At 62.2% G+C, this 56,900-nt stretch carries 55 protein-coding genes and 3 tRNA genes (2 of these 58 running past the window's edge); 38 read left to right on the top strand and 20 right to left on the bottom strand.

All coding sequences use genetic code 11. The annotated features are described in order from the left end of the window. From ilvN to QKE52_RS03275, 9 genes are all read left to right on the top strand, one after another. Positions 1–484, top strand: partial view of an acetolactate synthase small subunit gene (ilvN, locus tag QKE52_RS03315; RefSeq protein WP_010186907.1) — the 3' portion only. It extends 32 nt beyond the left edge of the window; the window shows 484 of its 516 coding nt (coding positions 33–516); its start codon lies beyond the left edge, outside the window; the stop codon is at positions 482–484. A 109-nt stretch (positions 485–593) separates the two neighbouring features. Next, positions 594–1,607, top strand: a complete 1,014-nt coding sequence (gene ilvC / locus QKE52_RS03310) for a ketol-acid reductoisomerase (protein ID WP_347948124.1) — start codon at positions 594–596, stop codon at positions 1,605–1,607. Between the two features lie 132 nt (positions 1,608–1,739). Next, on the top strand, positions 1,740–3,533 hold the full coding sequence (locus tag QKE52_RS03305; RefSeq protein WP_347948123.1) for a DUF262 domain-containing protein: 1,794 nt from the start codon (positions 1,740–1,742) through the stop codon (positions 3,531–3,533). Positions 3,534–3,561: 28 nt separating this feature from the next. After that, complete coding sequence (locus tag QKE52_RS03300; protein WP_347948122.1) at positions 3,562–4,446, top strand: hypothetical protein; 885 nt, start codon at positions 3,562–3,564, stop codon at positions 4,444–4,446. Positions 4,447–4,490: 44 nt separating this feature from the next. Further along, entirely contained in the window at positions 4,491–6,077 is a 1,587-nt protein-coding gene (gene serA / locus QKE52_RS03295) for a phosphoglycerate dehydrogenase (protein ID WP_049156496.1), read from the top strand. A 135-nt stretch (positions 6,078–6,212) separates the two neighbouring features. Next, a complete protein-coding gene (locus QKE52_RS03290; protein ID WP_070517515.1) occupies positions 6,213–7,232 on the top strand; it encodes a 3-isopropylmalate dehydrogenase in 1,020 nt (339 codons plus the stop codon). Between the two features lie 17 nt (positions 7,233–7,249). Beyond that, positions 7,250–9,118: a DUF294 nucleotidyltransferase-like domain-containing protein gene (locus tag QKE52_RS03285; RefSeq protein WP_347948121.1), complete on the top strand. Its 1,869-nt coding sequence runs from the start codon at positions 7,250–7,252 to the stop codon at positions 9,116–9,118. Then, a complete protein-coding gene (locus tag QKE52_RS03280; RefSeq protein ID WP_049156500.1) occupies positions 9,119–9,736 on the top strand; it encodes an exonuclease domain-containing protein in 618 nt (205 codons plus the stop codon). 80 nt (positions 9,737–9,816) lie between these two features. Further along, positions 9,817–10,626: a fumarylacetoacetate hydrolase family protein gene (locus QKE52_RS03275; protein ID WP_185963798.1), complete on the top strand. Its 810-nt coding sequence runs from the start codon at positions 9,817–9,819 to the stop codon at positions 10,624–10,626. Positions 10,627–10,634: 8 nt separating this feature from the next. On the opposite strand, the gene QKE52_RS03270 is transcribed toward QKE52_RS03275, so the two are convergent. From QKE52_RS03270 to QKE52_RS03235, 8 genes are all read right to left on the bottom strand, one after another. Beyond that, complete coding sequence (locus tag QKE52_RS03270; RefSeq protein ID WP_347948120.1) at positions 10,635–11,738, bottom strand: isochorismate synthase; 1,104 nt, start codon at positions 11,736–11,738, stop codon at positions 10,635–10,637. 79 nt (positions 11,739–11,817) lie between these two features. Then, positions 11,818–13,116, bottom strand: coding sequence for a choice-of-anchor M domain-containing protein (locus QKE52_RS03265; protein ID WP_347948119.1), 1,299 nt, complete (start codon positions 13,114–13,116; stop codon positions 11,818–11,820). Beyond that, complete coding sequence (locus QKE52_RS03260) at positions 13,113–14,009, bottom strand: anchored repeat-type ABC transporter permease subunit (RefSeq protein ID WP_049156511.1); 897 nt, start codon at positions 14,007–14,009, stop codon at positions 13,113–13,115. Before QKE52_RS03260 ends, QKE52_RS03265 begins: the two co-directional genes overlap by 4 nt. Further along, on the bottom strand, positions 14,006–14,734 hold the full coding sequence (locus tag QKE52_RS03255; protein ID WP_046648114.1) for an anchored repeat-type ABC transporter ATP-binding subunit: 729 nt from the start codon (positions 14,732–14,734) through the stop codon (positions 14,006–14,008). Before QKE52_RS03255 ends, QKE52_RS03260 begins: the two co-directional genes overlap by 4 nt. Further along, positions 14,727–15,620: a choice-of-anchor M domain-containing protein gene (locus QKE52_RS03250; protein WP_102233874.1), complete on the bottom strand. Its 894-nt coding sequence runs from the start codon at positions 15,618–15,620 to the stop codon at positions 14,727–14,729. The genes QKE52_RS03255 and QKE52_RS03250 overlap by 8 nt, the downstream gene beginning before the upstream one ends. Beyond that, positions 15,613–17,112, bottom strand: coding sequence for an anchored repeat ABC transporter, substrate-binding protein (locus QKE52_RS03245; RefSeq protein WP_347948118.1), 1,500 nt, complete (start codon positions 17,110–17,112; stop codon positions 15,613–15,615). Before QKE52_RS03245 ends, QKE52_RS03250 begins: the two co-directional genes overlap by 8 nt. Then, the gene (locus tag QKE52_RS03240; protein ID WP_347948117.1) at positions 17,112–18,191 is read right to left on the bottom strand and encodes a choice-of-anchor M domain-containing protein; all 1,080 of its coding nucleotides are present in this window, start codon (positions 18,189–18,191) and stop codon (positions 17,112–17,114) included. Before QKE52_RS03240 ends, QKE52_RS03245 begins: the two co-directional genes overlap by 1 nt. A 12-nt stretch (positions 18,192–18,203) precedes the next feature. After that, the gene (locus QKE52_RS03235) at positions 18,204–20,570 is read right to left on the bottom strand and encodes a choice-of-anchor M domain-containing protein (RefSeq protein WP_347948116.1); all 2,367 of its coding nucleotides are present in this window, start codon (positions 20,568–20,570) and stop codon (positions 18,204–18,206) included. 163 nt (positions 20,571–20,733) lie between these two features. Here QKE52_RS03235 and gltX point away from each other — a divergent pair, with 163 nt between their 5' ends. The 4 genes from gltX (at position 20,734) to QKE52_RS03215 (ending at position 23,231) form a co-directional block, all read left to right on the top strand. Continuing rightward, positions 20,734–22,233 carry a glutamate--tRNA ligase gene (gene gltX / locus QKE52_RS03230; RefSeq protein WP_347948115.1) on the top strand — a complete coding sequence of 500 codons (1,500 nt, stop codon included), beginning with the start codon at positions 20,734–20,736 and terminating at the stop codon, positions 22,231–22,233. Between the two features lie 174 nt (positions 22,234–22,407). Beyond that, positions 22,408–22,479 (top strand) — tRNA-Gln (locus tag QKE52_RS03225). 56 nt (positions 22,480–22,535) lie between these two features. Then, a tRNA-Glu gene (locus QKE52_RS03220) sits at positions 22,536–22,611 on the top strand. Between the two features lie 56 nt (positions 22,612–22,667). Beyond that, positions 22,668–23,231, top strand: a complete 564-nt coding sequence (locus QKE52_RS03215; RefSeq protein WP_347948114.1) for an alpha/beta hydrolase — start codon at positions 22,668–22,670, stop codon at positions 23,229–23,231. Here the strand turns inward: QKE52_RS03215 and QKE52_RS03210 are convergent. Together QKE52_RS03210 and QKE52_RS03205 are read right to left on the bottom strand one after the other, a co-directional pair. Beyond that, on the bottom strand, positions 23,226–23,555 hold the full coding sequence (locus tag QKE52_RS03210; RefSeq protein ID WP_347948112.1) for a transcriptional regulator: 330 nt from the start codon (positions 23,553–23,555) through the stop codon (positions 23,226–23,228). The genes QKE52_RS03215 and QKE52_RS03210 overlap by 6 nt on opposite strands. Beyond that, a complete protein-coding gene (locus QKE52_RS03205) occupies positions 23,548–23,952 on the bottom strand; it encodes a hypothetical protein (protein WP_347948111.1) in 405 nt (134 codons plus the stop codon). Before QKE52_RS03205 ends, QKE52_RS03210 begins: the two co-directional genes overlap by 8 nt. 635 nt (positions 23,953–24,587) lie before the next feature. Between QKE52_RS03205 and QKE52_RS03200 the strand changes: the two genes are divergently transcribed. After that, positions 24,588–24,660: transfer RNA gene (locus QKE52_RS03200), tRNA-Glu, on the top strand. Positions 24,661–24,718: 58 nt separating this feature from the next. On the opposite strand, the gene QKE52_RS03195 is transcribed toward QKE52_RS03200, so the two are convergent. Both QKE52_RS03195 and QKE52_RS03190 read right to left on the bottom strand, forming a co-directional pair. Further along, positions 24,719–25,474: a hypothetical protein gene (locus QKE52_RS03195; RefSeq protein ID WP_070511677.1), complete on the bottom strand. Its 756-nt coding sequence runs from the start codon at positions 25,472–25,474 to the stop codon at positions 24,719–24,721. Positions 25,475–25,606: 132 nt separating this feature from the next. Then, positions 25,607–25,897, bottom strand: coding sequence for a hypothetical protein (locus QKE52_RS03190; protein ID WP_070681158.1), 291 nt, complete (start codon positions 25,895–25,897; stop codon positions 25,607–25,609). A 172-nt stretch (positions 25,898–26,069) separates the two neighbouring features. Here QKE52_RS03190 and QKE52_RS03185 point away from each other — a divergent pair, with 172 nt between their 5' ends. Further along, entirely contained in the window at positions 26,070–26,873 is an 804-nt protein-coding gene (locus QKE52_RS03185; protein WP_046649066.1) for a hypothetical protein, read from the top strand. Positions 26,874–26,913: 40 nt separating this feature from the next. On the opposite strand, the gene QKE52_RS03180 is transcribed toward QKE52_RS03185, so the two are convergent. Further along, on the bottom strand, positions 26,914–27,627 hold the full coding sequence (locus tag QKE52_RS03180) for an IclR family transcriptional regulator (protein ID WP_046649067.1): 714 nt from the start codon (positions 27,625–27,627) through the stop codon (positions 26,914–26,916). Between the two features lie 48 nt (positions 27,628–27,675). On the opposite strand from QKE52_RS03180, the gene leuC reads away from it, so the two are divergent. The 3 genes from leuC to QKE52_RS03165 all read left to right on the top strand — a co-directional run bounded on the left by leuC (position 27,676) and on the right by QKE52_RS03165 (position 30,684). Further along, entirely contained in the window at positions 27,676–29,118 is a 1,443-nt protein-coding gene (gene leuC / locus QKE52_RS03175) for a 3-isopropylmalate dehydratase large subunit (protein WP_347948110.1), read from the top strand. Positions 29,119–29,134: 16 nt separating this feature from the next. Next, positions 29,135–29,725: a 3-isopropylmalate dehydratase small subunit gene (leuD, locus tag QKE52_RS03170; protein WP_046649069.1), complete on the top strand. Its 591-nt coding sequence runs from the start codon at positions 29,135–29,137 to the stop codon at positions 29,723–29,725. Between the two features lie 290 nt (positions 29,726–30,015). Then, the gene (locus QKE52_RS03165; protein ID WP_232761024.1) at positions 30,016–30,684 is read left to right on the top strand and encodes a hypothetical protein; all 669 of its coding nucleotides are present in this window, start codon (positions 30,016–30,018) and stop codon (positions 30,682–30,684) included. 49 nt (positions 30,685–30,733) lie between these two features. Here QKE52_RS03165 and QKE52_RS03160 read toward each other — a convergent pair whose 3' ends face one another. Further along, a complete protein-coding gene (locus QKE52_RS03160; protein ID WP_347948108.1) occupies positions 30,734–31,732 on the bottom strand; it encodes a bifunctional NUDIX hydrolase/histidine phosphatase family protein in 999 nt (332 codons plus the stop codon). 149 nt (positions 31,733–31,881) lie between these two features. Here QKE52_RS03160 and QKE52_RS03155 point away from each other — a divergent pair, with 149 nt between their 5' ends. Both QKE52_RS03155 and QKE52_RS03150 read left to right on the top strand, forming a co-directional pair. After that, complete coding sequence (locus tag QKE52_RS03155; protein WP_070516628.1) at positions 31,882–32,880, top strand: NAD(P)H-dependent glycerol-3-phosphate dehydrogenase; 999 nt, start codon at positions 31,882–31,884, stop codon at positions 32,878–32,880. Between the two features lie 21 nt (positions 32,881–32,901). Beyond that, positions 32,902–33,972, top strand: coding sequence for a D-alanine--D-alanine ligase family protein (locus QKE52_RS03150; protein WP_347948107.1), 1,071 nt, complete (start codon positions 32,902–32,904; stop codon positions 33,970–33,972). Between the two features lie 66 nt (positions 33,973–34,038). Here the strand turns inward: QKE52_RS03150 and QKE52_RS03145 are convergent, their stop codons facing one another. Next, complete coding sequence (locus QKE52_RS03145; protein WP_347948106.1) at positions 34,039–34,953, bottom strand: DUF3515 domain-containing protein; 915 nt, start codon at positions 34,951–34,953, stop codon at positions 34,039–34,041. 92 nt (positions 34,954–35,045) lie between these two features. On the opposite strand from QKE52_RS03145, the gene QKE52_RS03140 reads away from it, so the two are divergent. From QKE52_RS03140 to QKE52_RS03105, 8 genes are read left to right on the top strand one after another with little or no spacing between them, the layout of a single operon-like run. After that, positions 35,046–36,011, top strand: a complete 966-nt coding sequence (locus tag QKE52_RS03140) for a thiamine-phosphate kinase (RefSeq protein ID WP_102233886.1) — start codon at positions 35,046–35,048, stop codon at positions 36,009–36,011. 35 nt (positions 36,012–36,046) lie between these two features. Continuing rightward, complete coding sequence (locus tag QKE52_RS03135; RefSeq protein WP_187357530.1) at positions 36,047–36,655, top strand: uracil-DNA glycosylase; 609 nt, start codon at positions 36,047–36,049, stop codon at positions 36,653–36,655. 10 nt (positions 36,656–36,665) lie between these two features. Next, positions 36,666–38,105: a DAK2 domain-containing protein gene (locus QKE52_RS03130; protein ID WP_046649075.1), complete on the top strand. Its 1,440-nt coding sequence runs from the start codon at positions 36,666–36,668 to the stop codon at positions 38,103–38,105. Positions 38,106–38,108: 3 nt separating this feature from the next. Next, positions 38,109–40,205 (top strand): ATP-dependent DNA helicase RecG, encoded by a 2,097-nt coding sequence (locus QKE52_RS03125; RefSeq protein ID WP_347948105.1) that lies wholly within the window; start codon positions 38,109–38,111, stop codon positions 40,203–40,205. Positions 40,206–40,247: 42 nt separating this feature from the next. Continuing rightward, complete coding sequence (gene rsmD, locus QKE52_RS03120) at positions 40,248–40,874, top strand: 16S rRNA (guanine(966)-N(2))-methyltransferase RsmD (RefSeq protein ID WP_046649076.1); 627 nt, start codon at positions 40,248–40,250, stop codon at positions 40,872–40,874. A gap of 2 nt (positions 40,875–40,876) precedes the next feature. Next, on the top strand, positions 40,877–41,353 hold the full coding sequence (coaD, locus tag QKE52_RS03115) for a pantetheine-phosphate adenylyltransferase (RefSeq protein WP_046649077.1): 477 nt from the start codon (positions 40,877–40,879) through the stop codon (positions 41,351–41,353). A gap of 6 nt (positions 41,354–41,359) precedes the next feature. Next, entirely contained in the window at positions 41,360–42,115 is a 756-nt protein-coding gene (locus QKE52_RS03110) for a sulfite exporter TauE/SafE family protein (RefSeq protein WP_046649078.1), read from the top strand. Between the two features lie 25 nt (positions 42,116–42,140). After that, a complete protein-coding gene (locus tag QKE52_RS03105) occupies positions 42,141–42,995 on the top strand; it encodes a PPK2 family polyphosphate kinase (protein ID WP_049156556.1) in 855 nt (284 codons plus the stop codon). A gap of 3 nt (positions 42,996–42,998) precedes the next feature. Here QKE52_RS03105 and QKE52_RS03100 read toward each other — a convergent pair whose 3' ends face one another. From QKE52_RS03100 to QKE52_RS03080, 5 genes are read right to left on the bottom strand one after another with little or no spacing between them, the layout of a single operon-like run. Next, a complete protein-coding gene (locus QKE52_RS03100) occupies positions 42,999–43,511 on the bottom strand; it encodes a hypothetical protein (RefSeq protein WP_049156558.1) in 513 nt (170 codons plus the stop codon). A gap of 2 nt (positions 43,512–43,513) precedes the next feature. Then, entirely contained in the window at positions 43,514–44,029 is a 516-nt protein-coding gene (locus tag QKE52_RS03095; RefSeq protein WP_347948104.1) for a hypothetical protein, read from the bottom strand. Then, entirely contained in the window at positions 44,026–44,547 is a 522-nt protein-coding gene (locus tag QKE52_RS03090; protein ID WP_347948102.1) for a YbjN domain-containing protein, read from the bottom strand. Before QKE52_RS03090 ends, QKE52_RS03095 begins: the two co-directional genes overlap by 4 nt. After that, positions 44,540–45,055, bottom strand: a complete 516-nt coding sequence (locus tag QKE52_RS03085; protein ID WP_046649083.1) for a YbjN domain-containing protein — start codon at positions 45,053–45,055, stop codon at positions 44,540–44,542. Before QKE52_RS03085 ends, QKE52_RS03090 begins: the two co-directional genes overlap by 8 nt. Positions 45,056–45,083: 28 nt before the next feature. After that, positions 45,084–46,481 carry a TIGR01777 family oxidoreductase gene (locus QKE52_RS03080; RefSeq protein WP_347948101.1) on the bottom strand — a complete coding sequence of 466 codons (1,398 nt, stop codon included), beginning with the start codon at positions 46,479–46,481 and terminating at the stop codon, positions 45,084–45,086. Positions 46,482–46,642: 161 nt separating this feature from the next. Between QKE52_RS03080 and pyrR the strand changes: the two genes are divergently transcribed. The 10 genes from pyrR to coaBC form a co-directional block, all read left to right on the top strand. Next, positions 46,643–47,233, top strand: a complete 591-nt coding sequence (gene pyrR / locus QKE52_RS03075) for a bifunctional pyr operon transcriptional regulator/uracil phosphoribosyltransferase PyrR (RefSeq protein WP_046649084.1) — start codon at positions 46,643–46,645, stop codon at positions 47,231–47,233. Further along, the gene (locus QKE52_RS03070) at positions 47,234–48,205 is read left to right on the top strand and encodes an aspartate carbamoyltransferase catalytic subunit (protein ID WP_347948100.1); all 972 of its coding nucleotides are present in this window, start codon (positions 47,234–47,236) and stop codon (positions 48,203–48,205) included. 42 nt (positions 48,206–48,247) lie between these two features. Then, positions 48,248–49,609 (top strand): dihydroorotase, encoded by a 1,362-nt coding sequence (locus QKE52_RS03065; RefSeq protein WP_347948099.1) that lies wholly within the window; start codon positions 48,248–48,250, stop codon positions 49,607–49,609. Between the two features lie 115 nt (positions 49,610–49,724). Further along, positions 49,725–50,888, top strand: a complete 1,164-nt coding sequence (gene carA, locus QKE52_RS03060; protein WP_347948097.1) for a glutamine-hydrolyzing carbamoyl-phosphate synthase small subunit — start codon at positions 49,725–49,727, stop codon at positions 50,886–50,888. Positions 50,889–50,918: 30 nt separating this feature from the next. Beyond that, positions 50,919–54,260: a carbamoyl-phosphate synthase large subunit gene (carB, locus tag QKE52_RS03055; protein WP_158395429.1), complete on the top strand. Its 3,342-nt coding sequence runs from the start codon at positions 50,919–50,921 to the stop codon at positions 54,258–54,260. Beyond that, positions 54,244–55,092, top strand: a complete 849-nt coding sequence (pyrF, locus tag QKE52_RS03050) for an orotidine-5'-phosphate decarboxylase (protein WP_070547354.1) — start codon at positions 54,244–54,246, stop codon at positions 55,090–55,092. The genes carB and pyrF overlap by 17 nt, the downstream gene beginning before the upstream one ends. 270 nt (positions 55,093–55,362) lie before the next feature. Next, positions 55,363–55,683: an integration host factor, actinobacterial type gene (gene mihF, locus QKE52_RS03045; protein ID WP_010186801.1), complete on the top strand. Its 321-nt coding sequence runs from the start codon at positions 55,363–55,365 to the stop codon at positions 55,681–55,683. Positions 55,684–55,691: 8 nt separating this feature from the next. After that, positions 55,692–56,261, top strand: a complete 570-nt coding sequence (gene gmk, locus QKE52_RS03040) for a guanylate kinase (protein WP_046649089.1) — start codon at positions 55,692–55,694, stop codon at positions 56,259–56,261. 38 nt (positions 56,262–56,299) lie between these two features. Then, positions 56,300–56,602: a DNA-directed RNA polymerase subunit omega gene (gene rpoZ / locus QKE52_RS03035; RefSeq protein ID WP_046649090.1), complete on the top strand. Its 303-nt coding sequence runs from the start codon at positions 56,300–56,302 to the stop codon at positions 56,600–56,602. A gap of 151 nt (positions 56,603–56,753) precedes the next feature. Then, positions 56,754–56,900, top strand: partial view of a bifunctional phosphopantothenoylcysteine decarboxylase/phosphopantothenate--cysteine ligase CoaBC gene (gene coaBC / locus QKE52_RS03030; RefSeq protein WP_070516583.1) — the beginning only. Its footprint extends 1,122 nt past the window's final position; the window shows 147 of its 1,269 coding nt (coding positions 1–147); it begins with the start codon at positions 56,754–56,756; its stop codon lies beyond the right edge, outside the window.

Raw genomic sequence — 56,900 nt, 5'->3', positions numbered from 1 at the left:
GTCCGTGCGGGTCCAGGACATTGAGGGCATCATCTCCCGCGTGACCGGTATGTTTACCCGCCGCGGCTACAACCTCATCTCGCTGGTCTCCGCGCGGACCGAAACCGAGGGGATCAACCGCCTGACCATCGTTGTGGACGCCTCCGAGGTTGTCATCGAGCAGGTGACGAAGCAGCTCAACAAGATTGTTCCGGTGCTCAAGGTGGTGGAGCTGGAGGAAGAAAACACCATTGCCCGCGCCATCATGCTGGTCAAGGTGGCCGCGGATAACTCGAACCGCCCCCAGGTGGTCGACGCGGTGAACATCTTCCGCGCCCGCATCGTGGACGTATCGCCGGAGTCCGTGGTGGTGGAGGCCACCGGTACGCCGGGCAAGCTGCAGGCGCTTCTCGACGTCCTCGAGCCCTTCGGTATCCGTGAGCTGGTGCAGTCCGGAAACGTCGCGCTGGGGCGTGGCCCGAAGGCGATGGCACCGAGCAAATAAATAATCTCACATTGTGGGCATCTTGTCCCAAAATGTGATACAAATTCAGTAGACCACGTCACTATTCACTGAGTAGTGACAACGAACCACAGAGAGAAGGAACAACAACATGGCTATTGAGACTCTGTACGATTCCGATGCCGACCTGTCCATCATCCAGGGCCGCAAGGTCGCCATCATTGGCTATGGCTCCCAGGGCCACGCCCACGCAATGAACCTGCGTGACTCTGGCGTTGAGGTGGCGATCGGCCTGCGCGAGGGTTCCAAGTCCCGCGAGAAGGCGGAAGAGGCTGGCTTTAAGGTCCTGAGCAACGCTGAGGCGTCCAAGTGGGCTGACGTCATCATGCTGCTAGCCCCGGATACGTCCCAGGCGACCATCTTCGCCGAGGACATTGAGCCAAACCTGGAGGACGGCAATGCTCTGTTCTTCGGCCACGGCCTCAACATTCACTTCGAACTGATCAAGCCGGCGGAGAACATCACCATCGGTATGGTTGCGCCGAAGGGCCCGGGCCACCTGGTCCGCCGCCAGTTCGTCGACGGCAAGGGCGTGCCCTGCCTGATCGCGACCCAGCAGGATCCGAAGGGCGAGGGCCGCGAGCTGACCCTGTCTTATGCCGCGGCCATCGGCGGCGCCCGCGCCGGCGTTATCCCGACCACCTTCGAAGCCGAGACCGTCACCGACCTCTTCGGTGAGCAGGCCGTTCTGTGCGGTGGTACCGAGGAGCTCGTGAAGGTCGGTTTCGAGGTGCTGGTGGAAGCCGGTTACGAGCCGGAGATGGCCTACTTCGAGTGCCTGCACGAGCTGAAGCTCATCGTTGACCTCATGTTCGAGGGTGGCATCAAGAACATGAACTACTCGGTCTCCGATACCGCAGAGTTCGGTGGCTACATCTCTGGTCCTCGCGTCATCGACGCTGGCACCAAGCAGCGCATGAAGGACATCCTGTCCGACATTCAGGACGGAACCTTCACCAAGCGCCTGATCGCCAACGTTGAGGGCGGCAACAAAGAGCTCGAGGAGCTGCGCGCCAGCTACAACGATCACGAGATCGAGAAGACTGGTGAGAAGCTGCGCGATCTCATGAGCTGGGTCAAAAACCCACTGGATGCAACGGCATAAATCGCACTGGATCTGAGTAATCCCGCTGGCCACCGGCTGGCGGGATTTTTCATTACCCGGGGCTTGGTGCCCGCAATGTGATGTTCGCGCACAAACGGGCACGTTCCCACATTTGGCGGTAGGCTCGAGGTCATGGGTTTCTCTACGCCAAGCTATGACCTTAATGACCTTTTCGCTCGCATCGATCGCGGTGATATTCAGCTGCCTGACTTCCAGCGCTCTTATTCCTGGGATGAGGACCGCATTAGATCGCTGATCGTCACCGTCTTGCGCGGCTACCCGCTCGGCGCATTAATGGCCTTGGATACCCGCAACGAAACTATGCGCTTTCGCCCCCGCCCATTGGCTGGTGCCCCGGATACCGGGGTGAACCCGGGCTTGCTCTTGCTCGATGGGCAGCAGCGCCTTACCACCTTGTATCACTGCTTCCGCGGCGAGGGCTTCGTCGATACCACTGATTTTCGTTCCAAGAAGGTCTCCCGCAAGTACTACGTGGACCTGCGCATAGCGACCTCGGAGGACATCATGCCGGACGAGGCCGTCTTCGCCGTCAACCAGCATGGCGAGCTGCGATCCCACTTCGCGCCGGATATCGAGGGCTCCTTGAACAACCGCGAAGCCGCAATCGAAGAGTGCTGCATCCCGGTCTCAGCCCTGCTGAGCGAGGAAGGCACCAGCATGCTCTTCGAGCTCGCAGCCGCCAACGATGGTGCCACCCGTGATGTGGTTGCCGCCTTCAACAACCGCATCCTGCGCCCGCTGTCCGGGTACACCGTGCCGATGATCCGCCTCTCCCGGGAGACGGCAAGCGCCGGTATCGGCTCGATCTTTGCGCAGGTAAATTCCGCTGGTCTGCAGATGGATGTCTTCGATCTGCTCACGGCTGTCTTTGCCTCCGAAGACCCGGACTTCCACTTGGCGGAGGATTGGGCGGCCGTCGAGAAGCAGCTGCGTTCCTTCCCGGCGCTCGACGGCATTGGCCGCAACGAGTTCCTCTCGGCCGTGTCTTTGTTGGTGTCGGGGGAGAAGGGCAACGCTGGCGGCCAGCGCGAAGACATCCTGCAGCTCTCACTCGCCGAATACCGCAAGGCCGCGGAGACCCTCGTGATTACCTTCCGCGAGGTCGCCGAGTTCTTGGCTGAGCGCTGCATCCTGTCCCTGGAGCAGGTTCCCTATTCCGAGCAGATTATCCCTCTGGCGGTCATCCTGGCACGTCTGGCTGAGAAGAAGGGCGTGCTTTCCAGCCAGGAATCCTGGGACCGCCTCAACCAGTGGTTCTGGAGCGGTGTCTTCGGTGAGCTTTACGGCTCCTCGGCCGTCAAGCTGCGCGCTGCCCGTGATGTCGACGAGGTGACCAGCTGGGTTGCCGGCGATACCGAGGACGTTCCGAAGACGGTGCGCGATGCTTCCTTCCGCGAGTCCCGCTTGCTGTCCGTGGGGGAGAACGACGGCGTATGGCACGGCCTCTACGCTCTGCTCATGGCACGCGGCGCCAAGGATTGGCGGACGGGGCGCGCCTTCAACCGCCATAGCTTCGAGGAGCTGCAGCCGGGATTCTTCCCGGTCTTCCCGCTTCGCTGGTGCGAGCGCCACGGTATCAGCGGCGTGCTGGCGAACTCCGTGCTCAACCGCACGCCGATGGGCAAGCGCACCGAGGTGGTCCTGGACGGGCATTCGCCCGAGCGCTACCTGCCGCGCGTGCAGTCAAAGTCGATCATGGAGGATGCCGAATTCGATAGTGTGTTGGCCTCCCACGACTTAGATCCGGAGTTGCTGACTGCGAAGACCGCGCACCAGTTCTTCGCCGACCGCCGCGAGCGCTTTGTCGGCATCGTCGAATATGCACTCAACAAGCAGGTGGTGCGCGACGTGGATGAGGCGAACCTTTCCGGCGGCGAGGAGGGCCCGCAGGCCTTTGCGCGTTAAGGTTCCTTCTCCACGTGCGCTACAGGTCGTGCCTGTAGCGCTGCTGCTAGTCGTGACGGGCCTGGGCGCTGCAGGCTGTTCCTCGCTGGGGCGGGGCGAGCCGATCCTCACGCAGGACATCACCGCCCTCCCCGAAGCGGACATCGACCTGGCCCGCGCGAGCGAGGAGAACCGCTTGCGGCTTATCGACCCCCAATTCGCCAACGAGGTCACCGTGGTGGGGGACCGCTGGGGCATTGACTCTGCGCGCTTGTTCTTCAAGGAGAGCAATACGCTGATCCTCGCCGAAGAGACGGATGCCGCGGCCCTGCGCGCGGCGACGTTGAGCGTGTCCCAGCGCGTGCCCATGGTGACGTATGATGCGTCGATTCGCCCGAAGATTTCACAGCTGCTCGCCGATCTCGACGTAGACCAGCTCCTCGTTATCGGTAACGTTCCGTGGGCCAGCCAGAACGGGCAACTTGAAGTTATCCACGACCCAGGAAACACCAAGGCGCTGGGGGAGTACACCGCTTTTCGTTTCACGTCGAAGGTGGTCATGAGCCGTGAGCGCATGGTTGACAACATTGCACGCTTGGATTCCTCTACGAAGACGGAGCTCAAGGCCGCCTGGGAGCCCCTGCCGCAGCACATAACGAAGGAAAAGATGCCGGCCATTCCGGCCCAGGCGCGCCGCGACGCACAAATGGCGCCGGTGATTGTGGCGACCGCGGAAAGTCCCCTCGCCAACGTGGTCAACGCCACTGCCTACGGTGGCACGGTCTTCGTCATGACCGATCCAGATCCGTCGGCGACGAAGGCCGGCGCGGCGATAACGGCAGGGCTGTCGGAAGGGCCTATCGTGGCCCTCGGACCGGAATTCGGTTCAGTGACAGAATTCACGCATAAAATCACTCAGGGCTGGAAAGAATAAACTACACTTCTCGGCATCTCCAATTCTGACTAGTAAAGGAAGTTATGTCGAAGCCGGTCGTACTTATCGCCGATAAGCTTGCCGAATCCACTGTTGATGCCCTCGGTGACACCGTTGAGGTTCGCTGGGTTGATGGCCCAAACCGCGAGGAACTTCTCGCCGCAGTGCCTGAGGCCGATGCTCTCCTCGTCCGCTCCGCCACGACTGTGGACGCGGAGGTTTTGGCCGCCGCAGAGAACCTGAAGATCGTCGGCCGTGCCGGCGTTGGCTTGGACAACGTTGACATCCCAGCCGCCACTGAGCGCGGGGTCATGGTCGTCAACGCGCCGACCTCCAACATCCACTCCGCCTGCGAGCAGGCCATCGCCCTGCTCCTGGCCACCGCGCGCCAGGTGCCGGCGGCGGATCAGTCTCTTCGCCAAGGCGAGTGGAAGCGCTCGTCCTTCAAAGGCGTCGAGATCTATGGCAAGACCATCGGCATCGTGGGCTTCGGCCACATCGGCCAGCTCTTTGCCCAGCGCCTGGCGGCCTTTGAGACCACCATCATCGCGCACGATCCTTATGCCAACCCGGCCCGTGCGGCAGCGCTGGGTGTGGAGCTGGTGAGCCTTGAGGAGCTCATGTCCCGCTCTGACTTTGTGACGATCCACCTGCCCAAGACCCCGGAGACCGCCGGCATGTTCGATGCCGAGCTTTTGGCGCAGGCCAAGAAGGGGCAGATCATTATTAACGCCGCCCGCGGCGGCCTCGTCGATGAAGCAGCGCTAGCTGCCTCCATCAAGTCTGGCCACCACCGCGGTGCGGGCTTCGATGTCTATGCTTCCGAGCCCTGCACCGATTCCCCGCTGTTTGAGCTTCCGCAAGTTACCGTCTCCCCGCACTTGGGCGCATCCACGGTCGAAGCGCAGGACCGCGCCGGTACCGATGTCGCCGCCTCCGTGCTGAAGGCGCTGGCCGGCGAGTTCGTCGCGGATGCCGTCAACGTTGAAGGCGGCCGGGTCGGCGAGGAAGTCGCCGGCTGGTTGGACCTGACCCGCAAGCTGGGCCTGGTAGCCGGCAACCTGCTGGATGCTGCACCGGTTGCCGTGGAGGTCGAGGCCTGCGGTGAGCTGGCCAACGAGGATGTCTCGGCTCTTGGTCTGTCTGCTGTTCGCGGACTGTTTTCCGGCGTGGTCTCGGAGGCTGTCACCTTCGTTAACGCAATGAAGATCGCCGAAAGCCGCGGCGTGACCGTGGACGTGAAGACCAACGTGGAGTCGAAGGGCCACCGCTCTTCGGTGCGCGTCAGGGTGATTGGCCCCAACGGCAAGGTATCGCAGCTGACCGGTGCCCTGACCGGAATTGACGGGGTGGAGAAGATTATCCGCATCAACGGCCGCGGCGTCGATATGCGCGCTACCGGCCGCAACCTCTTCTTCTCCTACAAGGATGCCCCGGGCGCGCTGGGTACCGTAGGTACCAAGCTGGGCTCTGCCGGCATCAACATTGTCGCCGCCGCCTTGACCCAGGGTAAGGACGCCTCCGACGCTGTGCTCATTCTGCGCGTCGAGCGCGAGGTACCAGAGGAGCTCGTCGAGGAGATCAACTCGGCGCTGGGGGCTACCTGCCACCAGCTCGATTTGGATGCCTAATCCACACCGTACCTGAGTGGCGTCCACCGCCCCCTGCAGAGCCAGTCATGGTTCTTCAGGGGGTTTCGGCTTCATGGAGGGCACGAGGGTGGTACTCTCTCAAGTATCCAATATGTGAGAAAGGAATCCCACAAAATGAAACTTGCAGTGATTGGCGGCGACGGCATTGGCCCCGAGGTAACCGCGGAAGCGCTCAAGGTTCTGCGCGCGGTGCGCGAGGACATCGAGGTGACCGACTATGACCTGGGTGCTCGACGCTACCTGCGCAACGGAGAGCTGCTTACCGACGCCGACCTGGCCTCCCTGCGCGAGCACGACGCCATCCTGCTCGGTGCGATTGGCGCCCCGGGTGAGGTTCCGCCCGGCGTCTTGGAGCGCGGCCTGCTGCTGAAGATGCGTTTTGCGCTCGACCACCACGTTAACCTGCGCCCCTCCAAGTTGTACCCGACGTCTACCTCGCCGTTGGCGAACCCGGGCGATATCGACTTCGTCGTCGTGCGCGAGGGCACCGAAGGCCTGTACTGCGGTAACGGAGGAACTCTGCGCGAGGGCACCGAGCACGAGGTGGCCTCGGAGGTTTCCCAAAACACCCGCTACGGCGTTGAGCGCGTGGTGCGCGATGCCTTCCAGCGTGCGATGTCCCGCCGCAAGCACGTCACGCTGGTGCACAAGACCAACGTTTTGGTCAATGCCGGCGGGCTGTGGCAGCGCACCGTGAACGAGGTGGCACAGGAGTTTCCGGAGGTCACCGTGGATTACAACCACATCGATGCCGCAACCATCTACATGGTCACCGATCCCGCGCGCTACGACGTCATCGTGACCGACAACCTCTTTGGTGACATCCTGACTGACCTGGCCGGTGCTGTTACCGGTGGCATCGGCTTAGCCGCCTCCGGAAACATTGACGCCTCCGGTGCGAATCCCTCCATGTTCGAGCCTGTCCACGGTTCTGCCCCGGACATTGCGGGCAAAGGGATTGCGGACCCGACCGCGGCGATCCTCTCGGCCGCGATGCTACTGCGCCACCTCGGCGACGAGGACAACGCTGTGCGCATCGAGGAGGCCGTTGCTGCCGACGTCTCCTCCCGCGGGGATGCGCAGCCGAAGACTACCGAAATTGGTGACCGAATCGCCTCCGCGCTGAGCGCCTAGCACTGTATGGTTGGCGCATGAGCGTCGAAATAGACGAGGTCACTAGCTTCCTCGCCCAGCACGAGCCTTTCTCCCGCCTGCCGGAGGAAGAGCTCACCGCGTTGTCTGCACAGCTGAGCATGATCTACCTGCGCCGCGGGGATGTCCCCGTCCGGCTCGGGGAGGAGAATGCTTTTCTCCACATCATCCGCACCGGGGCAATAGATGTTCTGGGAGAGGATGGCGTCCTCCTCGATCGGCGCGAACCCGGGCTGACCTTCGGCTATTCCACGCTGCAGGGTGAGCCGGTTTCCGTCTATGAGATGGTCGCCGTCGAAGACAGTCTGGTCTTCACCCTGCCGCAGCACGCTTTTAGCGAGTGCGCCCAACGCAACCCAGACATCGCACGGTTCTTTTCGGCCAAGTCGCGCCAGATCCGAGCAGCAGCCCGCGAGCTGTCCGATTCCGCACCGACGGATGTTCTCCGTACGCCGCTGCAGGACCTTATCCGCACCGACGTGCTCACCGCTCCGCCCACCACCACGATCGCGGAAGCCGCTGGCATGATGACTGACCGGAGTGTGTCCTCGCTCCTCGTCGTGGAGCCCGGAAACCAGAATGGCACCCGCCTTAAGGGCATCGTGACGGACCGCGATCTGCGCTCCCGCGTGCTCGCCGTTCACCGCGATCCTGGCCAGGCGGTGGGGGAGATCATGACGCCCAACCCGCTGACGGTATCTGCCGATGCCCCCGCCATGGAGGCGCTGCTGCACATGGCCGAACGAGGCATCCACCACCTGCCGGTGGTCACCGAGGGTGCATTGCAGGGCATTGTCACGCAGTCGGACGTTACGCGCCTGCTCCATAACGATCCGCTCTACCTCACCGCGGATCTCTCACGGCGCAGCAGTGCCGCTGAGCTTCGTGGCGCTTTTCAGGAAGCCACGCGCCTGGCCGGGCGTTACGTGGAGCGTGGCTCCACCCCGGCGGAAGCCTCCAGCCTGGTCACGCTCGCCGCCGATGCAGTGGCCCGCCGACTGTGCACGCTAGCCGAGGAGGAACTCGGACCCCCGCCGGTCGAGTATGCCTTCGTGGCCGTCGGTTCGCAGGGCCGCCGGGAAATGGCGCTAGCCTCGGATCAGGACAATGCTCTGGTTCTCGCTGATGACTACGATGCCGCGGTACACGGCGACTACTTCGCGCGGATGAGCTCCTTCGTCTGCCAAGGGCTTGCCGACGCCGGCCAAGTTCTCTGCCCCGGCAACATGATGGCGATGAACGAAGAATGGCGGATGACCCGGACCCACTGGATCGATACCTTCCGTAGGTGGATCCGGGAGCCCCAACCGGAGGCTCTGCTCAACGCACAGATCTTCTTCGATTTCCGTGTCCTCTATGGCAGCGAGGAGCTGGGCCGGGAAGTTCACACTGCTGCCGTAGAAATGGGTAAGGGCGCAACTCGCTTGCACGCGCACCTGGCCAGCTTGGCAGCGCGCCGCGAGCCGCCGCTGACCTTCTTCAGAGGGCTGGTGGTGGAACGCGATGGCGACTACGCCAACACCCTCGACATTAAGAAGGGCGGGACCGCCGGAATCGTACAGATGGCCCGGCTCTTCGCCTTGGCTTCCGGCTCGACGGTGGTGGATACCCGCCAGCGTCTCAGAGAAGCCGCCGGTAACGCGGTGAGCCACCAGGGGGCGCAGGAGCTTCTCGACGCCTTTGATTACCTGCGCTCCCTTTCCTTCCAACACCAAGCCCACCAGCTGCGCGAGGGGCAGCAGCCCAATTACAACATCGACCCCAAGAGCCTGGGGCGCATGGAACGCGAGCACCTGCGCGATGCCTTCCGGGCGATCAAGTCGATGCAGAATGCCCTCGCGACCAAGTACCCAGTGAGGAATATCTAGATGTGGAATCGCTGGAGCCGCCGGGCGGACTGGGGCGCGCCCCCGCGCACTACACCCCTTGATGACGTGGGCTTGCTGGCCGTGGACATGGAGACGACCAGCCTTAACCCCCGCACGGGGAAGATCGTCTCTATCGGCTGGGTTCCGGTTAATGGCAGAACCATCGACTTATCCGGGGCTGGATATATCGTGGTGCGCGGCGCGCAGGTGGCCGACGACGCACATGTCCACCTGCTGACCCAAAACGTCATCGACGCCGGAGAGGAGCTGGAGAGCGCTATGGAGCAGTTGCGCCAGGCGGTGCAGGGACGCGCGTTGCTCGCACACTTCGCAGCACTTGAAGTGGGATTCATTGAGGCTGCATCCCGCGCGGTGTTCGGAGAGCGCCCGCGGCTGAGCGTGGTGGATACCTTTGCGTTGGAGCGGCGCCACATGGAGCGCATGGGCACCTACCCGCGCGGCGAGGACCTACGCCTTCCCCGCGTCCGAGAGCGCTATGGTCTGCCGCGCTATGGCAGCCACAATGCGCTGAGCGACGCCTTGGCCTGCGCAGAGCTATACCTGGCGCAGCGGGGGAGCACGCGAGCGGTGACCCTGGGAGACGTCGTCCAACGCTGAGATAGACGACGCTTTCTTTGCAACCTTTACTACAGGCCCCTGATCGTGAGTTAAAAATCCTTGCGAGTAGTATGGCCGTTATGCGTTTAGGACGAATTGCTCACACCGAAGGTATCTGTTTCGCCATCATCGATGGCCCCGCCGACGCCCCGCTGGATCAGCTGGTGGCCAAGGAGATTTCCGGCACCCCGTTTACGCCGCCGGAGCCCACTGGACGCGAGTGGCCGCTGAGTGAGGTGCGCTTGCTGGCGCCGACCCTGCCGACCAAGGTCGTAGCGCTCGGCCGCAACTACGCCGATCACGTCGCGGAGGTCTTCAAGGAGTCTGCCGAGCACCTGCCGCCGACCATCTTCATCAAGCCCTCCACCGCGGTCATTGGCCCAGGCGCACCCATCAAGATTCCGGAGTTCGCCACCAACGTGGAATTTGAAGGCGAGCTCGCCGTCGTGATCTCCAAGGTGTCGAAGAATATTGATCCGGAGAAGTGGCGCGATCACGTTGTCGGCTACACCATTTGTAACGATGTGTCCTCCCGCGACCTGCAGTTCCAGGATGGCCAGTGGGCACGCGCGAAGGGCATCGACACCTTCTGCCCGCTGGGCCCGTGGATTGAGACGGACCTGGACTGCATCAATCTCGATGACCAGAAGATCAACGCCTACCTCACGCACGATGGCAAGCGCGAGCAGAAGCAGGACTCCAATACCGACCAGATGATCGTGAAGATGGGCGATATTATCGCTGAGATCTCGCAGTCCTACACCCTGCTGCCGGGCGATGTCATCACCACCGGATCCCCGGCTGGCACGGCGCCGATGGTGCCGGGCGATACCATCGAAATTGAGATCCCCGGCGTAGGTAGCTTGAAGAACCCGATCGAGCGCGCTTAGTCGCTGCTCTAGAGGTTGAGCGCGCGGAGAATGGTGCGCAGCTTCGCTGTGGTTTCCTGAAGCTCGGCCGTCGGGTCGGAATCCACAACGATTCCACCGCCCGCCCACGCGCGGGCGGACAAGCCATCGCCCGCGACCTCCGCGCAGCGGATGGCCACCATGTATTCGCCGTCGCCGGAATCATCGCACCAGCCCACCGCGCCGGCATAGAAGCCGCGGTCGGTCTCAGCGGTCTCGATGAGCGCCTGCGCAGCCTCGGTGGGGGTGCCGCAAATAGCTGGGGTGGGGTAAACCAACTCTGCCAGCTCCAGTGCCGTAATGCTGGAGTCCTTGAGGGTGCCCGCAATCGGGGTACCCAGATGCCACATTTCATTGGTGGAGGTCAGCTGGGGCGAGGCGGGGGCGTCGAGAGTCGCGCACAGCGGCTGCAGGATGCGGCGGATGTGGTCGACCACGAAGGCATGCTCGCGCAAATCCTTCTCGGAATTGTGCAGGTCCTGACCTGCCATGATGTCGCGTGCTTTATCCGCCTGCCGGGGTGCGGATCCGGCCAAAGGGAAGGCCGTGACTGTTGAACCCTGCTTCTTGATGAGCACCTCCGGGGAAGAGCCCACGAGCATCGCTCCGGGTCGCCCCGCCGGGGTGAGGTCGGCGATGAAACCATCGCGATGGGAGGATAGGTCGATCAGCCGCGCGGCGACGAGGAGCGGATCGACAGGGGCGTGGAACTCAATGTCAACGGCGCGGGCGAGGACTACCTTGTCCAACTTCGACGCCTCGATCGTGGCGATGGCTGCTTCAATGCGGCGAAGGTGTTCCTCCGGTTCCGGATCGAAACCGGTAACCCGCGCGTTGAGCGTGCCGCTGCGGTAGTAGGCATGTGGCTCGAGCGGGCCGTCCTCGCGGATGATGCTGCGCGGGACTGTCAAGGCGGCTGGATCTCCCTTGTGGAAGGGAAGCGCGCCGACGATCATCGGGACCGTGCCGGCACGCAGCTCGGCTACGGCGGCATCGACATCGCTGAAGGTCGCAGCCGAACCTTGGGTACGCACAGACCCCGTCGCGCGGGACAGGAGGAAGTCGGGGGCGGTGGAGGGTCTGTTTTCACACATAAGGAATAACTCTAGTTCCTTCTTTCCTTCTTACCGAAACCAGATCCACTCCTTATGCGGGGTGACCGCCCCTAGGGGACTAGTCGCGGTTGCGCGGGCGGAAGAACTGCACAGCGATGAACAGCCCGATACCGAGGAGAAGCGCAAGGGAACCCATGCCCGCAAGGAAGCCCGCCCAGAAGCCGGCCATCGGTGCGCCATAGCTCATAGCCTGGATGTTTGCGCTTCCAGCCTGCTGTTCCTCCGTGCTTGGGGCGGGGCGCTGCGCCGCGGCGGTATGCTTGGTGCTTCGTTCCTTCTTGGGCGCCGCGGTACTCCCGGACTCTTTCGCGCGAGTAGCAGAGCGCCCGTTCGAGGTGTTCCGATGTGTGGAATCTCTCTGTTGTTCCACAGTGTGGGATGATCCGTTCTGTGGGGCGCGCTGGCCCTGCGTCTCAGGACGTTGGCTTCTTTCAGAAGCATCTGCGGCCGGCTTCTTTTCGGTGCTTCGCGCGGAGCGCTCAGACTGCTTCGAGTCTTTGGCGTCTCTGGACGTGGAGGGCTGCGCGCCGTTGAGGACGGCCTCGGCCTCCTTGAAGGTTTTATCCATCGTCTTGTCTAACTGAGCGATGGACTTAGAGGTGTCGTTGATCTCCTTGGCCAACTGCTGCGGGCGGTTCTTCGCGCTGCCAGAACCAGAGCCCTGCCCAGCCCCGGCACCCCAATCCAGTTGACACACCTCGTCGGGCTCCGCTTCACCTACGAGGAAAGGAACGTCGATGGAATGCTCCGAGCCATCGTTGAGCGTAAACGTGAAGGTTGCGGCATAGGCGCCTGGCTCGGTGAAAATGATCCCGGTGTGGCTGTGGAAGTGATCGGGGTAGTTCCAGGTGATGTCTGGGTCTTCCGAATCAAAGAGGACGGTGGGCGCTGCGCCCAGGGAGTTTTGGAATCCCACCATACGTCCGCCTTCCGGTGCGCTGTGCAGCGTTAGCGACAGGGTAGCGCCCTCGGCCGTTGCCGGGTCGAGGTAGCTGGTGTTGAAACCAAGCCAGGGGATTGCCGGGTCTTGGGTTTGGGGGATCTGCCAACCACTCGACGGGATATCGCTTCCGGCTGACTCATCGAAGGCGGCATTGCTGCCGACCTCCACGTAGAACTCGCCGGAATCGTAGTCCTTGCCGGACTCATCGTCGCGGGCGATGAAGGAGATGTTGCCAGAATCTCCCACCAGCGCGAGATCTTGGTGTCCGCGGCTAAAGGCATGCAGGGAGCTGGCATCGCAGGAGGACTCGGCTGCGCGCTCCGCGGCAACAGCGGGCGCTGCAGAAGCAATCATCGTCGGCGAGCTCAGGGCGATAGCGGCGGCAGCGGTCAAGGTTAGGGGACGGATATTCATGCGGACAGGGACTCCTTTGATTCAGATGGGTGCGGGGAGGACGCCGTGGCACGACGAGAATGCAGAAGAGGGGACAGCGCCCACGCCGCGAGGAAGCAAGCAGTAAGCAGCAGCACAATGGTCGCCCCAGCGGGAAGATCGATGGCCCACGCCAGATAGATGCCGAAGAAGCTGCCGAGCGAACCGATGGCCGCGGAAGCGATCATCATCGACCCCAGCGAGTCACAGAGAAGCCGCGCCGTGGCCGCTGGGGTAATGAGTAGGGCGAGCACGAGGACGTTGCCGATGGTGCCCACAGAGATGACCACCGCGCCGGTCACGCAGAGGTAGAGCACGATGTCCAGAGCAAAGACGGGCAGTCCCATCGCGCGGGCAGTTTCTTTGTCCAAGCACGTGGCGGTGAGCTGGGGGCCGAGCAAGACCACGGCCCCAACGATGAGCACCGTGACGGTGAACGCCGTGTAGAGATCTGCACGGGAGACACCCGTCAGCGATCCGAAGAGGAAGCTCGTGAGCGAGGCCGTATAGCCCTCCACTCGGGAGATAATGACCATGCCGAGCGCAAAGGATGCGGCGAAGAAGATACCGATGACCGAGTCCTCGCGGACCGTGCGGCGCTGGGAGAAGCACGCGATGAGCACGGCGACGGTGCAGCCCGCCACGGCGCCGCCGAGCAGTACTGAGCCCTGGAGCACGAAAGCGATAGCCAGACCCGGGAACACCGCGTGGGAGACAGCATCGCCGATAAAGGCCATGCCGCGCAGCACGACGTAGCACCCCACCACCCCGCACACGATTGCAGCGAGGATGGAGATGCCGACCGCGCGGGCCAAAAAGTCCAGGTGCGGGTTGGCCAGGTCCTGGAAGAACTCAACAAGCGAAATGTCGATCATGCCGCCACCCCAATCGCAGAGAGCAGCGGTGAGGAGGCCGATACCCCGAAGGTTTCGCTCCACGGCTGCGGGGTCAGGCGCAGATCCTCAGCGGGCCCGTCCGCGACGATCCCCCGGTTAAAGAGCACCAGGCGCGAACAGGAATGCGCGGCCTCGGAGAGATTGTGCGTGGACATGACCACGCTGCTTCCCTGGTCGGTGAGTTTCTGGAAAAGAGTCAGTAGCTCCTCGGTGTTGGGAGCGTCGAGTCCGGTGAAGGGTTCGTCGAGAAGCAGCACCTCGGGCTCGCAGGCCAGAGCGCGGGCGATGAGGACGCGCTGGCGTTGGCCGCCGGACAGCTGCGCGATGGGTCGCTGGGCGAACTCTTCCAAATTGGTCAACTCGATGGCGCGGCGGGCAGCCTCCTTGTCAGCCCGGCCCGGCCGCCGGAACCAGCCCACCATTCCCGTGCGCCCGCTGAGCACCGCCTTGGCCACGCTGATGGGGAAGTCCCACTCCACGTCGTGACGCTGCGGGACGTATCCCAACGAGGTGGTGACGTCGATGGTGCCGGTGAAGGGGACCAGCCCCAGGACGGCGCGCATCAGCGTGGTCTTACCGGCTCCGTTCGGCCCGAGAAGCCCAATAAACTCGCCGGGGTTGACGTCGAAGCATGCGCCGTCGATGACCTGGCGGCCAGAAAGCGATACTGCCAGGTCGTTGATTGAGATGAAGGGATTAGCCACGGCGCCCGCCTTTCGCGCGTAGCACTGCGAACACAGCCCCGACGAGGACGAGTAGGCCCGCACCGGCGAGTGCCCAGACCCACACCGGCACCGCGGCGCCCGCCGAGGCATCAGAGGACTCGGCGCTCGGATCCCACTGCGCGGCGTGTGCCTGCGCGACGTCGGTGCCTGCACCGACAGCAAAGGTCAACGTGGCCTCGGCAGCGACATCGCTCCCGGCGCTCTCGCCCGCGCCTTGCCCGCTCATGCGCACCCGAACCTGGTGGATGCCGGGCTCGCTAAATACCCAGTTAGCGTGCGTGTGCGTGCCCAGGTCCACCCAGAAACCGTCCGTGGCCCCAGTCGCGGTGGACCACAGCAGCTGCGGTTCTTCGAAGCCACCGTTTTGCAGGAACAGCGAGAACTCGCCCGGCCCTTGGTGGCCTAAGAACTCCATGGTGAGGCCGCGGTCAACGTTGTCCGTTAGCGAGGGCGCCTGGGTATTCCAGCCCAGCCACGGCACGTCGGCTTGCTCTGTTTGGGGAACGACCCACACCTGCGATCCGGGCTCGGCGCCGACAAAGGAAAAGGCTTTGTCCTCCGGAAGGGTGAGTTGGGCATTGTCGCCGACGTCGAAGACTACGTCAGCAGGATCACGCCACACCGGCGTGGCTGCTGAATCGTCGCGGGCGAGGAACTGGGCTTGCCCGTCGACAAGCAGTAGCCCGAGGTCCACGTGACCGTGGTCGATGGTGGCCTCTGTCCCAGGTGCGGCGACCTCTTCATCGGCGCTCACGACCTGGGCCAGATCACCGGCCCACGCGGTCACCGGTGCGAAAGCCAGCGCCGCAGCGGTCAGTGTTGCCGCCAGGGACGTGCCTAGTGTGTGGATGGTGCGATTAGACATGAGTTTCCTTCGTGGTGCTGCCTAAGCAGCGGTTGAGTGAGTGTGCGTTGAATCGCAACAGGTCGAGATACGTGGGGACGGTGTCATCGAGAGTGTCGCCGTAGATGGGGCAGACCGCGATCCCAAGGGATTCGGCAGCCTCACGGATGACATCGGCGCTGGCCTGTTGAGTAGGTTCGACGAAGACCGCGGGCAGGCGGAGATTCTCCAACGTGCGGCGCAGGGCGATGACGTCCCGCGGTGAAGGCTCGATGGCCGGGTTGGGAGTGACGAATCCCGCAATATCAAGGCCATAACCTTGTTCCAGGTAGGCATAGCCGTGATGAGGTGTGACCAAGTGCCGGTTGCGCTCCGGGATGTCTTCGATGAGCCGCCGCACCTCCGCGTCCGCGTCGTGCAACTGCTCGATGTAGTCCTGAGCGCGCTCCCGATAGTCCGCGCCGTGGGACGGATCCGCCACGGCCAGCTGCTCGGCGATGACCTCGGCATAGCTGATGCCGTTGGCCGCGTTGTGCCACAGGTGCGGGTCAACCTCACCGTGGATGTGCTTGCCCAGGACCGCCTGCGGCAGCAGGTAGGTCTCGTCACCTGGGCGCCCTAGGAAGCGGTACGCAGGATCCGGCGGAATCTGCTGCAGGGTGGAGTTGGGAATGCTCAACGCCGTGGTGCGCGGGTCGAAACCTTCGCCTTGATCCTCCAAATCGAGCTCGCCCGTGGACAAGTCCGCGGTGATATCTACGTGTCCCGAATCCAGGGAGGTCATTCCATCAGGTGGCTGTACGCCCACGGCCACCGTGAATTCCTGCGGGGAGCTATCCGTTGCGCCAAAAGTGAGACGGTATATGCCCGGCTTGGTGAAGGCCCACGAGACGTGCGTGTGGGCGTTGGCCGGCAGCGTCGTGGAATCGTCGCGTTCGTCCAGACCATCAGCCGTGTTAAAGAGTGCTTCGGGCGTACCAAACGTGGATACGACGTAAGCCGCAACATCGCCTGGCCCCTCGGCATCGAGCAGGCTCATGGTTACGCTCGTGGTACCCGGCGGGGCATTGCGCACACGCAACCCCAGCCAGACGGCATCGAGGGCAACGTTTTCCACCAGCGGCACGAGACGGGCCCCGCGCGTGGACGCTTGGTCCGCTACCTCGGTGACCGGAACATCCGATGATTCCCGCAGCGTCTTCAACAGGTTCTGCGGCTCGAGGAGAAACCCATTGGCCAGCAGCACATCCGCGTTTGCGACATCCCGCACCGAGCGCAAGCTCGGCTCAAAGGTGTGTGGGTCCTTGCCCGCAGGAATCAACGTGGTCACCGCAGCGTCGTCCCCGGCCACGTGCTTGGCGACGTCCCCCAGAATCGGCGTCGTCGCCACCACCTTGAGCTTCGCATCGTCCCCACTGGCGGTGCTCGCGCAACCACTGAGCGTGGACGCGCCAATAAGCACCGCCGAGAGCAGCGCGATGTGGGGCGTCCGGGTGCGTACTCCGTGCGGCATTAGTCGCGGCCCTTCATGAGTGCGAGACGTGCTAGGGCCAGGCCAAGCACGAGCATGCCGAGGCCCAAGATTCCGATACCCCACGGCAGCAGGTTTTGCCCGCTGTCGTAATAGCCTGCTGCAGCGACCGTGTCCACGTTCTCCGCGGCTGGCGTGGTTTTGTCGACTGCGCGGGCAGGCTTGCGCTCCTTCCTTTCCTTGCGCTCTGAGAGGTCGTTTCGCTCCTTGTCCTGTGCCTTTCGTTCCGCGTTCTTAGTTCCCGCAGCCGACGTCGCACCGCGGGTAGCGCCTCCGGAGCTTCCGCCCCCAGAGCGGGAGCCTGAGTTAGAAGAAGCAGGTTCGTCGGAAGAGGCCCCGCCCAGGGCGGCGTCGTCGAGCTCAGCAGGGCTCTCAGCACCGTGGTCCGTAACCGTTTCTTCCTCCCGAGGCGTGGCTTCTGCGTCACCGACGTCCCAGGTATAGGTGACCTGGTTACTCGTGTCCCCGTTGGATTCTGCCTGCACCGTCATGGTGTAGATACCGGGCTCGCTAAAAGCCCAGTTGACGTGTCGGTGTGCCGGGTAGGCCTGGTTGATGACATCCCCGGACACCAGGTCCAGCGCGCCGGCGTCGGTGACAGGCTGGATATCTCCGAAGCCTGCCGTTTCGAAGACGAAGATATCACCGGGGCCGGTGACCTCAACGAACTCGAAGTTGATGTCGGTGTAGCCAGCCGATTGTGCAGACTGGGTATCCCATCCCGGCCAGAGCAGCGAACTGTCCTGGGTCTGGGGGAGGTAATACGTCGGTACGCCAATTCCATCGATGCCCTCGGTGGCCTTGCTCCAGGCCTCCTCGGCCACTTTGAGGGTGACATCGTTGCCCGGGCGGACGACACCGCTACCGGTGATGTCTTCCTTCATTGACAAGGTGAGCTCACCGCCGGGTGCGGAGACATAGAAGGCGTCAACGTGCCCGGTGTCGAAAACCTCGCCATCGGCGCGGGCCGGGGCCGGATGGCCCGTGAAGACAACTGCCAGCGCCACGGCGATGGCGCAGAGGGCAGCAGTGACTCTGTGCAGTTCTGTGGTGCGGTGCACGCGGTGTCCTTTCTAGCGATGAAGCAAGCCGTTGAGGCGAGACTCAATCTGGCCGCGGTGGTTGTTGTAGAAGTTGAGGAAACCTTGGAACACGATGGCCAAGACAACGGGAAGCACGAGGCCCCACAAACCCTCGAGTTTGGGCATAGAAGATTTCATGTTCTTCTCGCCGCTGGATTTGTTGTCGTTCGGCTTGGTGCTGCCGGGCTTGTCGTTGCCCTCGCCCTTGTTTCCGCCCTTGTTTCCGCCCTCGTTACCGTCCTTCGCGCTCACGCAGTCCTTGATCGCGGCGTCGCCGGCGGCCACGGTGAGCGTCTGCGGTTCAGAGGTGATCTCCTTGCCGTCTGTAGTGGTGGCCGAGTAGCTGACCTCGAGCTTGTACATGCCCGGCTTCGTAAACGCCCAGTTGGTGTGGGTGTGGGAGGCGAAGGTGGTCTCAATGGAGTAGTCACCTTCGGCGGAGTTGATCAAGGGAGTAAAGCCCTTGCCCAACCCTTCGGTGGTGAACAGGCCCACCTGTGCGCCGTCGGGCATCTCAACGGGCTTGATGTTGAGGGTGACCGTGCCGTCTTTGTAGTCCTGGTAGTCAAGCGCCTGGGTGTTATAACCCGGCCAGATGATGCTCTGCTCTTGGGTTTGGGGGAGCAGGAAGAACTTATCCTCGCCCAGGTAGTCGAAGTCTTTGCCCTTGAGCGCCTCCGGGCGGGGGCGCAGGGCGTTGTTGTGGATGGCGAGGACAACGTCATCAAGCGGGCGCTCGACGGTCTTCTTGTCTACGATGGCCGTCTCATCCTTGAGCCGGGTGCGGAACTTATCGCCGTCACGAGTGACAGCGATATCGACGTGGCCATGGTCGAGCACCGCCTTGTCAACGCACGTACCGGTGTACTTTCCTGCCTCTGGCTTGGTGTTGTTGTCCGGGCTGGTGGAAGGGGCCTTGGAGGTTGTGCCGAGTGCGCCGCGGCCCTCGTATTTCTGCCCAAAGGAGAAGTTCTCGGTGAGCGTGATGCTTCCGGAATCTTGCTTGATGCTCGGGTGCGGGAGGATATCCAGGCGCACGGTATTGCCGTTGAAGCTTGCGTCTGCGCCGACCACAAACTCCGCGCGGCCGTGGCTGATGACCCCGTCGAATTCCACGTCGGGAAGCTCGCTGCCCTTGCTGAAGAAGCCACCGTGGACGTAGCCTTCGAGCTTCTTATCGGCGGCCTCCACGATGATGCGCGTTGCGTCCTTGCCCTCCGGAACGGCCCGCGCGGACAGCTCCGGGTTAGATACCGAGACCTCTTGCTCGGAGGAGAGCTGGCGGGGGTTGGTGGTCTCTGCCCAGGACTCCGCAGACTTCTTCGAGGTGGTGGAAAGCTCTGCGTTCTCGGAGTAGGCGAGCTCCTCGGTGATCCAGCGAGGGCTACCGTCCTCAGGGGTGTAGACAGCCTGGATCGTTGAGGACTCTGGGCCTAGGAACTCATCGAAGTGTGCTCGACCGTCTTTCACGGGCAGATCGGTGAGGAAGTAGCCGTCGATCAGCAGCGTGAGCGTGCCGTTGCTGCCGCCGGTGAAGTCGATGGAGGAGAGGCGCTCATCCCCGTCCTTGTCTCCGGACTTCTTCGGAGCGATGGTCAACCGGTAGTCCTGTGCGCTGGCATCTCCCGCGGTGGCCTTGTCGAACCGCTCCTTGAGTGACGGTGTTGGATCGGCAGCCGGACGCTGACCGCCCACCTGGATGGAGGTGGTGGTCGGTGCGGAAGCGATGAGCTTGCCGCCCTTGTCGCGCGCGGTAGTGCGGTAGGTCAGCTGGTAGCGCCCAGGTTTGGTGAAGACGGTGTAGTTGTGGGTGTGCGTGCCGCTCGTTAGCCAGGCAGAATGCGGGGCACCCTCGGTGGTTCCGAAGAAGCGCTGCAGGCCGCCGGGGCCGGGGTAGTAGCCAAACATCTCTACCTCGCCGGGGCCATCAACGCTGAGGAGGTCGAGAGAAGCGATGTTGTCGCGGAAATCATCGACAGGCAGCTCGGTGTCCGCACCGAAGCCCATCCATACCGGGTCCAGGCTGCCCTGTACGCGGGCAGGTGCCATGTAGTAGGTCGTGCCAGCCTTTCCGAGGAAGGAAAGTGCCGGGTCCTCGGGGACTGTGAACTGGTATTGGTTGCTTCCGTTCTGGTCCCAGCCTTTGCCCACCCAGGTGACCGTGTCGGCAAGGTCGTGGTTGCTTTCTGCGGAATGGCTCTTGAGGGTGAGAGAATTACCCTCCCAAAATGCCTTGGGGGAGTCGATGTGCGTTTGGGTGGCCACGTGCTTGCCGTCGTCGGGGCCGGCAACGGCGGTGGCGGGAGAGGCGAGGAGTGCGGCGCACGTAAGCAGAGCCGCGTAGCGGGTACGAACCACGATGGGAGACCTTTCTTCAGTTCTTGATCGAGATTTTTCACTATAGGTAATGGAAACCAATACCGTTTAGTGTGGGGGAAAGGTGCTGCTCAGCCTTAGTGGAAACGGGGTTCAACTACCCCCAAGTGGGGCGGGCGGTGCGGCGATGCGGCGCTGAACTACGATGGTGGGCATGACTGAAAAAACATCCGACGTCCGCGTCCGTTTTTGCCCTTCACCTACCGGCACGCCCCACGTGGGCATGGTCCGCACAGCTCTGTTCAACTGGGCTTATGCCCGCCACACTGGCGGTACGTTGATCTTCCGCATTGAAGACACTGATGCTGCCCGTGACTCCGAGGAGTCCTACCAGGCCATCATCGACTCCCTGAACTGGCTTGGCCTCGGCTGGGACGAAGGTGTCAACGTTGGCGGCCCGGACGAGCCTTACCGCCAGTCGCAGCGCATGGACATCTACGCCGACGTCCTGCAGAAGCTGAAGGATGGCGGCTATGTCTACCCGGCATACTCCACCAACGAGGAGGTCCAGGCGCGCCACAAGGCGGCCGGCCGCGACCCGCAGCTGGGCTACGACAACTTTGACCGCGACCTCACTCAGGAACAGATTGACGCCTTCGAGGCGGAAGGCCGCAAGCCGGTGTGGCGCCTGCGCATGCCGGACAAGGATTGGTCCTGGACCGACCTCGTGCGCGGCGAGATGACCTTCAAATCGGAGACCCAGCCGGACTACGTCGTGGCACGCTCGAACGGTGCGCCGCTCTACACGCTGGTTAACCCGGTCGACGATGCCCTTATGGGAGTTACCCACGTCCTGCGTGGCGAGGACCTGCTGTCCTCCACGCCGCGCCAGCTTGCCCTCTATGAGGCACTCAGTGAGTTGGGGATTGCTAAGCAGACTCCGGAGTTTGGCCACCTGCCCTTCGTGATGGGTGAGGGCAACAAGAAGCTGTCCAAGCGTGACCCGCAGTCCAACCTGTTCAACCACCGCGACAATGGCATTATCCCGGAGGGCATGCTCAACTACCTGTCGCTGTTGGGTTGGTCCCTGTCTGCGGACCAGGACATCTTCTCCGTCGACGAGCTCATCGCCAACTTCGATGTCCACGACGTGTTGGGTAACCCTGCTCGCTTCGACCAGAAGAAGCTCGAGGCCATCAATGCGGATCACATTCGCTTGCTGGATCCGGCAGACTTTGCGCAGCGCCTGCGCGACTACCTGACTGAGTACACCGACTTCCCGGCCGACTATCCGGAAGAGAAGTTCGCTTTCGCTGCAGATCTGGTGCAGACCCGCATCAAGACGCTGTCTGACGCCTATGGCCTCATGTCCTTCCTGACCACGCAGGATGCCGAACTGGAGCTGGATGAGAAGGCAGCCCGGAAGAACCTCAAGGAAGATGCGGTGCAGCCGCTGGAGGTTTCCATTGCCAAGCTGGCGGAGCTCGGGGAGTGGAAGACGGAGGAGATTGAGAAGGTTCTCTCCGCCGCGCTTATCGACGACCTCGGCCTCAAGCCCCGCAAGGCCTACGGTGCCCTGCGTGTAGCTATCTCTGGTCAGCAGGTCTCCCCGCCGCTGTTTGAGTCCATGGAGTTGCTGGGCAAGGAGTCCACGCTGACTCGACTCAAGGCTGCGCAGGCGCTCGCGCCGTGGAGCGCTGAGTAGTCCTCCTGGGCAGTCTCACAGAGCTGTAATTTCGGGGCGTTAGGTGTCACTCCTAACGCCCCGAAAATGCTTTCTGGCCTGGCGATTTGTGTGTATCGGTAGTGCTGGATATAGTTATAAACCGTTGCAGCGAGCAGCGAGGGGTTAAAGCCCCGAGCTAGTTCATAGCAATAATGGCCTATGGTGTAATTGGCAACACAACGGTTTCTGGTACCGTCATTCTAGGTTCGAGTCCTGGTAGGTCAGCAGTGATAGCGATTTAACGCAGTAACTCGCGTCAAATTAAGTTGTCACAGTTCTAAGCCCCGTTCGTCTAGCGGCCTAGGACGCCGGCCTCTCACGCCGGTAACACGGGTTCAAATCCCGTACGGGGTACCACCACAGAGTGGCTAGCACAATGAGCTTGCCACTCTTTTTTCGTATGATTGGCGACCATGCACTTCTACATTGTTCATGGATACCAAGCCAGCCCAAACAGTCACTGGTTCCCGTGGCTAGAGCGCCTGTTGACCGCCGATGGCCACACCGTTCGAACCATCGCGCTGCCGGAACCGAACGCTCCAAAGCTCGATGAGTGGGTAGAGGCGATACGCAACGATATTGGGCGTCCAAACGCTAATACCTGCATCATCACGCATAGCCTAGGCGGCACCGCGCTGCTGCACTATCTCACGGCCTTGGAGGGCGAGTGGGAGCTTCCTGGGCTCTTCATTGTCTCTGGGTTTGTGGAGAAGCTTCGCGTCATCCCAGAGCTTGACGAGTTCATTGGCCAGGCTCGCATCGACGTGCCTGCTGTCAAGCCCCACATCGCTCACACAGAGGTCTTCGTGTCCACCAACGATGTCCTAGTAGACCCCGCCCTCACACAGCAGCTTGCCGACGCCCTCTCCGCCGTGCCCATCACCATCCACGACGCGGGACATTTCCTTGAAGATGACGGCTATACCGAGTTTCCACAGCTGGGGGATCGCATCACGCGGTGGCTGCACAGTCTATAGTCCCTCAGTCATAGCTTTAAGCGCCTCCACGTGCTGCACGTAAGCCTGTGCGCCCGCCTCCGTGAGCGCGACCCACACGGCGTCCTTCGCGCGGGTAGAACCGTACTCTCGGGTGCGGCTAATGTAGCCGTGATCCTCGAGGTACTTTAGCTGTTTGGACAGCGTATCGGCGGGGAGCTCGGTGAACTCGGCGAGCTTGCTGTACCTCATTTGCCGGCCTGCGGTGGCGCCGGCGGAGTAGAGCGCAGCGCAGATTCTGAGGCGGTTAATCGGGTGGATAACTGGGTCCAGCTCAGGGGATTGGTTGGATGCTTTACTAGGCATTAGCGCCCTTTATGGCCGCGTTGCGGTTCTCGTAGAGCATCCAAGCCGTTGCTGCCGAAACAATGACCCCGCTGGTGATCATCCATGGCCATGTATCAGGCGTCGGCGTGGTGGAGAAAATCATTGCGCCGGGGAGCAGTACGCGTGACCACGTGGCGCGATCGTTTCTCGGTCCCGTGTTGGGGTCGAGCCGCACGAAGGGGTTCGCGATTTTGTCCTTGAGGAGGAAACCGAGAATGAACGTCGGTATGAGGAGTGCGAGTGTGTACCACCAGGACAGCTTGGTTAGCGCAAGACTGATGCCGATACCGAGCGCTACAAGTGCTACCGCCCACCAGCTCTGCGTCCAGGCGATGCGCTGTTGAACTTCGTCAATGACTTTGAGTTCGTCGTTCATAACCTGACTCCCTTGTTTGCATCTAGTGCAAGTCTAACGGTTGCAATAGCGGCAACTAAAGGGGTGGGTTGCTCGCACGATCTGAGTGGTCTGGTTCTACCCCATACCGGCTAGGAACTTCGGCGAGGTAGTCGGGAAAGTCACAGGAGTACCAGGGGGTGAACCAGTGCTCAATTGGTCTAAGTCCTACCGGTATGCCTTTTCTGGTCATACACTGCAGGTACAACGCATTCCCGACAGAAAGGAGAGCGGATGGCGGAAGCTGAAAATCATCACTATCGCCGACGCGACTCTAGCAGATAGTACTAGGCGGCATCGCCATAATCCACAACTTCTTAAAGCCAACACTCGAGCGAAGTAGGAGCCTTGCACCACATGCTGTTAGCGCACGTGTCCTCCCGAACCTCTAGCGATGACTAACAAGTGCTCCGGCCCCAGCAGCCCACGGCACGCCAGCGGAATAACCACTGATTCGATCCGCGCCCAGGCCTTGAGAGCCAATGTTTCCATCGCAGCCGAAAGCGGCAACGAGGTTCGGGATTTTATCTGTGTAAAAGGTGCTTCTACGTGCCGATTTGTGCAACCTTTTGGGGATCCTATAGTGTTTAGCAAGTCCGCAACGGACAGCTAAGCGAGCCCCGTTCGTCTAGCGGCCTAGGACGCCGGCCTCTCACGCCGGTAACACGGGTTCAAATCCCGTACGGGGTACAACGAAAAGCGCTAAGCCATGCACGTGGCTTAGCGCTTTACTTCTTTAGCGTGGGTGCTACACGATCATGATTTCGGCGTTGTTACCGCCGGTACAACGGATGATCTCGCGCTCGTCGGTCTTACATGCGAGGTCGTAGGATTGGTGGGTAACCGGACTGGTGACCGAGATTTGTGGTGGGACGTATCCGCGTAGATCCTCCAAAGAGCTTATGGTGAGCCCCATAAGGTGGCCGGCAGTTGAGCGGGCAAAGTCGCAGCTGGTATTCGGCCCTGCGAGGATGTAGGTGACGTTGTAGCCATCACCTGTCTGGCATACCGTGGCAGGGGTGCCGAAGACATCGACCTTTGCGCCATTGATCTGCTTCTCTGGCAGCTGCTCGTGGATGTGGTTGATTGAACCAATGCGCGCGGATTCAATGGTTTTCCTGCTTCCAGGTGGCATGACGTACTGTCCGGGCTCTACTCCCTGAAGGTGGGGAGGCGTCGTTTGTGGTGCCTGCTGTTGTGCAGCTTGCTGCTGTGCGCCTTGCGGCTGGGCGCCTGCTTGTCCTTCTGGAGCGGAGCCACCGGGAACGGTGGGCTCGGGGCCTGCAGGCACCTCGGCGTGGGAGTCGTCTTTAAGCGGCTGGAAAGCCGGATAGGTGTTTTTGAATGATGGCTCTGTTGCCTCAGAGGTGGCCGGGGCCGTGTCTGGGGCGGCGGTCTCGGTGGTGGTGGAGGAGCAACCAGCCGCGAGTAGACCCGTGGCGGCTACGGCGGTCAATGCCGTGAGGAATCGGCGTGCGGAGGAAGGGGTCTGCGGGGAAGTCATGACCCCACACTAACGCCCGCCTAGCCATATGGTGGGGGAAAACGGGGAAAGCTGCCCAACCCTCAGTGCAGAACACCGAGTAGGCGGGCAGCAAAAGTCTGTGCTAGCGAGTCTGTGCTAGCACGAGGAGCCTTAGTGGCAGTCCCAGTGACCGTCGTGGGCTGCGTGGCGGTGGCCATCGTGCAAGTAGTCCACGTGATCGCCGTGCGGGATGGCGACGTGACCGCAGCCCTCGCCGTGCTCGTGATCGTGGTCCTCGTGAATGTGGTGCTCGGACGTCTCGCACTCGTCCCAGTGGCCCTCGTGCTCACGGTGGATGTGACCGTCGTGCAGGTAGTCAGTGTGATCGTCGTGCGGGAAGGCAACGTGGCCGCAGCCCTCGCCGTGGGTGTGCGTGTGCTCGTCGTGGATGGTGTGGGTCATGATTCCTCCTCAAAGAATCGGGGGTTTTCACTCCATTTTCAGTAGCTGATAGTTACAGTAAAGCGAATTTTCACTATGTTTTCAATAGTGGGGGTGGGTGAGGGTGCCCCACCCTGATGGCTGTGCACGAAGTGAAAGGTGATTCATATGTGAAAAGCGCTAGAGTAGGGAAATGATGAAAAAGTCTCTTCAGCACCGTTCTTCGCGCCTTCTGTCTGGCCTGGCTTCTGTCGTGGGCGCGTGCTCGCTGGCCATTGGGTTTGCTGCCCCCGCAATGGCTGGCGAGGGCGTGCCGGTTACCCAAGGCCAAAAGATTGTCGCCTCCGATGGTTCTCTGTGCAGCATCGGCTATGTTGAGGCCACTCGGGCATGGACCTCGGCGCACTGCGGTCTCAATGGCGAGCAGATGTATAACGACGCAGGCCAGCACGTAGGTACGCTGCGCTGGTTCAAGCCCTCGGGTGCGGCGGGGCATGACCTGGCTTATATCCAGTTTGCCGGTGGGACCTACTCTGCGGGAAACCCGCTCACCGGAGATGGAATGGCACCCGTGCCTAGTGAGGGATCAACGGTGTGCTTCGACGGGCAGGCTACCGAGCGCCAGTGTGGCACCGCGGTGCGTGGCCCGGGGCTCTTCCCAGGAATGAACTACGTTGTGGACGTGGCGTTGGCGCCAGGGGACAGCGGTGGAGCAGTCTCCGTGCCGGGGCAGCCGGGTGTGGTGGGCATCTACCAGGGGATCACTCAGGCTAGCCGCGATGGGCAAACCATAACCTTCTCTAACTATGCTCGCATGCCGCGAGCAGACGAGCTGGCGCACTTGCCGCACCAAGGCTGGGTGCCGCGTCGCCCCAACCGGGAGCCGGGAAACCCAGTGCGCATGGTGCAGGAGAGGGGAGAGGCGCTGTCTTCGACGAGCAGCACGGGTCCGGAAGGGTTGCGTGGCCTAGCCATGTACTTCGGGCTAAGTATTTAAACGGCTGGTATCTAGGCGGATGGGAATTCGTAGGCGAGCTTTAGCGTCCCGCTTTCCCCGGAGCGTCGTGGGATAGCGCGGCGGTGAGGCGGGAGGAGGCGTCGACAAGCACGTCAGCGAACTTCTCCGCTGGGGAGGGGCGGAATCGTTCGGCGGAGCCGGAGACGGAGAGCACGGCGATAAAGTTGCCGGCGGCGTCGAAGACGGGGGCGGAAACGGAAGCGAGATTCGATTCGCGCTCCTCGATGGATTCGGAGTAGCCGTTGGTGCGCGCGAGCTCGATGTCGTGCTCGCTAAAAAGGGCATCGGGAACGTGTACATCCGCAAAAGCTGCGAAGATGCGGGCGGCTGAGCCGGAAGTAAGGGGTAGTTGGCGGCCGACGGGTACGACGTTGTGCAGGCCAATCTCCGGCTCGCGTGTAGCAATGCACGTGCGGGTTGTTCCAGATAGCTCATAGAGCTGTACGGACTCACCGGTGGCCTCAAGGAGCTCTTCCATGATGGGCCCGGCGGTTTCAATGATGCGATCGCGGTTGCCGGGAAGGGCGGGGCCTGCACCCCACTTTCCGTCGGGTGTGCGGGTGAGGATCCGGTGTGCCTCGAGTGCTGTGGCGAGACGGTGTGCGGTTGCTCGGGGCAGGCCGGTGGTCTCACAAAGCTCGTTAAGCGTGGAGGGGCGGTTGGTCGCGGCCATCATGATGGCAACTGCGCGATCCAATACCTTTATTCCTGATACTGCGCTATACTCTCCCATATAATGAAATCTACGTCCCATTAATTGAGATTTCAAGTGGAGAGAAACATGACTGAGAAATTGACACTCGCAGAGAAGGTATGGCGCGACCATGTCGTGCGCAAGGGGGAGAACGGCGAGCCTGATCTCCTCTACATCGACTTCCAACTCTTGCATGAAGTTACCAGCCCGCAGGCCTTCGACGGTCTGCGCCTGGCTGGACGGACAATGCGGCACCCTGAGTTGCACTTAGCCACGGAGGACCACAACGTTCCCACCGTGGGTATAAAGACCGGAAATCTCCTGGAGATTAAGGACGAAGTTTCCCGTACACAGGTGTCTACCCTTCGCAAGAACTGCGAGGAGTTCGGCGTACGCCTGCATTCGATGGGTGATGCCCAGCAGGGCATTGTCCACACCGTTGGTCCGCAGTTGGGTATCACCCAGCCCGGCATGACCATTGTGTGTGGTGACTCGCACACCTCGACGCACGGCGCCTTCGGCTCCATTGCCATGGGCATCGGTACCTCCGAGGTTGAGCACGTCATGGCCACTCAGACGCTTTCGCTCAAGCCTTTCAAGACGATGGCTATCGAGGTTAGCGGTGAGCTGGCGGAAGGTGTTTCCGCCAAGGACTTGATCTTGGCTATCATCGCCAAGATTGGCACCGGCGGCGGCCAGGGCCACATTATCGAGTACCGCGGCGAGGCCATTCGCAAGATGTCGATGGAAGCGCGCATGACGATCTGCAACATGTCCATCGAGGCTGGTGCCCGCGCTGGCATGGTTGCTCCGGATGAGACCACCTTTGAGTACGTCAAGGGCCGCGAGTTTGCCCCGCAGGGCGAGGACTGGGATGCCGCGGTTGAATACTGGAAGACGCTGCCGACCGACGATGGCGCCGAATTCGACACCGTCGTCGAGATCGATGGCTCCGCCCTCACCCCGTTTGTCACCTGGGGCACCAACCCGGGCCAGGGTCTGCCACTGAGCGCTGTGGTGCCCGACCCGGAGGAGTGCGGGGACGATGGCGAGAAGGCCGCAGTCGAGAAGGCCCTGGCGTACATGGACCTCACGCCGGGCACGCCGTTGCGCGATATCCAGATCGACACTGTCTTCCTGGGATCGTGCACGAACGCTCGCATCGAGGACCTGCGCGCCGCCGCCGAGGTGGTCAAGGGGCGCAGTATCGCGGCTGATACCCGCATGATGGTGGTCCCGTCATCGGCCGTGGTCAAGGCGCAGGCTGAGGAGGAAGGCTTGGACAAGATCTTCACCGATTTCGGCGCTGAATGGCGTACCGCGGGTTGCTCGATGTGCCTGGGTATGAACCCGGACCAGCTGAAGCCGGGGGAGAGGTCGGCGTCGACAAGCAACCGCAACTTTGAGGGCCGCCAAGGCCCCGGTGGCCGTACACACTTGGTGTCCCCGGCCGTTGCCGCGGCGACAGCAGTCCTGGGCCACCTAGCCGCACCAGCAGATATCGACGATGCCGCCGTGGCCGGCGCTTAAGGAAAGGGAGAAGACAATGGAGAAGTTCGTAACTCATACTGGCGTCGGCGTTCCGCTGCGAGTTTCTAATGTGGATACCGACCAGATCATTCCTGCGCGCTATCTGAAGTCCGTCAAGCGCACTGGCTTTGCCGAAGGCCTGTTTTCTAACTGGCGCAGCGACGAGAACTTCATTCTCAACCAGGAACCGTTCAAGGAAGGCTCTGTGCTTTTCGCGGGTCCGGATTTTGGTACCGGTTCCTCTCGTGAGCACGCGGTGTGGGCGCTTGCTGAGTATGGATTCAAGGCGGTGTTTTCCTCCCGCTTCGCCGATATCTTCCGCGGCAACTCTGGCAAGGCCGGACTGCTGACGGGGCTCATGGAGCAAGAAGACATCGAGCTCATCTGGAAGCAGCTGGAGTCCGGTGAAACCGAAACCACCGTTGATTTGGAAGCGCGCACGGTTACCGTTGGCGGCAACAGCTATACCTTTGAGATCGATGACTACACCCGTTGGCGCCTCATGGAGGGACTCGACGACATTGGGCTGACCCTGCGCAATGAGGACGATATCGAGGCTTTCGAATCCGCACGCCCGGCATTCAAGCCCCGCGTCGTGGCGTCTTAGCGTGAGCAATGGGGGTGTGGGAGTGTTCCCCGCCTCCTGTGGCGCCGGACACATATCGGCGTTAACATCCTCGGCATGAGCAATCCTTATCAAAGCTTTAGCGGGGACAGTGGCAATCAGTTCGGCGGTGCAGGTGGGTATGGCGATTATGACTATCACCAGTCTGGGAGTTACGGCTACCAGCAACCCAACGGCTACGGCTACCAGCAGCCGGGAAGCTTTGGGTACCACCAGCCCGGCGCCGCGCCTGGCAATCCACCAGGCGGGGCCCCGCGCAGCCCATCGACGCCATGGATATTGTGGGCCAAACCTTCAAGGGCTACCTGAAGCAGCCTGTGCCAGGGATGCTGGCCATGCTGGTGCATCTCATTATCTCTTTTGCTCTTCTTCTTGTGCCGGGAACCGTTTTAGGCGGCATCTCCGCAGCGATGGAAGAAAGCGGCAGGGACATTGAACCCCTGGTTCCTACCGTGGGGATACCTCTTATGGTGGTCATGGCGCTAGCCGCCTACGCTTATCTCTGCTGGATGATGGCGAACCTCTTCAATGGTTCCCGCAAGATCGCTGATGGGGAGAAGGTCACCTTCCGCGACTACTTTAGGTTTGCGCAGCTGAGTGGTTGCGCCGGTGTCTATGCTTGCTTCTTTATTTTGGTAACGCTCGGATCTATTGCGGGTGGCTTCCCCGGACTGATTCTCTATGCGCTCCTGTGGCCAGCGCCCGTGATCAAGGCGGATGACCCCGATAAGCCTCTCATGGACTGCTTCCGAGAGGCCCTCGACCTAATCATGGAGAATCTAGGGCAGTCGCTGCTCTTTATTCTGGTCTGTTCCCTCATCACGAGCTTTGTCGTATTTATCCCCATCGTCGGCTTCCTTGCCGCCTATCCGATCTGGGCGCTCGGGATGGTCCTTTTCACCCGCGCTATACAGCGCCGCCCTGCAGCACGGTTTGAATAAGGCAGCAGGGCGGCGTAGAAACTCCTGAGGGACGTGGGCGATGCCCTGCTCAGCGCACGGGAAGCGGGCTAGCTAGATAATCTGCGCCCGTAAGCTCACCGTCGTTGAAGGAAAGAACCCACACCGAAGCTTTCTTGAACTTGAGTTCTTCGATCGGCTCTTGAATGAACTTCGGTGCATAGGACTCGATGATGCCGGGGATTGTCAGCCCTTGGCTGACGATAACCGGAACGCCGCCGCCGTCGACCACGCGCTGAAAGGCGGCGCAGGCGGTCTCAGGTGATTCAGCAAAGACATCATCGCCGAATGCTTTGTTAACGGCGATGTCCATGCCGAGTTCATCCGCCAGCGGGGCGGCGGTGTGCTGGCAGCGCTGCGGAGGGGCGCTATAAATGGCGGTCGGATGGAAAGGCGTGAGCATCGGCACGAGCATCTCCGCCTGGCGGCGCCCCTTCTTATCCAATGGGCGCAGATCATCATCGCCCTCCCAGGTGCGGCGCTGGTGCGCGCGTGCGTGGCGCACGTAGAGAACGCGGGTCGTCGGCGCGAGACGCAGGCGCTTCTTGGCCTTGGCCAAGACCTGTGCATCAACGTCATAGGAGAGCAATGCGCAGGCATCATCGATCTTCATCCAGCGCAGTTCGTCGGTTTCCTGATTCGGGGTGTATTCGCCATCGAGCACCCGCGCCAGCCAGTAGTAGACCACCTTGGTGCGGCCCTGTACTGGGTAAGCTACCTTGCCGATGAGCTTGCCCAAGCGCACGGTATAACCGGTTTCCTCGAGGATCTCGCGCGCGGCGGTAACAGGAAGGGATTCGCCCGGATCCACCTTGCCCTTGGGCAGTGACCAATCGTCATAGTGCGGGCGATGAATGAGGGCGACTTCCGGATCGTGCGGGTCACCGCGCCAGAGAACCGCACCGGCGGCCAGGGTCGTGCGCTTAAACTCATCGGCCGGATCGACGGGCACTTCTTGGTGTCGGCCAGAAATAAAGACCTCGGATTTGATGTCTTTGTCCGTCTCATGCATGTTCTTTGCCTTGGGCATGCTGCTCCTTTTGCGCCAGTAGCTTCTAACCTTTTCCATTTTCCTCCACTCACTGCCGCGATGCAGCCTTACGCGCCGAGCGTGCTTTAATGCCGAGCGTGCTTTAATGGGGAAAGCCGATATACCGGGAATCTACAGTGAGGTGGCACATAGTGAACGTAGCAGTATTGGGTGCGGGCTCGTGGGGAACTACGCTGGCAAAGGTTTTTGCCGATGCCGGCAATGACGTCCGCTTGTGGGCGCGCCGTGAAGAGCTAGCCCAGGCCATCAATGCACGCCACGAGAACCCGGATTATCTCCCAGATCTTCCGTTGCCCGCCTCCATCCGCGCTACCACCGATCCAGCTGATGCGCTGGAGGGTGCGGACATCGTCATTTTCGGCGTCCCCTCGCAGACCTTGCGGTCCAACCTGGAAAAATGGGCGCCGTTGCTGCCGGAGGATGCAACTTTAGTATCGATTTCCAAGGGCGTGGAGAAGTCGACGCTCAGTCTGATGAGCGAGGTGATTGCCGATGCCGCCGGTGTTTCCCCCGACCGCATTGCGGTGCTCTCCGGGCCCAACTTGGCCAAGGAGGTGGCCCAGGAGCAGCCGGCAGCTACGGTTATTGCGTGCCGCGACGCCGACCGTGCCAAGGCTGTCCAGCATGCCGCCGCAGCACCCTATTTCCGGCCCTATACCAACACCGATGTTATCGGCGCGGAAATTGGCGGTGCCTGCAAGAACGTGATTGCACTTGCCTGCGGCATGGCTGCGGGTAAGGGGCTGGGAAACAACACCATGGCCAGCATCATTACTCGAGGTCTCGCGGAGATTACTCGTCTCGGCGTGAAGCTGGGAGCGGATCCGTTCACCTTCTCTGGTCTGGCTGGTATGGGTGACCTCGTGGCAACCTGTAGCTCGACGTTGTCCCGCAACCGCACCTTTGGCTACCGCCTCGGCCAGGGCGGCACCCTGGAGGAAGCCACAGCCGCCACCAATGGCCAGGTAGCGGAAGGCGTTATCTCCTCCGATTCCATTTTTAGACTGGCGCAGCGCGCGGGCGTAGAGATGCCTATTACCCAAGCGGTCTACGGTGTGTGCCACCGCGGCGTGACTGTCGACGACATGATCGTGGCTCTGATGGGTCGCACCAAGAAAGCTGAGTAAAGCCGAGTAAAGTTGCTCGGTATGACTGAAGCGAAACCTGTGCGCGTTGCCGTAGTGTACGGCGGGCGCAGCTCCGAGCATTCAGTGTCGTGCATATCCGCCGGCGCAATCATGGAGCACCTTGACCCGGACAAGTATGAGGTTGTGCCGATCGGCATCACGCGAGAGGGCACCTGGACTCAGGGCAGTCGGGAGGGCCTCGGCATCGTCGATGGGCGCCTGCCCGAGGTAGAGCTGCACGATGAGCTGGCGCTTTCCCTCAACCCCGCCACGCGCGGACGCATCCACAACGTCACTCGCCATGAGCACTACACCGAAGTGGATGTCATTGTGCCGGTTCTCCATGGCCCCTACGGTGAAGACGGGACGGTCCAGGGGCTTTTCGAGCTCTCCGGCATCCCTTACGTGGGCGCGGGCGTGCTGGCCTCGGCCGTGGGCATGGACAAGGAGTTCACCAAGAAGCTGCTGGTTGCGGAAGGTCTGCCTGTGGCGCCCCAAGAGGTGCTCACTGGGGAAGCCACGCTGAGCGACGCCCAAAAGGAGCGCCTCGGCCTTCCTGTCTTTGTGAAACCGGCGCGCGGTGGTTCCTCCATCGGTGTGTCCAAGGTTTCGGCGTGGGAGGATTTCGCGGACGCGCTGGCCCTAGCCTACGAGTCCGACGAGAAGGTCCTCGTCGAGCCGGAAATTCGCGGTGCAGAGGTGGAAGTGGGCGTCCTCGAGCACCCAGACGGTAGCCTCCAGGCTTCCGTTCCCGCCAAACTTTTGGGCACTACGGAGTCCGAAGAAGGCTTTTATGACTTCGATGCCAAGTACATCGACGAGGGCGTTTCGGCGGAAATCCCTGCGCCGTTGAGCGAAGAACTGTCCGCTGAGCTCCGCCAGCGCGCTATTGAGGCTTTCCGTGCTCTGGGCGCTGCCGGCCTGTCCCGCGTGGATTTCTTCGTCAGCGAGGATTCCTACTGCATCAACGAGGTGAACACCTTCCCTGGCTTCACACCCATCTCGATGTACCCCCAGGTATTCGCCGCCGTGGGTGTGGGCTATGCCGAGCTGCTGGATACCCTCATCCAAACCGCGCTCGCGCGTTCCTAGTCCTTAGCCCGCCTAGTCCCTCAGCTGAGTGCGAAGGGCAGGCGGTAGAGGAGCAGGCCGCGGTTCCTACTGGGAAGGGGTAGCGGCCACGAGGGCGTCGCTCAGCCGCACCAGCGCGGAATTGGCTGCCTCCTGCGGAGCAGACAGCGCGAGATCCTCCGCCCGGCCGAGCGCGAACCACGTGCTGGCCGTGGTACCCTCTGCCAGGGTGGTGTCCTCGAACCAGGGCACGTCATTGACCTGCTGCAGCTGGACACCTGCGCGGTAGTTCTCCGGTGCAGCCACACCACAGCGCACGACGATCTCTTCCTGGCCCGGCGCGCTGTAGACCCAGGTGTTCTTGTCACCGACATCCTCGCGGCGCGAGTAGCCCTCCGCGAGGGTCTCCGGCAGGGCCTCTTCCAGCCGGCTGCACATGGAATCCGGGCCCGCCTTCAGCTGCGATAGCGGGGCGGCATTGGGCTGTTGCGGTTTCTGTTCCAAGTGGCCGAGAGCATCACCGAGACCCTCCGGGGCGTCGTCGCGCGTGTTGTCGGAGGTGGTGGTGACCGCGACGGCGGGAACGCGCTCGGTGCTGTACCATGTCGTGAGATTCGAGCCTGGGGTGGCGTCGACGACCTGCAGCCAGGATTCGCCGTCGGCCTCGACGGTCTGGGAATACTCAGTAAATTGCTGCGGCAAGTCAACACCGCAGCGCAGCGTTATCTTGTCCTCCGAGCTCTTCGCCCACGCCGCAGCACCCGCGGGAGCTGGCTCGACAAGATCGACGCGTGGGTACCCCAGTAGTTTGTCCGGCAGCGCATCGACCACGGCGGCACACTCGGGGGAAGCCGCCGCCTCAGATGGGGTGGGAGGCAGCGCCACCGGTTGCTGGGCAGCGGTGGTGAAGACGTATTTCGCCCCAAAAATCACCGCGAAGACCATCGCGATGGCGATCCCGAGTGAGACGTAGATTGCGGTGCGGTTAAATTGGGTATCCATAGGGGCTTATCCTATCGCTGATAGTCCAGGAAGAACGAACGTGGACGGTGCGCACGCGTACAGTGCGTGGCCCGCGCAACACAAAGGAGTCCGTGACGGTGGGTTTATCGCATACCCTCGACCAAGCCGGTGAGCGGCAAGTCATCCATGAGATTGTCACCGCTGCCCCGAGCGCGCTCAACGGTGACGATGCCGCGGTGCTGTACCCGGCAGCGCCCAATTCCCGCACGGTGGCAGCGACAGACATGATGGTGGAAGGCAGGCATTTCCGCCGGGATTGGTCGACTGCCGCAGAAATCGGGCAGAAGGCCATCGTGCGTAATTTCGCCGATATCGAGGCGATGGGTGCCCGGCCCACCGCAGCACTGCTGGCTATTGCCGCCCCAGGGGAAACCCCGGTGGATTTCGTGCGGGGGATTGCGCAGGGCATCGCTGAGCGCTGCGCGGTCTATAACGCAGAGCTGGTCGGCGGCGACCTTACCCGCAGCGACAGCTTGGTCATCAATGTCACGGCGATGGGTTCCTTGGGAGGAAGTGGGGCGCCGCTGACCCTGGATGGAGCACGCGCGGGCCAAAAGCTGGTGGCGCACGGCAAGATTGGGTACTCCGGAGCGGGCCTTGCTCTGCTTCAGCGCTTTGGCCGCGCGCTGCCCCCGGAACTAGAGGAGCTGTGGCCGCTGATCGACGCCCACTGTGCACCCACCCTGAGCCCTGGGCGTGGGGTTATCGCTCGGGCAACGGGTTCGACCGCGATGACAGATAATTCGGATGGCTTAGTGCGTGATGTGGGGCATTTGGCACAACGCTCCGGGGTGCGTATCGACCTCGACCGCGCAGCCATTGCCCCGGATCCGCTCCTAGCTGCTGCCGGCGCGGTGCTTGATATCGATCCGTGGGAATGGGTCCTAACGGGAGGGGAGGATCACACGCTGTTGGCCACCACGTACAAGGCCGCTCCCTCTGGGTTCCGGGAAGTAGGCCGGGTGATGCGCGGTACCGGTGTCACCATCAGCGGAGAGGAGCCTCGCTATCGGGAGGGCTGGGAGGGATTTGCGTGAGCCACATCGATACCTCTCGTATTCACTATTCGTGGATGCCCCACATCCGGCAGGCGCTGGAGGAGAATCTGCCGCGCCTTGAGCAGCAGATCGGCCAAGACTTCCTGCCCCCGGCCGAGGACGTCTTCGCTGCCTTGTCGATGCCGCTCGACGACGTACGTGTCCTCATCGTGGGCCAAGATCCCTATCCCACCCCGGGCCATGCCATGGGCTTGTCCTTTTCTACGCGCCCCGGGGTGCCGGCTCCCCGCTCGTTGCAGAATATCTACGCCGAGCTTCACGATGACCTCGGGATCGACGGTCGCGCGGATGGGGACCTGCGGGCGTGGTTCGACCAGGGCGTGCTGCTGCTGAACAGGGTGCTTACCGTGGCCCCGGGCCAGGCCGGCTCGCACCGGCGGATGGGCTGGGAAGCGATTACGGAGGCCGCCATCAGAGCGTTGGCGGGGCGCGATATCGTGGCCATTTTGTGGGGGCGCGATGCCCAAACCTGCCAGGCCTTCCTGCCGGGTACGGAGTGCATCACCTCCCCGCACCCTTCACCCCTGTCAGCACGACGCGGCTTCTTCGGATCGCGTCCATTTTCCCGGGCGAATGCGGCCTTAGAGGCCCGTGGCGTCTCGCCAGTGGACTGGCGCTTGTAGACTAGCCAACATGTCTTATCCCGCCGAGTTGGATGCCCGTGGCCTGCACGAGTGGGCCGCGCGAACCGTTAAGGAGCTACAGCGCCGCCGCGCCGAGATTAACGCCCTCAACGTGTTCCCGGTGCCCGATTCTGACACGGGATCCAACATGGCGCACACCATGGAATCTGCCCTGGCGGAGGCCGATAAAGGCGAGATGGACGTGGCTGAAGCCCTGGCCATCGGTTCGGTACGCGGAGCGCGCGGCAACTCCGGGATGGTGCTGTCCCAGGTATTGCGCGGGGTGGCTGACGCCACAACGGATTCGCGGGTGGATGGTTCGGTCTTGGCGGATGCCCTCTCGCTGGCCGTCACGCTGGTCGACCGTGCTCTGGCCTCCCCAGTGGAAGGCACCATCATCACCGTGCTGCGTGCCTCGGCCGCCGCTGCTAGTAAGGCCGCCGAGGAGTCCGGCGCGCAACTGCACGGTATTGTGGTCGCGGCGGTCGACGCCGCCCGGCAAGCCTTAGCGGAGACTCCTTCCCAGCTGCCGGCGCTGCGCGAGGCCGGTGTCGTAGACGCCGGCGGAGCAGGCTTCGTCATCTTGTTGGAATGCTTGCTGGCCCAGCTCACCGGTGAAGACACCGTCCCCGAACCTGTGGCTATAGAGACTGTAGGGGCAGAGCCCACGCAGAGCGAATCGCTGCCGTCTCACGGAGAGAACTGTGCCGCGCCACAGCCTGGGGCCGGCCCGGAGATTGAAGTCATCTTCTTCTTCGAGGGAGACCTCGCCCAGATCGAGGAGGCCCTCAACCCGTTGGGCAATAGCCTCGTCATCGCGCGAGCCACGGAGGATTCTGCGAGCGTGCACATCCATAGCTCCCAAGCCGGTGCGGTCATCGAACAAGCCTATGGCCTCGGAAAAGTCAGTAACCTGCGCCTCGAGGTGCTTCCCTCCGCCGGAGATACAGCGGCCGGCGAAATGCAGGCCATCGATCGTGCCGGGCGGCGAATCTTCGCCGCAGTGCCCGAAGGAGCCGCCCGCGAGCTTTTTGAAAAGGCCGGGGCGGATACCGTCAAGCCCGGCGACGGCCCTCGCGCCGCGAAGGCGGGTGATCTCTTCTTGCCCAACGGCTACGGCGGTGCGCCCGGCACAGCCACGCTTATCCCGACTGATTCCCTCGTCTCCGGGCTCGCCGCGCTGTCGGTCTACTCACCGGGTTCCACCCACACCGCCGAGGCAGTGGCCACCATGGCGGATGCCGCACGCTCGATGCGGGTGGTGCATCCGGATACAGAATCCATCGACGGGATTGTGGCGTCGTGCTGCAGCCAATTGGCCTACGGCGGGGAGCAGATCACCGTGCTCACCGGACTAGAGATCGATGAGGACGAGCTGGCGCAGCTCTTGGGCGTCGACGTGGTGGTGCTGCGGGTTCCCGGGCTGCGTACCGAGATCGGGGTGGAGTAAGCCATGCTGGGGTGGCAGGATGACCGTGCGCTGACGGAGATTCTGGCAAAGAAGGATGCCTCAGCAATCAAGCGCGCCTTCGGGTACACCACGTGCGGGGAGCTGCTCAGCCACTATCCACGCGACTACATCCGCCACAACAAGGACGTCGGCCTCGGCGGTGCCGAGGACGGTGACCACGTCACCATCACCGGTGTCATTGAGGATGTCCGCGTCAAGCACACCTCCAAAGCCATGGTCTTTATCCTCTACATGGATAGTGGAGTCCAAGCCTCATTCTTTAACGCGCATTACGTGCAGCGCGTGCTGGGGCGCGGCATGCGCGTCATGCTGTCTGGCAAGCTGAAGTACTTTCGGGGATACCCCAGCCTGCAGCACCCTGACTTCCTCATCCTCGACCCCGGCCGTTATCAGGAATCCTTGCTGGATAGCACGACTGGGCAGGGGACAGGCTCGCTGAAGAAGCTCTCCCAATTCGGGTCGCTGGAGACCTTCCTGCAGCGCGAGTGGATTCCCGTGTACCCAGCCAGCGGGAAGGTGACGTCGTGGTACATCATGGGTGCTATCCACAAGGTGCTGGAAAATACGCCTTCGATTCCGGAGCCACTGGACTACCGCATGATGGTGACGCTGGACCAAGCCGTCCGCGAGATCCACGAACCGGGTGAGCACGGGCCCGAACGCGCCATCCAACGTTTGAAATACAATGAGGCGCTGTCGATTGGGCTGGTTATGGCCCTGCGCCAGCGCGATGTCAAGGCGCGTACGGCAACCCCGATGCCAGCGATTTTGGAGGGCTACCGCGACGAACTGCTCAGCGAGCTGCCCTTTGAACTGACTGCGGGCCAGCGCCGCGTCATCGCGGAGATCGACGCGGACCTGTGTGGCACCGCGCCCATGATGCGTCTTCTGCAGGGCGAGGTGGGCTCGGGCAAGACCCTGGTGGCCACGTGCGCCATGCTGCAGGCGGTCGACGCTGGCAAGCAGGCCGCGCTGCTCGCGCCGACGGAGGTGCTGGCGGCGCAGCATGGGGCGTCGATTAGCGCCAGCGTTCCCGAAGGAGTCACCGTCACCGTGTTGACCGGCTCGATGAAGACAGCGGAGAAGCGGCAGGCGTTGCTGGAGATTGTCTCCGGCGAGGCCGATATCGTCATCGGAACGCATGCCATCATCCAAGACACGGTGGAGTTCTTTGACTTGGGCCTCGTCATCGTGGATGAGCAGCACCGTTTCGGCGTGGAGCAGCGCGATAGCCTGCGCACCAAAACCCGGGAGGGCACGAGCCCCCACCTTCTGGTCATGACGGCGACACCGATCCCGCGCACGATTGCCATGACCGTCTTCGGTGACTTGGCCGTGTCCACTCTCAAGGAGCTGCCTGGCGGGCGAAAGCCTATCTTGTCCGCGGTGGTGCCCGAATGGAAACCGGAATGGGTACGCCGCGCCATCGAGAGAATCCGCGAAGAGGTAGAAAAGGGCCACCAGGCCTATATCGTCTGCCCGCGGATTGAAGGCGAGGGCGGCGTGGAAACGATGTCCGTACAGCTGCGCAACCTGCCGCTGCGGGGTCTGCGGGTGGAGATGCTGCATGGCAAAATGCCCGATAAGGATGAGGTCATGGAGCGCTTCGCCCGTGGGGAAATCGACGTCCTCGTGGCGACGACCGTCATCGAGGTTGGCGTCGACGTGCCCAACGCTACCGTGATGCTCATCCGCGAATCGGAGAACTTTGGCGTGTCGCAGTTGCACCAGTTGCGTGGGCGCGTGGGGCGCGGTGGTAACGACTCCGTGTGCTTGCTGCACACCACCGCCGAGCCCGACAGCAAGTCCTACCGGCGCATCCAGGCCATCGCGGATACGCCGTCCGGTTTTGATTTGGCGGAGCTGGATCTTCGGCAGCGCCACGAAGGGGACATCTTAGGAACGCTGCAATCTGGCACCAAGCGTACTCTGAAGCTGCTGGATCTCAGCCATGATCGGGACATTGTTGAGCGCACGCATGCTGATGCTGCCGCATTGGTGGAGCGTAATCCCGAGCTAGCGGTGGAGTTGACACACAACTTGAGTGCGGATGAGCAGGAGTTTTTGGAGAAGAACTAGGTCAGTCACCGCGCGCCGCTGTGGGGAGATAGGGTAGAGGCCATGACCAGAATCATCGCTGGGGAGGCCCGGGGGCGCACCATCAAGGTGCCGGAAGCCGGGACTAGACCTACCTCTGACCGTGCCCGCGAGGGCCTTTTCTCATCGTTGAACGTGCGTTGGGGTTTCATCGACTCCCGCGTGCTGGACCTTTTTGCTGGGTCCGGTGCCTTAGGTCTGGAGGCAGCCAGCCGCGGCGCTGAGGAAGTGGTCTTGGTGGAAAACAATCCCGCGGCGGTGAAGATCATCCGCCACAACATAGGGGTGGTGAAGCACCCGCGCGTCGAGGTACGCGAGATGAAGGCCTCGTCCTATCTAGCGACCGCCCCGCGCGGGTATTTCGATATGGTGCTCGCGGATCCTCCCTATGAGTTCGATGATGTGGATGGGCTGTTGGCCGCGATCGAACCGGTGTTGGATGATGCCGCAATCGTCGTCATCGAACGCCATGTGGATTCCCCGCAGACGCAGTGGCCGGAAGGCTTTGAGCCCACCGGCCAGAAGCTCAAGAAGCGGACCTTTGGCATTGCGCGTTTTGATATGGCGATTTATCACCGCGCTGAGGACAGCGACTACAGCGACAACGCGGGTAGCGAAGATACCGCCATGACCGAAATCAAGGAGGATTAGCCATGCCCACCCACGCCGTCTGCCCGGGATCTTTCGACCCCATCACGCTGGGCCATGTTGACGTGTTCAACCGCGCCAGCGAATTGTTTGACAAGGTCACGGTGCTGGTGACGGGAAACCCCGATAAGCCGTCCGGACTGTTTAGCGTGGAGGAGCGCGTGGATCTCATCCGCCGTACCGTCGCGCCAGAGATCCAGGTGGACTGGTGGGGCGGCCTGCTCGTGGATTACACCAGTGCCCATGGCATAGACACCATTGTCAAAGGCCTGCGCTCCTCCTTGGACTACGAGTATGAGCTGCCGATGGCACAGATGAACCGGCGCCTTTCCGGGATCGATACTGTCTTCTTGCTCACTGATGAAAAGTACGGCTATATCTCCTCCTCCCTGTGCAAGCAGGTGGCACAGTACGGCGGCGATGTCACGGGTATGTTCCCAGAGCACGTTGCGGCCGCCGTAATGGAACGCTACCGAGGCTAAGGAGACATGTCTGTACTGGCAATACCTTTCGTCGTCCTCGTTACCGTCATAGTCGGCTCCTGCCTGCAGCGAGTCTCCGGCATGGGGTTGGGCCTCATTGGCGGGCCCATCTTGACGCTCTTCCTCGGCCCCGTGGAAGGCATCATGGTCATCAACGTTTTGGCCTGCATTAACGCCATCCTCACGACCTATTCGATGCGCGAGAATGTGGCTTGGAATAAGTGGCTGCGCATCGGCCCCTTCATGGTCCTCGGCTCAATCCCGGCGGCGCTGCTGATCGCGCGCATCGATACCTCGGCGTTGTTGGTGCTCGTGGGCGCCGCCTTGTTGATCGCGCTGGGCGTAGTGGTGTTTGGCCGCAAGTTCGTCCCCGAGATGCGGGGGACGGGGCCCGCGATCTCCGCGGGTATCTTGGGCGGTTTTACCAATACCCTGGCCGGCGTTGCCGGCCCCGTCATCACCGTGTACGCCCAGGCTGCGCGGTGGCCTAAGTCAATCCTCGCCGCGACCCTGCAACCCTGCTTTGTCATCGGCGGATTGTCCTCTGTTCTGACGAAGTACTTCCTGGGCTCCGGAGGTTTCGAGGGCCTGCATTGGCTGGTGTGGCCTTGCGGAATAGTCGGCATGTGCGTTGGTATCCTCCTGGGCAAGAAGATCGCCGGGCACGTCTCGCGGGAGAAGGCCCACACGCTGTCGCTGGCGCTGGCTAGCCTGGGAGCGCTGAGTGCTCTGCTGCGCGGTCTTTCCACGCTGGGCGCTTAAAACACTGCCTGGGTAAGGTGGACCCATGGCGAAGTTCAAGATTGAAGACGCGCTCTCCCTGCGCGCAGGCAAGAATTTTCAGATCGACTCGGTCGATGCCTCCGCAACCCCCGGCTTCGACGGTGACAAGGACGAGCTCGATGCCCGTTTCACCAAGTACGATGACGAGCTCTATGAACTGCAGGAGCGGCTCTTTGCCAACGGTCGCAGCTATGGTGAGGACGCCCCAGCGGTGCTCATTGTGTTGCAGGGAATGGATACCTCGGGCAAGGGCGGTGCTATTCGCCACGTGCTCAGCACCTTCGACCCGCAGGGAACCACCACGGTTGGTTTCGGAAAGCCCACCGAGGAAGAGCTGGAACATGACTTCTTGTGGCGCATCCGCAAGCACGACCCGCAGCCGGGCCAGATTGTGGCCTTTGACCGCTCCCACTACGAAGACGTTCTCATTCAGCGCGTGCACGAGTGGGTCGACGAAGAAGAAGTGGACCGCCGCATCGAGGCTATCCGGGATTATGAGCTCGACCTGACAGCGAAGGGCGTCAAGGTCATCAAGATCTTCCTACACCTGTCCAAGGAAGCCCAGAAGGAGAATCTGCTGGAGCGCACGGAGCGGGAAGACAAGTTCTGGAAATACGATCCCGCCGATGTGGAGGAGCGCGCCTATTGGGATAAGTACATGGCGGCCTACCAGGACGCCATCCAGCGCACGGATGAAAACTATGCGCCCTGGTATGTCATTCCTACCGATAACAAGAAATACGCCCGCATGGCGCTGAAGTTCCTCATCGTGGATCTCCTGCGCCATCTTGACCTCGAGTGGCCGGCGCCCGACTTCGACCCGGAGGTGGAGCGCCAGCGCATCGAGGACGCCGACTAAGAACTAGTCGCTCTGTGCCTCATCGACGTCGCTGGCGAGCTCACGGGCGGCGGCGTTGAAACTATCGAGGACGGACAACAGCGCTTCCTGAGCATTGATAATTCCCAGGTTGAGGGCGTGGAAGAGCTGGTCTTCGTTCAGGCCCGCCGTGGTGACGAAGCAGGCATCACCACGCAGCTCCACCTCATCCTCAACGAGACCAACGATCGCGCGCCCATCGAAGGCACTGGAATTGAACTCGTTGCACAAGACGTGGAAGATCGGGAGCATGTCCGCGTCGAGCTGCGTCGGCAGCACGCATTCCATGCGCACGAGGCCATCGTCGACGGTGATAACCCAATCAAGGTCATTGAGGCGGGCAACCGCCGCAGTGGGGTCCTCCGGGTGCGCGGTGGCCGCCATATCTAGTTCCGTACCGTTGAGCACGCTCAGCACGCTGTCCCGGCTGACGGCGGGCAGCGGAGACCCAGACAGGATGTCGAAAGGATCGGTGCCTTCGCTAGCGTTGTGGCTCATTCCTACTCCTCCTCGTTCCAGGTGACCGCTTGGGGAAAACGCTGCGCCACGACGTCGAAAATCTCCGCGAAGCTGGCGAGCGAGCTCAGCAGGAAATGCCCCAGCTGGGCCAAGGACAAACCTTCGCCCACGGCCATGGCGCGGTTGGCGCCTAGGTGGATCTCCGCGTTGCCCTTCGCGTCCTCTTCGACGAGGAAGTTCAAGGTGGGCGCCACGCTGGCCCAGTTCAGCTCCGCCACGGCAGCAGCAACGTCGTGTTCGAGGTGCGCGGGAAGCGTGCCTTCCCAGGAGGCGAAGGCGCTCAATACGTCGCCTTCCGCGTCGAGGTCACAGTGCACCGCGATATGCGGCACACCGGTCTGCAGGACGCGGCGCGCGGGGGCGTTGTCGTCGCCGGCACCAGGAGCGTCGCCTTCCTCGGGGGCAGCTTCGATGAGCGCGTAGTCGGCATCGATAAGCTCGCACAACTGCGCCAGCCGGTCAATGGTGACCGGCTCAACCACGTGGAGATCGGTCACTGCTGCTCACCCTGCGCGCCCTCAGCTCCCTCGCCCGCCTGTGCAGCAGATTCGGAACCGAGCTTGGCCATTTCCTCGGCGGCGGCGACCATGGCGTTCTGGGCGTTGATGACACCATCCACGGAGGCGCGCAGCGCGGCCGCGAGTTGTTCGTCGGTCATGCCGGCCGCGCACGGAATATCGGCCTCGGTGCGCACGAGCAACATGCCGTCGAAGTCAGCAATGACGGCGCGGGCCCCCATAGCCACGGAATTGATCTGGTTAGCCGCGAGGAAAAGGCCGGCGTCGGCCTTGGCGTAGTTGACGTCCGTTGGCACATCGCAGCGCACGATGGCAACGCTTTCCAGCACAGCGAACATGCACGGCAGGCCGTTGAGGTTGGCGGTGGCGGCGTCGTCGCGGCCGGTGACCGGCTCGAGTTCGATGTCGAAGGTCTTCATTGCCTCAATGATGCGGTCGAGGTTGACCTCCGGCAGTGCGTGCGGATCCTCGGCGGGGGTAGTCGCAGGATTAGTCATGGTTGTGCTCCTTCCAGGTGACGAGCTGCGGGTACTGCTGTTCAATCCACTCGAAGGACTGCAACACGGCATCCAGGGTGGACATGACGAACGCGCCTAACTGGTTGCGGGAAGCGCCGTGGGTCAGGTCGAGATCGCGCGCACCGGAGACTGCCAAGGCGTTGTCCGGAGCCTCAAAGAAGCGGAACGTCGGCGTGAAGTGATCCTGGTTCCAGGCGTTGATGTGCATGAGGAGCGCCGGGCCCTCGGAGGCGGGCACAGAACCGCGCCACACGGAATCAACGATGAGGGAGGAGCCAACCAGCTGGAAGGCAATGGCGGCGTTCGAGAAGCCGGTGCGCAAAAGGTTGACCGTCTGGCCGTCCTGCGTCTTTTGCTCTTCGATGCGGTATTCCAAGCCTTCTGACTTAAAGATCTCCGCAATGCGCTCGAGTGTGACCTCCTCAATCGGAGTATCGGGCTGCAGCTGGCGCTGCTGCGCTTCGTCGTGATTAGTGGTGTCAGTCAATTCTTCTACTCACTTCGCTACATTCTTCTTAATCTTTTCCGGCCCCGACACTACCGGAGCCGTCTTCCTCGGGTGCGGAGGTGGGGGCCTCGTAGAGCTTTTCCCCGCCGAGCTCGTGGGCAAGCGCTGGAGCGATCTCGGGATAGCGGAAAGTATGGCCGAGCGCTTCCGCGCGCGTGGGCAGAACCTTTTGGTTAGCCAGTGCAAGCTCACGCGCACCTTCCTTGCCCAGCAGCAGCGCCGGACCGACGCTGGGAATCGGAATGATGGTGGGGCGGTGGAGCAAGGAACCAAGGGCATCAACATAATCGCGGTTGAGCACCGGAGTGGGGGAGACCGCGTTGATGACGCCGTGCCAGGCCGGGTCGAGCGCGGCGCGGACAAACATGTCAGAAAGATCATCTTGTGCAATCCAGCTATTCCACATGGTGCCTTTGCCGAAAGCGCCGCCAAGACCAGTGGAAAACAGCCCGCGTAGCAGCGGCAGGATCCCTGCATTGGCTGATTGCACAATACCGGTACGCAGGTTAACCACGCGCTTTCCAGCCTCCCGCGCCGGCTCACACGCCGCCTCCCAGTCGGCGACGACGTCAGCGAGAAAACCCTCGCCGCGCTCCGATTCCTCTGTCAGTGCCGTTTCACCCCTGTCCGCGCCGTAAATACCAATGGCGGAGGCACACACCAGGGCAGTCAGGGACGGGGTCTCAGCAGCCACCTGGGCCAGTAGGCGGGTAGGTTCAACGCGGGAATCCCGAATGGCCTCTTTGTGTGCGGAATTAAAACGCCCAAAGATAGGTTCGCCGGCTAAGTGGATGAGAACGTCAACGCCCTCCAGCAGATCCTTCGCCGGCAGCTGGGGGCGCCAGAGGCGCTCGCCAGGCCCGGGGTTGGAGCGCACCAAAGGGATGACGGTGTGGCCCAGGGTGCCCAATTGCGCAGCCACCGCCGCGCCCACCGTCCCGTGCGTTCCGGTTATCGCTACCGTGCGGGGCTCGGCGTTGAGCGCGCCGAGCCTGTGGGCAAAGCGAAAGTCTTCGATGAGCTGCTGCTGGCGGTAGGCGTAGATCGATTCCAGGGCTCCGGCGGGGATGCGGGTCTCCACCTTGTCCGTGATGAGCGTTCCCTCCGGGTGATCCTCAAAGAAGTGCTCGTGGCGCCAATTCGCCAGGGATCGGAAGGGGGCGTTGATACAGACATCCGCGAAGGAGCGCCGCGGTTGGTAGCGGCTCAGGTCATGGCGGGCAACCCATTTCAGGCCGCCGGGAAAGCCCAATATTGAGGTTCCATCGGCCAAGGACTCGGCTTGTTGGAGCGGGGTCATAAAACCGAAAGGTGGGGTGAGGCGAGCAAACGCCCCCTGGCGGGTATGCCACTGCCATACGTCTTCGCGCGGGGCGGGGACAACGTGCTGGGTAGTGAAACTCACTGTCTATAGACCTGCCTCAGGAGATTCGGGGGTGCGAGGGCGTACCAAGCACGCGTGAAGAGTGCTATGGTTAGTGCTGGCTTTCAAGCATAGACAAGTCCACTGAACCATTGTCCGACATCCTTTAAAGACCGCACCGTGAGGCGGGGAAGGAGGTCACGATGAGTGAATCCGGCACCCACGCGGAGTCCAACGAGCTGCTGAGCTCCTCAGACGTCGCGCGTACTGTCGCACGCATCGCGCACCAGATCATTGAAAAGACGGCGCTAGATTCGAGTGATTCTTCTCGAGTCCTGCTCTTAGGCATTCCCTCTGGTGGCGTGCCTTTGGCGCAGCGCCTTGCCGAAAAGATTGAGGAATTCTCTGGGGTGGAGATTCCCTGGGGCTCCCTCGACATCACTTTGTACCGAGACGATTTATATGCCCGCCCGCACCGTGCCTTGCAGCCCACGACGGTGCCTGACGGCGGGATCGATGGCGCCACCGTCATTCTTGTCGACGACGTCCTTTACTCCGGCCGCACCATCCGTGCCGCCCTCGATGCCCTCGCGGACATCGGCCGCCCCGACATCATCCAGCTCGCCGTCCTCGTGGACCGCGGACACCGCCAGGTACCCATCCGCGCCGACTACGTGGGCAAAAACATCCCCACCGCGCGGGATGAGGATGTCACCGTGTACAACGCCGACATTGATGGGCGCGATGCCGTCGTTCTCACCCGCTTCACTGCACAGCCCGGCAAGGAGGCATAAATGAAGCACCTCATTAACATCGCCGACCACAGCGCCGAGGAGATTCTCGGTCTGATGGATGAGGCCGACCGCTTCCGGGAAGCCCTGGAAGGCCGCGAGGTCAAGAAGTTGCCCACGCTGCGCGGGCGTACTGTCTTTACCCTGTTCTATGAAAATTCCACCCGCACTCGTTCCTCTTTCGAGACGGCGGGCAAGTGGATGTCGGCGGATGTCGTTAACCTCTCCGCTTCGACGTCCTCGGTCAAGAAGGGCGAGTCCCTCAAGGACACCGGGTTGACCTTGGCGTCCATCGGGGCGGACGCCATCATCATGCGCCATCCTTCCTCCGGCGCGGCACAGCAGCTAGCCAGCTGGGTAGCGCCCGGCGGCCAGGGCCCGAGCGTGATTAACGCCGGCGATGGCTCCCACCAGCACCCCACGCAGGCGCTTCTCGACGCCGTCACGATGCGCCAGCGCCTGCACCTGGGCGCGGATCGCTCGGCAGCCGGCACCGGTTTTGAGGGTCTTAACGTGGCTATCGTCGGTGACTGCCTGCATTCCCGCGTGGTGCGCTCCAACGTGGACCTGCTCTCCACGCTCGGTGCTGAAGTCACGCTCGTCGCCCCGCCGACGCTGCTGCCCTTCGGCGTCGACACCTGGCCGGTGCGCGTCTCCCACGATTTCGATGCAGAGGTTGCCAAGGCAGACGTCGTCATGATGCTGCGCGTGCAAGCAGAGCGCATGAACGGCGGTTTCTTCCCCTCGCACCGCGAGTACGCCACTCTCTACGGGCTGTCCAAGGACCGCGCAGCAGCCATGAAGAAGGACGCCATCATCATGCACCCAGGCCCCATGGTCCGCGGCATGGAGATCAACTACGCCGTGGCTGACTATGACAACACCGCGGTCCTCCAGCAGGTTAACAACGGTGTCCACGTGCGCATGGCGGCCTTGTTTACGCTGCTCACTAACGGCGAGAACGCCGGTATCTAAATCGAGATGTCCCACTTAGCAACGAGGAGAGCTGAAGAATCCATGACTACTTATCCAGACACCGGCGTGCTCTCTGCTCCCGCGGCCGGTACTCTGCTCATCACCAATGTTCGCCCCTATGGCGAGGGTGAGCCCACCAGCATCCTGATCAAGGATGGCGTCATCGAGGCCATCGGTGCTGCCGCCGATATAACCCCGGCGGCAGGCGTCGACCGCACTATCGACGGTGGCGGCAACGTGCTGCTGCCGGGGCTGGTGGACATGCACGTTCACCTGCGTGAGCCCGGCCGCGAGGACACCGAGACCATCGAAACCGGTTCGCGGGCTGCCGCCAAGGGTGGCTTTACCGCCGTGTTCACCATGGCCAACACCTCACCGGTGACGGACCAGCCGATCATCGCCGAGTCCGTCTGGGCCAAGGGCCAGGCACGCGGCCTGTGCGATGTTCACCCGGTCGGCTCCATCACGAAGGGCCTCGAGGGCAAGACCCTGACCGAGTTTGGCATGATGGCCCGCTCGGATGCCAAGGTGCGCATGTTCTCTGATGACGGCAAGTGCGTCCAAGACCCGCAGCTCATGCGCCGTGCCTTGGAGTACGCCAAGGGCCTTGACGTCCTGCTGGCCCAGCACGCAGAGGACCACCGCATGACTGACGGCGCTAGCGCCCACGAGGGCGAGGTTGCGGCCCGCCTGGGCCTGCGCGGCTGGCCCCGCGTGGCCGAGGAGTCCATCGTCGCCCGTGACGCACTACTCGCGCGTGACTATGGCAACCGCATGCACATCTGCCACGCTTCGACGAAAGGCACCGTGGAGCTGCTCAAGTGGGCCAAGGAACAGGGCATTCCGCTGACCGCCGAGGTGACCCCGCACCACCTGCTGCTGACCGATGACAAGCTGGTGACCTACGACGGCGTCTACCGCGTCAACCCACCGTTGCGCGAGGAATCCGATACCCTGGCCCTGCGCCAGGCCTTGCTCGACGGGCTTATCGACGTCGTGGCGACCGACCACGCCCCGCACGGCAGCGAAGACAAGTGCGTCGAGTTCGAACACGCCAAGCCGGGCATGCTGGGTTTGGAGTCCTCCCTGGCGGTTATCGCCAAGCTTTTCGTCGCCACCGGTCTGGCCGACTGGCGCTTCGTTGCCCGCGTCATGTCGGAACGCCCGGCCGAGATCACCCGTCTGCCCGGCCATGGCCGCCCGATTGCGGTGGGAGAGCCCGCAAACCTTACCATCGTTGATCCGGAACACCAGTGGGTATCCGATTCCACGCGCCTGGCCTCGAAGTCGGAGAACAACCCGTACGAGGGGGAGGAATTCGGCGCACGCGTGGCCTACACCATCCTGCGCGGTGCGGTGACCTACGACCTAGCGGCTGAAAGCGCCAGCGAGGCGGCCGAGTAATCGGGATAATCGACAATCAGAGTTGCTCAACACTTAAGTAGCCAACGCACACCAACGCACGTCCCCAACACAATCACCCTTCACCGAGAAAATTCACTGAAAGGTTCAACACACAGTGACTTCCACTACCACCACCCCCGCCATCCTGGTCCTCGCTGATGGCCGCACCTTCCGTGGCTTTGGCTTTGGCGCCACGGGTACGACCCTGGGCGAGGCTGTCTTCACCACCGCCATGACGGGCTACCAGGAGACCATGACGGATCCGTCGTACCACCGCCAGATCGTCGTAGCCTCCGCGCCGCAGATTGGTAATACAGGTTGGAATGATGAGGACAACGAGTCCCACGGCGACAAGATCTGGGTCGCCGGTCTGGTCATCCGCGACCTTGCTCGCCGCGTCTCCAACTGGCGCGCCGAGCGCTCACTGCCGGAGGAGATGGAAAAGCAGGGCATCATTGGTATCAGCGGCATCGATACCCGCACCCTGGTGCGCCACCTGCGCAACCATGGCTCCATCAAGGCCGGTATCTTCTCCGGTGCCGATGCTGAGCGGGACGTCGAGGAGCTCATCGCTGAGGTGAAGAACCAGCCCTCCATGGCCGGACTCGACCTGTCGGCAGAGGTCTCGACTGATGAGGTTTATTCCTTCCCGGCCGTAGGGGAGAAGCTCTTCACCGTCGTGGCCTACGACATGGGAGTCAAGACCGCCACACCGAAGAACTTTGCCGAGCGCGGCATCGAAACCATCGTGGTTCCCGCCAACACCCCGTTCGAGGAGATCAAGCAGTACAAGCCGGACGGTGTGTTTGTCTCCAACGGTCCGGGCGACCCGGCTACTGCGGACACCATGGTTGGCATCGTCCGCGACATCCTCGCCGCCAAGTACCCGTTCTTCGGCATCTGCTTCGGCAACCAGATCCTCGGCCGTGCGCTGGGCATGGATACCTACAAGCTGAAGTTCGGCCACCGCGGCATCAACGTGCCGGTGCGCAACCAGCTCACCGGAAAGATCGACATCACCTCTCAGAACCACGGCTTCGCCCTGGCCAGCCCGTCAGGCAAGCAAGATCCGGCCGGTGAGGAATTCGATACCGACTTCGGCCCGGCAGTGGTGTCTCATACCTGCCTCAATGACAACACCATCGAAGGTGTTGCGCTCAAGGATGGCATGGCTTACTCGGTGCAGTACCACCCAGAGTCCGCGGCTGGCCCGCACGATGCTAACCCGCTCTTTGACCAGTTCATTGAGCTCATGACTGAAAAGTCCCCGAACAAGTAGAACGCAACCAGGAAAAGGAAGAAGAAACACATGCCAAAGCGCAACGACATCAATCACGTCCTGGTTATCGGCTCCGGTCCGATTGTTATTGGCCAGGCCTGCGAGTTCGACTACTCCGGTACCCAGGCCTGCCGCGTGCTCAAGGAGGAAGGCCTGCGCGTTACGCTGGTCAACTCCAACCCGGCAACGATCATGACGGACCCGGAGTTCGCCGACCACACCTATGTGGAGCCCATCGAGCCCGAGTTCATTGAGAAGATCTTCCAGAAGGAAAAGGAAGAGGGCAACCCCATCGACGCCGTGCTGGCAACCCTGGGCGGCCAGACCGCTCTGAACGCCGCGGTGCAGCTGGACCGCCTGGGTATCCTGAAGAAGTACGATATCGAGCTCATCGGTGCCGATATCGATGCGATTGAGCGCGGCGAGGACCGCCAGAAGTTCAAGGATATTGTCGCCTCCATCGGCGGCGAATCCGCGCGCTCCCGCGTCTGCCACACGATGGAGGAGGTCCACGAGACTGTCGCCGAGCTCGGCCTGCCGGTTGTCGTTCGCCCGTCGTTTACCATGGGCGGCCTCGGTTCGGGCCTGGCCTTCAACGAGGAGGACCTTGAGCGCATTGCCGGCGGCGGCTTGGCTGCATCCCCAGAGGCGAACGTCCTCATCGAGGAGTCCATCCTGGGCTGGAAGGAGTTCGAGCTCGAGCTCATGCGTGACGGCGACGATAACGTGGTGGTCATCGCGTCCATCGAGAACGTCGATGCCCTCGGCGTCCACACCGGTGACTCCGTCACCGTGGCGCCGGCCCTGACTCTGACGGATCGCGAGTACCAGAAGATGCGCGACCAGGGTATCGCCATCATTCGCGAGGTGGGCGTCGACACCGGCGGGTGCAACATCCAGTTCGCAGTGAACCCGGATGATGGCCGCATCATCACCATTGAGATGAACCCGCGCGTATCCCGCTCCTCGGCGCTGGCCTCCAAGGCCACCGGTTTCCCGATTGCCAAGCTGGCCGCCAAGCTGGCCATTGGCTACACCCTCGATGAGGTGCGCAATGACATCACCGGTGTTACCCCGGCTGCTTTCGAGCCGACTCTGGACTATGTCATCGTCAAGGCTCCACGCTTTGCTTTTGAGAAGTTCCCGGGCGCCGATGACACCCTGACCACCACCATGAAGTCTGTGGGCGAGGCCATGGGTATCGGCCGCAACTACATTTCCGGCCTGAATAAGGTCATGCGTTCCCTGGAATCCAAGCCCGCAGGTTTCTGGACCCAGCCAGATGAGTACTTTGCCGGGGAGCGCGCTACGGATCTCGAGGCCGTTCTCAAGGACCTGGAGCGCCCGACAGAGGGCCGCATGTACGACGTCGAGCTGGCCCTGCGCCTCGGTGCGACCATCGAGCAGCTGCACGAGCACTCCCACTTGGACCCGTGGTTCCTCGCTGAGTTGGAGGCGCTGGTCCAGTTCCGCGAGGAGCTCGTGAGTGCGCCGGTTCTGGACGCTGATTTGCTGCGCCGCGCCAAGGTCTTCGGCCTGTCCGATGCCCAGATCGCGGCTCTTCGCCCAGAGTTCGCTGGCGAGGATGGCGTGCGCTCCCTGCGCTGGTCCTTGGGTATTCGCCCGGTGTACAAGACCGTCGATACTTGCGCTGGTGAGTTCGAGGCGCAGACCCCGTACCACTACAGCACTTATGAGCTGGATCCGAACGCTGAGTCCGAGGTCCGCGCAAGCGACGAGAAGACGAAGGGCAAGGTCATCATCCTGGGCTCTGGCCCGAACCGCATCGGTCAGGGTATCGAGTTTGATTACTCCTGCGTGCATGCCGCCCTGGAGCTTTCCCGTGAGGGCTACGAGACGGTCATGGTCAACTGCAACCCGGAGACGGTGTCGACTGACTATGACACGGCAGACCGCCTCTACTTCGAGCCGCTGACTTTCGAGGACGTCATGGAGGTCTACCACGCGGAGGCCGCGTGCGGTGAGGTTGCCGGCGTCATCGTCCAGCTGGGTGGACAGACCCCGCTGGGCCTGGCTGAGCGCCTGACCGCTGCCGGCGTTCCGGTCGTGGGTACGTCTGCCGCTGCCATCGACTTGGCGGAGGACCGCGGTGAGTTCGGCAAGGTGCTTGCTGAAGCCGAGCTTCCCGCACCGGCCTTCGGCACCGCGACCTCCTTCGAGGAGGCCCGCCAGGTCGCCTCGAATATCGGCTACCCGGTATTGGTCCGCCCGTCCTACGTGCTGGGTGGCCGCGGCATGGAGATCGTCTACGACGAGGATTCGCTGCGCAACTACATCGAGCGCGCTACCGAGATCACCTCGGACCACCCGGTCCTCGTCGACCGCTTCCTGGATAACGCCATCGAGATTGACGTCGACGCGCTGTGCGACGGCGAGGAGGTCTACCTCGGCGGCGTGATGGAGCACATCGAGGAGGCCGGTATTCACTCCGGTGACTCCTCCTGCGCTCTGCCGCCGATGACGCTGGGACCTGAGGATATTGAGAAGGTGCGGGAGTCGACGCGTCGCCTAGCGCATGGCATCGGCGTCAAGGGCTTGATGAACGTTCAGTACGCCTTGAAGGATGACACCCTCTACGTCATCGAAGCCAACCCGCGTGCCTCCCGCACCGTGCCTTTCGTCTCCAAGGCCACCGGCGTCCCGCTGGCCAAGGCCGCCGCGCGTGTCATGCTGGGGGCATCCATCGCCGAGCTGCGCGAGGAGGGCATCATCCCGTCTACCTACGACGGTGGTTCCCTGCCGCTGGAGCACCCGATTGCGGTCAAAGAAGCCGTGCTGCCGTTTAACCGCTTCCGTCGCCCCGATGGCCAGCTGCTGGATACTTTGCTGTCCCCGGAGATGAAGTCCACCGGTGAGGTGATGGGCTTGGCCGATAACTTCGGCGCCGCCTACGCCAAGGGTGAGATGGCCGCCTTCGGCGAGCTGCCCACTGAGGGAACCGTGTTTGTCTCCGTAGCCAACCGCGATAAGCGCACGCTCATCTTCCCGATTCAGCGCCTGGCCTACATGGGTTACACCATCGTGGCTACCGCTGGGACCGCGCAAATGCTGCGCCGCAACGGTGTCGAGTGCGAGGTCGCCCGGAAGGTATCGGAGGCCACGGAGGGCGAGGAGTCCATCGTGGACCAGATTCTTGCTGGAAAGGTTGATCTCATCCTTAACACCCCGGCAGGCTCCGCCGGTGCCCGCCACGACGGCTATGACATCCGCGCTGCTGCGGTATCCGTGGGCATTCCGTTGGTGACGACCGTCCAGGGCGTGACCGCCGCCGTGCAGGGTATTGAGGCTCTGCGTCGCGGGGATCTCAAGGTGCGCGCGCTGCAGGAGCTTGAGCATGACCCAGCCAACTAGGAAGTTGCCGTCTTTTGGTGAGCGCCTCGTAGCAGCTGGTGCGGAGCGCGGGCGCCTGTGCGTAGGCATCGACCCGCACCCGCATCTGCTCGAGGCCTGGGGCCTGTCGGTTGATGTGGATGGTCTGCGCACGTTTACGCTGCGCTGTGTAGAGGCCTTCGGCGAGACCGCCGCGGTGGTGAAGCCACAGGTGGCTTTCTTTGAGCGTTTCGGTTCGCGCGGCTTCGCAGTTCTTGAGGAGGCCCTCGCGGGGCTCCGCGAGCAGGGCTGTCTGAGCCTAGCGGACGCGAAGCGCGGAGACATCGGTTCCACCATGGCGGGCTACGCACAAGCCTGGTTGGGGGAGGACTCGCCGCTGCGTTCCGATGCTGTGACGGTCTCGCCCTACCTCGGTGTGGGTGCTTTGAGTCCAGTCTTCGACCTAGCGGAGGAAACTGGACGAGGTGTCTTTGTTCTTGCGGCGACCTCCAATCCGGAGGCCGTGGCGTTGCAGTCGTTGGGCGTGGACGGCCGCAGCGTGGCGCAGCGCGTCGTCGATGAGCTTGCACAGCGCAACGCGTCTGCGGCTGGGCCAGACACCACCGTGGGTGCCCTTGGTGTTGTCGTGGGCGCGACGTTGGAGGCTCCGCCTGCACTAGACCAATTAAACGGTCCGGTGCTGCTGCCGGGTGTGGGCGCCCAGGGCGCTACGCCCGCCGATGTAAGGGAACTCACCGCAGCGGCGCCCGAGCTCGGCTTTGCCAACGTTTCCCGAGCCATTCTTTCGCAGGGGCCGAGTGTCTCTGACCTGCGGAAAGCCGTAGTGGATACCGCGGCGGAGTTCCGGGATTAATACTCAGACCAGGTGGCGGCGTGCTGGATTAACGGGCGCGTCGTTTACCTGGTATTTTGTTTAAGGCATGTGCGTTGACGTGCGGGAACCTTTAAAAGAAGGGGGCCGCGTTGCGTCATCGCGTACAGACCAGTGCTAGGATTGCCAGAAGTCGGTTCGTGGAGGTAGCAAAAGCTATCCCGCGCTGGGGAAACCTTCCCACCGTGAGCCGAGATTCTGGTGCTAGCCATCAGAAGACAATGTTCGAACTAATGAAATCGGAGGAAACCCGTGGCCCTTCCCAAGTTGACAGATGAGCAGCGCAAAGAAGCTCTCGCAAAGGCCGCCGAGGCCCGCAAGGCTCGCGCTGAGCTCAAGGCTGCGCTGAAGCGTGGCGAGACCAACCTGCAGGAAGTTCTGGAGAAGGCCGAGACCGATGAGATCATCGGCAAGACCAAGGTCTCCGCTCTCCTCGAGGCCCTGCCGAAGGTTGGCAAGGTCAAGGCTAAGGAAATCATGGAGGACCTGGAGATTGCTCAGACCCGCCGTCTGCGTGGCCTGGGTGACCGTCAGCGCCGCGCCCTGCTCGAGCGTTTCGGCTACGGCGAGTAATTAGCGCAATGGCTGACGAAACTGCACGCGGGCGCCTGGTCGTTCTGGCCGGGCCGTCCGCTGTGGGCAAATCCACGGTGGTTTCGCGCCTGCGCGACGATGTCGACAACCTCTACTTCAGCGTCTCCATGACGACGCGCCAGCCCCGTCCCGGAGAGACTGATGGGGTGGACTACTTCTTCGTCTCACCAGAGACCTTTCAAGAGCATATCGACGCCGGTGACATGCTCGAATGGGCAGAGATCCACGGCGGTTTGCAGCGTTCCGGGACGCCCGCTCAGCCGGTCCAAGAAGCGATGACGGCTGGACGCCCGGTGTTGGTAGAGGTTGATCTTGCAGGCGCCCGCAACGTGAAGGCGGCGATGCCGGAGGCGGAAACCGTGTTTCTCGCCCCACCCTCCTGGGAAGTTTTGGTCGAGCGCCTGACAGGGCGTGGGACCGAGCCGCAGGATGTCATTGACCGCCGGTTGCAGACCGCTGAGTCGGAGCTTGCCGCGCAAAAGGAGTTCGACCACATCGTTGTCAATGAAGATCTCGATGAGGCCGTTGCCGCTATTAGTGCTATCCTGCGTGGATAGACCACGATTTTGACCATCTACCAACAGTAAAGGTGCATGTGACCAACGTGACCACACCTGCTAATTCTGAGGCCGTTAAGCCGGAACCAGTATTCGATCCGCCGACGGGCATTACCGATCCGCCGATCGATGAGCTGCTGGGCAAGGTCTCGTCCAAGTACGCTCTGGTGATCTTTGCCGCTAAGCGCGCACGCCAGATCAACAGCTACTACCAAGAACAGGATGAAGGCGTCTTCGAGTTTGTCGGACCGCTGGTGACCCCGGAACCGGGGGAGAAGCCGCTGTCCATCGCTTTGCGCGAAATCGAAGCCGGCCTGCTGGACCACGAGGAAGGCAACTAAGCTTTTCCGTGCCGGTAGCTGCCTACAGCACATTCTGAACTGAACCCACCCACGTGTCTGCCAAGATACTGGGTGGGTTCAGTGCGTCTTGGGTAACATCGTCCGAGTGAAGGACGTACAGCATTTCCAAGAAGCTCAAGAAAGTAGCGCCGTGAATCATCCAGAGTCCGCAGGGGCGGGGTCGGCTCAACGGCGGCGCATCCTCATCGGAGTGGCGGGAGGAATTGCCGCCTACAAGGCGTGCCATCTTATCCGCGATTTCACTGAGCATGGCGATGATGTTCGCGTGATTCCTACC

The sequence above is a fragment of the Corynebacterium sp. c25Ua_47 genome (assembly GCF_039907205.1).
In the GTDB taxonomy this organism is placed as follows: Bacteria; Actinomycetota; Actinomycetes; order Mycobacteriales; family Mycobacteriaceae; genus Corynebacterium; species Corynebacterium hiratae.
Note: the sequence above shows the minus strand (reverse complement) of the source record. Positions and strands in the feature narration are given on the sequence as shown.

Excerpts from the sequence above, each read along its gene's own strand:
- ilvC (WP_347948124.1), top strand. The coding sequence starts at position 594 with ATGGCTATTGAGACTCTGTACGATTCCGATGCCGACCTGTCCATCATC.
- QKE52_RS03305 (WP_347948123.1), top strand. The coding sequence starts at position 1,740 with ATGGGTTTCTCTACGCCAAGCTATGACCTTAATGACCTTTTCGCTCGC.
- serA (WP_049156496.1), top strand. The coding sequence starts at position 4,491 with ATGTCGAAGCCGGTCGTACTTATCGCCGATAAGCTTGCCGAATCCACT.
- QKE52_RS03290 (WP_070517515.1), top strand. The coding sequence starts at position 6,213 with ATGAAACTTGCAGTGATTGGCGGCGACGGCATTGGCCCCGAGGTAACC.
- QKE52_RS03285 (WP_347948121.1), top strand. The coding sequence starts at position 7,250 with ATGAGCGTCGAAATAGACGAGGTCACTAGCTTCCTCGCCCAGCACGAG.
- QKE52_RS03280 (WP_049156500.1), top strand. The coding sequence starts at position 9,119 with ATGTGGAATCGCTGGAGCCGCCGGGCGGACTGGGGCGCGCCCCCGCGC.
- QKE52_RS03275 (WP_185963798.1), top strand. The coding sequence starts at position 9,817 with ATGCGTTTAGGACGAATTGCTCACACCGAAGGTATCTGTTTCGCCATC.
- QKE52_RS03270 (WP_347948120.1), bottom strand. The coding sequence starts at position 11,738 with ATGTGTGAAAACAGACCCTCCACCGCCCCCGACTTCCTCCTGTCCCGC.
- QKE52_RS03265 (WP_347948119.1), bottom strand. The coding sequence starts at position 13,116 with ATGAATATCCGTCCCCTAACCTTGACCGCTGCCGCCGCTATCGCCCTG.
- QKE52_RS03260 (WP_049156511.1), bottom strand. The coding sequence starts at position 14,009 with ATGATCGACATTTCGCTTGTTGAGTTCTTCCAGGACCTGGCCAACCCG.
- QKE52_RS03250 (WP_102233874.1), bottom strand. The coding sequence starts at position 15,620 with ATGTCTAATCGCACCATCCACACACTAGGCACGTCCCTGGCGGCAACA.
- QKE52_RS03245 (WP_347948118.1), bottom strand. The coding sequence starts at position 17,112 with ATGCCGCACGGAGTACGCACCCGGACGCCCCACATCGCGCTGCTCTCG.
- gltX (WP_347948115.1), top strand. The coding sequence starts at position 20,734 with ATGGTGGGCATGACTGAAAAAACATCCGACGTCCGCGTCCGTTTTTGC.
- QKE52_RS03215 (WP_347948114.1), top strand. The coding sequence starts at position 22,668 with ATGCACTTCTACATTGTTCATGGATACCAAGCCAGCCCAAACAGTCAC.
- QKE52_RS03210 (WP_347948112.1), bottom strand. The coding sequence starts at position 23,555 with ATGCCTAGTAAAGCATCCAACCAATCCCCTGAGCTGGACCCAGTTATC.
- QKE52_RS03205 (WP_347948111.1), bottom strand. The coding sequence starts at position 23,952 with ATGAACGACGAACTCAAAGTCATTGACGAAGTTCAACAGCGCATCGCC.
- QKE52_RS03195 (WP_070511677.1), bottom strand. The coding sequence starts at position 25,474 with ATGACTTCCCCGCAGACCCCTTCCTCCGCACGCCGATTCCTCACGGCA.
- QKE52_RS03190 (WP_070681158.1), bottom strand. The coding sequence starts at position 25,897 with ATGACCCACACCATCCACGACGAGCACACGCACACCCACGGCGAGGGC.
- QKE52_RS03185 (WP_046649066.1), top strand. The coding sequence starts at position 26,070 with ATGATGAAAAAGTCTCTTCAGCACCGTTCTTCGCGCCTTCTGTCTGGC.
- QKE52_RS03180 (WP_046649067.1), bottom strand. The coding sequence starts at position 27,627 with ATGGGAGAGTATAGCGCAGTATCAGGAATAAAGGTATTGGATCGCGCA.
- leuC (WP_347948110.1), top strand. The coding sequence starts at position 27,676 with ATGACTGAGAAATTGACACTCGCAGAGAAGGTATGGCGCGACCATGTC.
- leuD (WP_046649069.1), top strand. The coding sequence starts at position 29,135 with ATGGAGAAGTTCGTAACTCATACTGGCGTCGGCGTTCCGCTGCGAGTT.
- QKE52_RS03165 (WP_232761024.1), top strand. The coding sequence starts at position 30,016 with ATGGATATTGTGGGCCAAACCTTCAAGGGCTACCTGAAGCAGCCTGTG.
- QKE52_RS03160 (WP_347948108.1), bottom strand. The coding sequence starts at position 31,732 with ATGCCCAAGGCAAAGAACATGCATGAGACGGACAAAGACATCAAATCC.
- QKE52_RS03150 (WP_347948107.1), top strand. The coding sequence starts at position 32,902 with ATGACTGAAGCGAAACCTGTGCGCGTTGCCGTAGTGTACGGCGGGCGC.
- QKE52_RS03145 (WP_347948106.1), bottom strand. The coding sequence starts at position 34,953 with ATGGATACCCAATTTAACCGCACCGCAATCTACGTCTCACTCGGGATC.
- QKE52_RS03135 (WP_187357530.1), top strand. The coding sequence starts at position 36,047 with ATGCCCCACATCCGGCAGGCGCTGGAGGAGAATCTGCCGCGCCTTGAG.
- QKE52_RS03130 (WP_046649075.1), top strand. The coding sequence starts at position 36,666 with ATGTCTTATCCCGCCGAGTTGGATGCCCGTGGCCTGCACGAGTGGGCC.
- QKE52_RS03125 (WP_347948105.1), top strand. The coding sequence starts at position 38,109 with ATGCTGGGGTGGCAGGATGACCGTGCGCTGACGGAGATTCTGGCAAAG.
- rsmD (WP_046649076.1), top strand. The coding sequence starts at position 40,248 with ATGACCAGAATCATCGCTGGGGAGGCCCGGGGGCGCACCATCAAGGTG.
- coaD (WP_046649077.1), top strand. The coding sequence starts at position 40,877 with ATGCCCACCCACGCCGTCTGCCCGGGATCTTTCGACCCCATCACGCTG.
- QKE52_RS03110 (WP_046649078.1), top strand. The coding sequence starts at position 41,360 with ATGTCTGTACTGGCAATACCTTTCGTCGTCCTCGTTACCGTCATAGTC.
- QKE52_RS03105 (WP_049156556.1), top strand. The coding sequence starts at position 42,141 with ATGGCGAAGTTCAAGATTGAAGACGCGCTCTCCCTGCGCGCAGGCAAG.
- QKE52_RS03100 (WP_049156558.1), bottom strand. The coding sequence starts at position 43,511 with ATGAGCCACAACGCTAGCGAAGGCACCGATCCTTTCGACATCCTGTCT.
- QKE52_RS03090 (WP_347948102.1), bottom strand. The coding sequence starts at position 44,547 with ATGACTAATCCTGCGACTACCCCCGCCGAGGATCCGCACGCACTGCCG.
- pyrR (WP_046649084.1), top strand. The coding sequence starts at position 46,643 with ATGAGTGAATCCGGCACCCACGCGGAGTCCAACGAGCTGCTGAGCTCC.
- QKE52_RS03070 (WP_347948100.1), top strand. The coding sequence starts at position 47,234 with ATGAAGCACCTCATTAACATCGCCGACCACAGCGCCGAGGAGATTCTC.
- QKE52_RS03065 (WP_347948099.1), top strand. The coding sequence starts at position 48,248 with ATGACTACTTATCCAGACACCGGCGTGCTCTCTGCTCCCGCGGCCGGT.
- carB (WP_158395429.1), top strand. The coding sequence starts at position 50,919 with ATGCCAAAGCGCAACGACATCAATCACGTCCTGGTTATCGGCTCCGGT.
- pyrF (WP_070547354.1), top strand. The coding sequence starts at position 54,244 with ATGACCCAGCCAACTAGGAAGTTGCCGTCTTTTGGTGAGCGCCTCGTA.
- gmk (WP_046649089.1), top strand. The coding sequence starts at position 55,692 with ATGGCTGACGAAACTGCACGCGGGCGCCTGGTCGTTCTGGCCGGGCCG.